This is a genomic window from Pseudomonas sp. No.21 (genome assembly GCF_054558415.1).
The window spans coordinates 54,262-108,711 of sequence record NZ_BAAJNO010000017.1 but is presented as its reverse complement, the minus strand read 5'-3'; the positions used below and the strand labels follow the sequence as shown (position 1 = coordinate 108,711).

Sequence of the window (54,450 nt, the reverse complement as noted above, 5' to 3'; positions counted from 1 at the left end):
AGTCACGCGCGCGAAGTCGAGATCCTTCGAATGTCTTTTCGACTCTATGACCTATTCCAATCTGCGCTTTTCTATGCAAGCCCAGCATGCATGGCTATGATGCGTGCCTCATTCTGAGGCGGTGCGCGCATGCTTACCTTGTTGAAGCTCCTACAGGACGGCCAGTTTCACTCCGGTGAGGAGTTGGGGCGGGCGCTCGGTGTAAGTCGAAGTGCCGTCTGGAAGCAATTGCAATCTCTCGAGGCGAACTACGACGTCCGGTTTCATAAGCTGCGTGGCAAGGGCTACCGATTGGAAGCTCCGATGAGTCTTCTTGATCCCGCAAGGCTGAATGACGTCGTACCGGACTTTTCCTGTGTTGTTGTTGAAACTGTCGATTCCACTAATGCTGAAGTCATGCGACGTATCGCCGCTGGAGCCGAGACTCCTTTTGCTGTCCTGGCGGAGCACCAGAGCGGCGGTCGCGGCAGGCGCGGTCGGGAATGGGTCAGCCCCTATGGGCAGAATCTTTACTGCAGCGTGGGCTTGCGGGTCGAGGGGGGGGCGGGCCATCTAGAGGGCCTTAGTCTCGTAGTAGGGTTGGCTGTCCTGCGAGCAATACGCTTGAGCGGGCTCTCCGGTGTTGGGCTCAAGTGGCCCAACGATATTCTGGTCAATGGCCGCAAGATAGCGGGAATTCTTCTCGAGCTGATTGGGGACCCCGCAGACATCTGCAGTGTCATTATTGGTATCGGCATCAACGTCAATATGCGTTGGTCTGACGCGGAGATAAGTCAGCCCTGGACCTCCATTCTCCTCGAAAGTGGTGGTTTGTATGATCGAACCGCGCTTGCCATAAATGTTCTTGAGCAGCTGAATTACTGTCTGGCGCAATGTCATCGCGAGGGCTTCAAGGCCTTGCGGGCTGAGTGGGAGGCTGACCATCTCTGGGGCGGGCGAGAGGTCTCACTGATTGCAGGCAAGCAGCGTGTCGATGGTGTCATTCTGGGGGTGGACGATAGTGGTGCCCTGCGAATGGATGTTGATGGTTCCGAGAAGGTCTTCAGTGGCGGAGAGCTCAGTTTGAGGTTGCGTAATGATTCTTGAGCTTGATTGCGGTAACAGCTTCATCAAGTGGCGTGTGATCTCTACTACCGAGATGCGAGTTCTTGCTGGAGGTGTCGTAGGTTCCGATGATGAGCTGATCGCAGTGCTCTCGATATCCGAGATTGAGCTGAGCTGGTGTCGCCTTGTAAGTGTGCGTACCGACGATGAAACCCATCGGCTTACGGATAAATTGCGGGCGGCCTTTGCTATCGAATCTGCTTGTGCCCAGCCGTCCAGGGAAATGGCGGGGGTGCGCAACGGCTATGACGATTATCAGCGCCTGGGGCTTGATCGATGGCTCGCTGTTCTTGGGGCCTATCATCTATCGAATAGTGCATGTCTGGTCCTGGATCTTGGTACGGCGGTTACCTCTGACTTCGTTTCCGAAGCGGGAGAGCATCTTGGTGGCTTCATCTGTCCAGGAATGCCGCTCATGCGTAATCAGTTGCGAACGCATACTCGACGTATCCGCTATGGCGATGACGCCGCGGAGCGAGCTCTGCAGGAAATGGTGCCGGGGCGCTCAACAGTCGAGGCTGTAGAGCGAGGCTGTCTGTTGATGTTGCAAGGTTTTGTGCACACCCAGGTTGTGCAAGCGAGAGAATGGCTGGGAAGTTCCTTCGAGCTCTATCTGACAGGTGGAGATGCCTTTCTGGTGAAGGATGAGTTTCCCCAGGCCAAAGTCCTTCCGGACCTTGTGTTCGTTGGATTGGCGATTGCCTGCCCGTTATCTTGAGGTTCGTCATGCGTTGGATGTTTCTGCTTTTGCTGGTTCTCAATCTTTTCTATTACGTGTGGCATCAGCAGCAGGCGCCTCTTCGCGCTAAAGAGGTGGAGACGCTTTCTTTATATAGAGGAGGGCAGCAGGACATCCGGCTACTGAGTGAGTCGAAAGACGCCAAGCCCAGGCATGAAGAGCCACCTGTTCAGCAGGCTATGGCTGAGCAGAATGCATGCCTATACCTCGGAAGTTTTGAGCAGGAAGCCCAGGCGAGGGAGGTTGAGCAGCGTCTGGTCGCGCTTGATATTCAGGGGCAGGTTCAAGAGGTCGATGCGGCTGCCGGAGTCGATTATTGGGTCTATCTCGCTCCGCTGGCATCGCGGCAGGCGTCGTTGCGTCAGCTGAAGGAGCTTCAGGCGCGGAAAATAGACAGCTACATCATCAGTCAGGGCGACTTGCAGAACGGCATTTCGCTGGGAATTTTCCCGAGGATGGACTCCGCTGAAAGCGTGATGGCGCGTTTGAAGGATGCGGGTTATGAACCTTCCATGCGCGAGCTCGCGCGCTCTCATCGAGATTTCTGGGTTCGCATTGCCCCGGAAAGCCGACGTCTAGCTGATGATGCGTTGCTTGGGGAACTGGCCCGGGACTTCGCTGGGCTCCAACATAAAATAATGCCGTGCGAAAACGTTGCATCCTCCAGATAGTTTGAATAGAATGGCGCCCGCTTCGCAGCTAGGCTGAAAAAGTGGAACTGCGGAGCTGCTGTCAAAGTAAGCTAACCTCAAGATTTAAATGAGAAAATGCTTGACAGTAGGGTGGCAGAGAATGAAAATGCCGCCTCCCGATTGGAGGGATTCCCGAGCGGCCAAAGGGATCAGACTGTAAATCTGACGTCATAGACTTCGAAGGTTCGAATCCTTCTCCCTCCACCAGATTCAAGCGTGAGCACCGGGCTCCGCGGGTATAGTTCAGTGGTAGAACCTCAGCCTTCCAAGCTGATGATGCGGGTTCGATTCCCGCTACCCGCTCCAGGTTTGATGTTCATGCAATGTGTTTTGCTCATGTAGCTCAGCTGGTAGAGCACACCCTTGGTAAGGGTGAGGTCAGCGGTTCGATTCCGCTCATGAGCTCCATCTCAACAAAGGCAGATATGTAAATATCTGCCTTTGTTTTAATGGTGGCGTGACTCGCTCAATTCTTTGATGGGAGACGTTCTCGATGGCTAAAGAAAAATTCGAACGTAACAAACCGCACGTCAACGTTGGCACCATTGGTCACGTAGACCATGGCAAGACCACTCTGACTGCTGCTCTGACCAAAGTCTGCTCCGAGACCTGGGGTGGTTCTGCTCGCGCTTTCGATCAGATCGACAACGCGCCGGAAGAGAAAGCTCGCGGTATCACCATCAACACCTCCCACGTTGAGTACGACTCCGCTGTTCGTCACTACGCTCACGTTGACTGCCCCGGTCACGCTGACTATGTGAAGAACATGATCACCGGTGCTGCTCAGATGGACGGCGCCATCCTGGTTTGCTCCGCCGCTGACGGCCCCATGCCGCAGACTCGCGAGCATATCCTGCTGTCCCGTCAGGTAGGCGTTCCCTACATTGTCGTGTTCCTGAACAAGGCCGACATGGTTGACGACGCCGAGCTGCTGGAACTGGTCGAAATGGAAGTTCGCGATCTGCTGAACACCTACGATTTCCCGGGCGACGACACTCCGATCGTTATCGGTTCCGCGCTGATGGCGCTGGAAGGCAAAGACGACAACGAAATCGGCGTCTCCGCTGTTCGCAAGCTGGTAGAAACCCTGGACTCCTACATTCCGGAGCCGGTTCGTGCCATCGACCAGCCGTTCCTGATGCCGATCGAAGACGTGTTCTCCATCTCCGGCCGCGGCACCGTGGTTACCGGTCGTGTTGAGCGCGGCATCGTCAAGGTTCAGGAAGAAGTGGAAATCGTTGGTATCCGTGATACCAGCAAGACCATCTGCACCGGCGTTGAAATGTTCCGCAAGCTGCTCGACGAAGGTCGTGCTGGTGAGAACGTTGGTATCCTGCTGCGCGGCACCAAGCGTGACGACGTAGAGCGTGGCCAGGTTCTGGCCAAGCCGGGCACCATCAAGCCGCACACCAAGTTCGAGTGCGAAGTGTACGTTCTGTCCAAGGAAGAAGGTGGTCGTCACACTCCGTTCTTCAAGGGCTACCGTCCGCAGTTCTACTTCCGTACCACTGACGTGACCGGTAACTGCGAACTGCCGGAAGGCGTTGAGATGGTAATGCCGGGCGACAACATCAAGATGGTTGTCACCCTGATCGCTCCGATCGCCATGGAAGACGGTCTGCGTTTCGCGATTCGCGAAGGCGGCCGTACCGTTGGCGCCGGCGTGGTTGCCAAGATCATCGAGTAATCGGTTGATCTAACTCCGTCAGGCCGGCATAATGGTCGGCCTGACTTCGTTACAGGCCAGTAGCTCAATTGGCAGAGCGGCGGTCTCCAAAACCGCAGGTTGGGGGTTCGATTCCCTCCTGGCCTGCCAAATTTCCAAGAAGGAAGTTTGGCAAATATTCACAAGGTCCTAGCTGATGAATGCCAAGGCTGAAGCCAAAGAAACACGCTTCGACGTTCTGAAGTGGATCGTTGTGGCTGCTATCGTCGCGGTTGGTGTGGTTGGTAATCAGTATTTCTCTGCTGAGCCGATTATCTACCGTGTTCTTGTTCTGCTCGTTCTTGGTGCGGGTGCTGCCTTTGTAGCGCTGCAGACTGCCAAGGGGCAAGCATTCTTTGTTCTGGCTAAAGAGGCGCGTGCGGAAATCCGCAAGGTCGTTTGGCCGACTCGTCAGGAAACCACGCAGACCACGCTTATTGTCGTGGCTGTTGTTCTGGTAATGGCGCTGCTGCTGTGGGGGCTCGATTCCCTGCTCGGTTGGCTTGTTTCGATGATTGTAGGTTAAGGGTGCGCCGTGGCTAAGCGTTGGTACGTTGTGCATGCCTACTCCGGTTATGAAAAGCACGTAATGCGTTCGCTGGTGGAGCGCGTCAAGCTTGCCGGCATGGAAGATGGTTTTGGTGAGATTCTGGTCCCTACCGAAGAGGTAGTGGAGATGCGGAACGGCCAGAAGCGCAAAAGTGAGCGCAAGTTCTTCCCTGGTTATGTGCTTGTTCAGATGGAAATGAACGAGGGCACTTGGCATTTGGTCAAGGATACCCCTCGGGTCATGGGTTTCATTGGTGGTACGGCCGACAAGCCGGCGCCTATCACCGATAAAGAGGCCGAGGCGATCCTGCGTCGCGTTGCTGATAGCGGCGACAAGCCCAAGCCCAAGACATTGTTCGAGCCGGGCGAGACGGTTCGTGTCATTGATGGTCCGTTCGCGGACTTCAATGGTGTCGTTGAAGAGGTTAACTACGAGAAGAGCCGGATTCAGGTCGCCGTGCTCATCTTCGGCCGCTCCACGCCGGTGGAGCTGGAGTTCAGCCAGGTCGAGAAGGCATAGCTGAAATAGGCATCCCATACCCCGCAGCCAATGGTTGCGGGGTTTTGTCGTCACTGGGATAAACGCGCAAGCAAACGGGGAGCCTCAAGGCGTTCGAACCCGCAATTGGAGTTATAGATGGCTAAGAAGATTCAGGCTTATATCAAGCTGCAAGTGAAGGCTGCTCAAGCCAACCCGTCCCCGCCGGTCGGTCCGGCTCTGGGTCAGCATGGCGTGAACATCATGGAATTCTGCAAGGCGTTCAACGCCAAGACCCAGGGTATGGAGCCCGGTCTGCCGACTCCCGTGATCATCACCGTATACAGCGACCGCAGCTTCACTTTCGAAACCAAAAGCACCCCGGCTTCCGTGCTGCTGAAGAAAGCGGCTGGCATCACCAGCGGCTCTGCTCGCCCGAACAGCCAGAAAGTCGGCACCGTCACCCGTGCTCAGCTGGAAGATATCGCCAAGACAAAACAGGCTGATCTGACTGCAGCTGACCTGGATGCGGCCGTGCGTACCATCGCCGGCTCCGCTCGTAGCATGGGCCTGAACGTGGAGGGTGTGTAAATGGCTAAGCTGACCAAGCGCCAGAAGGCTATCGCCGAGAAAATCGAAGCCGGCAAACAATATGGTTTCGAAGACGCCGCCAAACTGCTGGCTGAGCTGTCGACCATCAAGTTCAAAGAGTCCGTTGATATCTCCATCAACCTGGGCGTTGACCCGCGTAAATCCGACCAGGTCGTACGTGGCGCTACCGTACTGCCGAACGGCACCGGCAAAAGCGTTCGCGTTGCCGTGTTCACCCAGGGTCCGGGCGCTGAAGCTGCTCTGGCTGCAGGTGCTGACCGCGTAGGCATGGACGAGCTGGCTGCCGAAATGAAAGGCGGCGACCTGAACTATGACGTCGTTATCGCCTCCCCGGACGCGATGCGCGTTGTCGGTCAGCTGGGCCAGATCCTCGGTCCGCGCGGCCTGATGCCGAACCCGAAGGTTGGTACCGTGACTCCGGACGTGGCCACTGCCGTGAAGAACGCCAAGGCTGGTCAGGTGCGTTTCCGTACCGACAAGAACGGCATCATCCACGCCTCCGTGGGCAAGATCGATTTCGAGCCGGTCAAGCTGAAGCAGAACGTCGAAGCTCTGCTGGTTGACCTGAAGCGCCTGAAGCCGTCCACCTCCAAGGGTGTGTACGTTCAGCGCGTGACCCTGAGCACCACCATGGGCCCGGGTCTGCAGATCGATCAGGCTTCCCTGGAAGCCTAAGAAATCAAGTCGCAGCGGGTGCTCCCGCTGCGCAGGTATTGGGGTCCCTGCCTGGCGGGGGCTATCCAAGACCGTAGGCGGTGAAAGCCTCAAACCGGGAAGTCTTTCCCGAGCCTACGCAGATGGTGCTCCCGATTCGTTTACCGAATCAGACACCAAAACGCCGTCCGGCCCCGGCTGGACGAACCGGTAACATCCAGGAGTGAACCCGTGGCAATTAAACTCGAAGACAAGAAGGCCATCGTCGCTGAAGTCAACGAGGCTGCCAAAGCTGCCCTGTCCGCTGTCGTGGCTGATGCCCGAGGCGTGACCGTGGGAGCCATGACCGGACTCCGTAAAGAGGCCCGCGAGGCTGGTGTGTACGTGAAAGTCGTGCGTAACACCCTGGCTCGTCGCGCCGTTGAAGGTACTTCTTTCGAAGTCCTCGGCGACGTGTTCAAAGGCCCGACCCTGATCGCGTTCTCCAACGAACATCCGGGCGCTGCCGCTCGTATCTTCAAGGAGTTCTCGAAGGGTCAGGACAAGTTCGAGATCAAGGCTGCCGCGTTCGAAGGCAAGCTGATCGCAGCTAACCAGATCGACGTACTGGCAACTCTGCCGACCTACGACGAGGCCGTATCGCAGCTGATGAGCGTGATCCAAGGCGCTACCAGCAAGCTGGCTCGTACCCTGGCGGCAATTCGCGACCAGAAGGAAAGCGCTGCTGCCTGATCCAGGCGCGCTGCTTCTTCTACGTAAACTCGTTTAATTCGATGGCCGTTAAAGGCCGTCCATCTATACAGGAATTAGAGTCATGGCTCTGACCAACGAAGACATCATCAACGCCGTATCCGAAATGTCCGTGATGCAAGTTGTTGAACTGATCAAGGCAATGGAAGAGAAGTTCGGCGTTACCGCCGCCGCTGCCGTTGCTGCTGGCCCGGCTGTTGCCGCTGCCGCTGCTGAAGAGCAAACCGAGTTCAACATCGTTCTGACCGAAGCCGGCGACAAGAAAGTGAACGTCATCAAAGTCGTTCGCGAACTGACCGGTCTGGGTCTGAAAGAAGCCAAGGCTGTTGTTGACGGCGCCCCGGGCGTTGTCAAAGAAGGCGCTTCGAAAGAAGAGGCCGAAGCTGCCAAGAAGGCTCTGGAAGAAGCTGGCGCCAAAGTCGAGCTCAAGTAAGCGACGACTTTGCGTCTACAGCCCGAGCGACTCGCGCGAGGCTGATGGCTGGTGGCTTATGCCACCGGCCTTTTTCCGTTCTAGGTGGTCGGCGCATGCCTCGCCCGGAACGTGAAAAACCACCCGAGAGGTGGCGCAAACCAAGGGGTTTGCACGATTTTCTGGCTACTCCCGTCGGGGGAGCCAAACAAGCAGGTGACCAAGCTGGGGAACGCTGATGGCTTACTCATACACTGAGAAAAAACGTATCCGCAAAGACTTTAGCAAGTTGCCGGACGTCATGGATGTACCCTACCTCCTGGCCATCCAGCTGGATTCGTATCGCGAATTCCTGCAGGCGGGCGCGAGCAAGGACCAGTTTCGTGATATCGGCCTGCACGCGGCCTTCAAGTCTGTATTCCCGATTATCAGCTATTCCGGTAACGCCGCTCTGGAATACGTCGGCTATCGCCTGGGCGAGCCGGCTTTCGATGTCAAGGAATGCGTGCTGCGCGGCGTAACCTTCGCCGTACCGCTGCGAGTCAAAGTCCGTCTGATCATTTTCGACAAAGAGTCGTCGAACAAAGCGATCAAGGACATCAAGGAGCAGGAAGTCTACATGGGGGAAATCCCCCTGATGACCGAGAACGGTACCTTCATCATCAACGGTACCGAGCGCGTCATCGTTTCCCAGCTGCACCGGTCTCCGGGCGTGTTCTTCGACCACGACCGCGGCAAGACCCACAGCTCGGGCAAGCTGCTGTACTCCGCTCGCATCATCCCCTACCGCGGCTCCTGGCTGGACTTCGAGTTCGACCCGAAGGACTGCGTATTCGTGCGTATCGACCGTCGCCGCAAGCTGCCGGCTTCGGTACTGCTGCGTGCGCTCGGCTACAGCACTGAAGAAGTGCTCGATGCCTTCTATGCGACCAACGTTTTCCACGTGAAAGGCGAGATCCTGCATCTGGAGCTCGTGCCTCACCGTCTGCGCGGCGAAATTGCCGTGTTCGACATCAAGGACGAGAACGGCAAAGTCATCGTTGAGCAAGGCCGCCGCATCACCGCGCGCCACATCAACCAGTTGGAAAAGGCCGGCATCAAGGAACTGGAAGTCCCCCTGGACTACGTTCTCGGCCGCACCACCGCCAAGGCTATCGTGCATCCGGCCACCGGCGAGATCATCGCCGAGTGCAACACCGAGCTGACCACCGACGTCCTGGTGAAGATCGCCAAGGCTCAGGTCGTTCGCATCGAGACCCTGTATACCAACGACATCGACTGCGGTCCGTTCATCTCCGACACCCTGAAGATCGACTCCACCGGCAACCAGCTGGAAGCCCTGGTCGAGATCTACCGCATGATGCGTCCCGGTGAGCCGCCGACCAAGGAAGCCGCCGAGACCCTGTTCAACAACCTGTTCTTCAGCGCCGAGCGTTACGACCTGTCCGCCGTCGGCCGCATGAAGTTCAACCGTCGTATCGGTCGCACCGAGATCGAAGGTTCGGGCGTGCTGAGCAAGGAAGACATCGTCGAGGTCCTCAAGACCCTGGTCGACATCCGTAACGGCAAGGGCATCGTCGACGACATCGACCACCTGGGTAACCGTCGCGTACGTTGCGTCGGCGAAATGGCCGAGAACCAGTTCCGTGTCGGCCTCGTGCGCGTCGAGCGCGCGGTCAAGGAACGTCTGTCGATGGCCGAAAGCGAAGGCCTGATGCCGCAAGACCTGATCAACGCCAAGCCGGTGGCTGCCGCGATCAAGGAATTCTTCGGTTCCAGCCAGCTCTCGCAGTTCATGGACCAGAACAACCCGCTCTCCGAAATCACCCACAAGCGCCGCGTCTCCGCACTCGGCCCAGGTGGTCTGACCCGCGAGCGCGCCGGCTTCGAAGTCCGCGACGTACACCCGACCCACTACGGCCGCGTGTGCCCGATCGAGACCCCTGAAGGTCCGAACATCGGTCTGATCAACTCCCTTGCCACCTATGCCCGCACCAACCAGTACGGCTTCCTGGAAAGCCCGTACCGCGTTGTAAAAGGCACCCAGGTGACTGACGAGATCGTCTTCCTCTCCGCAATCGAAGAGGCCGATCACGTCATCGCCCAGGCGTCCGCGACCCTGAACGAGAAGGGCCAACTGATCGACGAACTGGTGGCCGTACGTCACCTGAACGAGTTCACCGTCAAGGCGCCCGAAGACGTCACCCTGATGGACGTTTCGCCGAAGCAGGTCGTTTCCGTCGCTGCCTCGCTGATCCCGTTCCTCGAGCACGACGACGCCAACCGTGCACTCATGGGTTCGAACATGCAGCGTCAGGCCGTGCCGACCCTGCGTGCCGACAAGCCCCTGGTCGGTACCGGCATGGAGCGCAACGTCGCCCGTGACTCCGGCGTCTGCGTCGTGGCCCGTCGTGGCGGCGTGATTGACTCCGTCGATGCCAGCCGCATCGTGGTCCGCGTCAATGACGATGAAGTCGAAACCGGTGAAGCCGGTGTCGACATCTACAACCTGACCAAATACACCCGTTCCAACCAGAACACCTGCATCAACCAGCGCCCGCTGGTGCAGAAGGGTGACCAGGTCTCCCGCAGCGACATCCTCGCCGACGGCCCGTCCACCGACATGGGTGAACTGGCTCTCGGTCAGAACATGCGCGTTGCGTTCATGCCCTGGAACGGCTTCAACTTCGAAGACTCCATCTGCCTCTCCGAGCGTGTGGTCCAGGAAGATCGCTTCACCACCATCCACATCCAGGAACTGACCTGTGTGGCGCGTGACACGAAGCTCGGCCCAGAGGAAATCACCGCTGACATCCCGAACGTGGGTGAAGCAGCGCTGAACAAGCTGGACGAAGCGGGCATCGTTTACGTGGGTGCCGAAGTCGGTGCTGGCGACATCCTGGTCGGCAAGGTCACTCCGAAAGGCGAGACCCAGCTGACTCCGGAAGAGAAGCTGCTGCGCGCGATCTTCGGTGAGAAGGCTTCCGACGTTAAGGACACCTCCCTGCGCGTGCCGACCGGCACCAAGGGCACCGTCATCGACGTCCAGGTCTTCACCCGTGACGGCGTGGAGCGCGACAGCCGCGCTCTGGCCATCGAGAAGATGCAGCTCGACGAAATCCGCAAGGACCTGAACGAAGAGTTCCGCATCGTCGAAGGCGCTACCTTCGAACGTCTGCGCTCCGCCCTGGTCGGTGCCAAGGCCGAAGGCGGCGCTGGCCTGAAGAAAGGCGCCGAGATCGATGACGCCTTCCTCGACGGCCTCGACCATGGTCAGTGGTTCAAGCTGCGCATGGCCGACGACGCACTGAACGAGCAGTTGGAAAAGGCCCAGGCCTATCTCTCCGACCGCCGTCAATTGCTCGACGACAAGTTCGAAGACAAGAAGCGCAAGCTGCAGCAAGGCGATGACCTGGCTCCGGGCGTACTGAAGATCGTCAAGGTCTACCTGGCTATCAAGCGCCGCATCCAGCCGGGCGACAAGATGGCGGGCCGTCACGGTAACAAGGGTGTGGTCTCCGTGATCATGCCGGTCGAAGACATGCCCCACGATGCCAATGGCACCCCGGTGGACATCGTCCTCAACCCGCTGGGCGTACCGTCGCGTATGAACGTCGGCCAGATCCTCGAAACCCACCTGGGCCTCGCGGCCAAGGGCCTGGGCGAGAAGATTAACCGCATGCTCGAAGAGCAGCGCAAGGTCGCCGAGCTGCGCAAGTTCCTCCACGAGATCTACAACGAGATCGGTGGTCGTCAGGAAAACCTGGATGAACTGGGCGACCAGGAAATCCTCGACCTGGCCAAGAACCTGCGTGCTGGCGTACCGATGGCCACCCCGGTGTTCGACGGTGCCAAGGAGCGCGAGATCAAGGCCATGCTGAAGCTGGCCGATCTGCCGGAAAGCGGCCAGATGCGCCTGTTCGATGGTCGTACCGGCAACATGTTCGAGCGTCCGACCACCGTCGGCTACATGTACATGCTGAAGCTGAACCACCTGGTCGACGACAAGATGCACGCACGTTCCACCGGCTCTTACAGCCTGGTCACCCAGCAGCCGCTGGGTGGTAAGGCGCAGTTCGGTGGCCAGCGTTTCGGGGAGATGGAGGTTTGGGCGCTGGAAGCCTACGGCGCTGCCTATACCCTGCAGGAAATGCTGACCGTGAAGTCGGACGACGTGAACGGCCGTACCAAGATGTACAAGAACATCGTGGACGGGGATCACCGCATGGAGGCCGGCATGCCCGAGTCCTTCAACGTGTTGATCAAAGAGATCCGCTCGCTCGGCATCGACATCGAACTGGAAACCGAATAACACGAGACGCCCATACGCTGCGGCTGGTCAAGGCCGGTCGCAGCGGGTCCGTGAGGAGGAAAGGCCTTGAAAGACTTGCTGAATCTGTTGAAAAACCAGGGTCAAATCGAAGAGTTCGATGCCATCCGTATTGGCCTGGCCTCGCCCGAGATGATCCGTTCCTGGTCCTTCGGTGAAGTGAAGAAGCCGGAGACCATCAACTACCGTACCTTCAAGCCGGAGCGCGATGGCCTGTTCTGCGCCAAGATCTTCGGCCCGGTGAAGGACTACGAGTGCCTGTGCGGTAAGTACAAGCGCCTCAAGCATCGCGGCGTGATCTGCGAGAAGTGCGGTGTCGAAGTTGCCCTGGCCAAAGTGCGCCGTGAGCGCATGGGCCACATCGAACTGGCTTCGCCGGTCGCCCACATCTGGTTCCTGAAGTCCCTGCCGTCCCGTATCGGCCTGCTGCTGGACATGACCCTGCGTGACATCGAACGCGTGCTCTATTTCGAGAGCTACGTGGTGATCGACCCGGGCATGACCACCCTGGAAAAGGGCCAGCTGCTTAACGACGAGCAGTACTTCGAGGCCCTCGAAGAGTTCGGTGACGACTTCGACGCCCGCATGGGTGCCGAGGCCGTTCGCGAGCTGCTGAACGCCATCGACCTGGAACACGAGATCGGCCGCCTGCGCGAAGAGATTCCGCAGACCAACTCGGAAACCAAGATCAAGAAGCTGTCCAAGCGCCTGAAGCTGATGGAAGCCTTCCAGGGCTCCGGCAACCATCCCGAGTGGATGGTGCTGACCGTCCTGCCGGTGCTGCCGCCGGACCTGCGCCCGCTGGTTCCGCTGGATGGTGGCCGTTTCGCGACCTCCGATCTCAACGATCTGTATCGCCGGGTCATCAACCGTAACAACCGCCTGAAGCGCCTGCTCGACCTGGCCGCTCCGGACATCATCGTGCGCAACGAAAAGCGCATGCTGCAGGAAGCTGTCGACGCCCTGCTGGACAACGGCCGTCGTGGTCGCGCCATCACCGGTTCGAACAAGCGCCCGCTGAAGTCCCTGGCGGACATGATCAAGGGTAAGCAAGGTCGCTTCCGTCAGAACCTGCTCGGTAAGCGCGTCGACTACTCCGGCCGTTCCGTGATCACCGTGGGTCCGACCCTGCGCCTGCACCAGTGCGGTCTGCCGAAGAAGATGGCCCTCGAGCTGTTCAAGCCGTTCATCTTCGGCAAGCTCGAAGCTCGCGGCATGGCCACCACCATCAAGGCGGCCAAGAAGATGGTCGAGCGCGAGCTGCCCGAGGTCTGGGACGTTCTCGCCGAAGTCATCCGTGAACACCCCGTACTGCTCAACCGCGCACCGACCCTCCACCGTCTGGGTATCCAGGCGTTCGAGCCGGTGCTCATCGAAGGCAAGGCCATCCAGCTGCACCCGCTGGTCTGCGCGGCGTACAACGCCGACTTCGACGGTGACCAGATGGCCGTTCACGTCCCGCTGACCCTCGAGGCCCAGCTGGAAGCGCGCGCGCTGATGATGTCCACCAACAACATCCTGTCCCCCGCCAACGGCGAGCCGATCATCGTGCCGTCGCAGGACGTGGTACTGGGTCTGTACTACATGACCCGTGAGGCGGTGAACGCCAAGGGTGAAGGTCGCGTATTCGCCGACCTGCAGGAAGTCGACCGCGTATTCCGCGCCGGCGAAGCGTCCCTGCACGCCCGCGTGAAAGTCCGCATCAACGAGACCGTGAAGGACAAGGATGGCTCCATCACCAAGAACACCCGTATCGTCGACACCACTGTCGGCCGTGCGCTGCTGTTCCAGGTGGTTCCGGCCGGCCTCGCGTTCGACGTGGTCAACCAGCCGATGAAGAAGAAGGCGATCTCCAAGCTGATCAACCAGTGCTATCGCGTGGTCGGCCTGAAGGACACCGTCATCTTCGCTGACCAGCTGATGTACACCGGCTTCGCCTACTCCACCATCTCCGGTGTCTCGATCGGCGTGAACGACTTCGTGATCCCGGACGAGAAGGCCCGCATCATCGACGCGGCCACCGAGGAAGTGAAGGAGATCGAGTCCCAGTACGCCTCCGGCCTGGTAACCCAGGGCGAGAAGTACAACAAGGTGATCGACCTCTGGTCCAAGGCGAACGATGAAGTGTCCAAGGCGATGATGGCCAACCTCTCGAAAGAGAAGGTGGTCGATCGCGAGGGCAAGGAAGTCGATCAGGAATCCTTCAACTCCATGTACATGATGGCTGACTCCGGTGCGCGGGGCTCCGCTGCACAGATCCGTCAGCTCGCCGGCATGCGTGGCCTGATGGCCAAGCCGGACGGCTCCATCATCGAGACCCCCATCACCGCGAACTTCCGTGAAGGCCTGAACGTACTCCAGTACTTCATCTCCACTCACGGTGCTCGTAAAGGTCTGGCGGACACCGCACTGAAGACCGCGAACTCCGGTTACCTGACCCGTCGTCTCGTCGACGTGGCCCAGGACCTGGTAGTGACCGAGATCGACTGCGGCACCGAACAGGGCCTGCTGATGACTCCGCACATCGAAGGCGGCGACGTGGTCGAGCCCCTGGGTGAGCGCGTGCTGGGTCGAGTGATCGCCCGTGACGTGTTCAAGCCGGGCTCCGACGAGGTCATCGTTCCGGCCGGTACCCTGGTCGACGAGCAGTGGGTCGAGTTCATCGAGCGCGCCAGCATCGACGAAGTGATCGTGCGTTCGCCGATCAGCTGCGAAACCCGCTACGGCATCTGCGCCAAGTGCTACGGCCGCGATCTGGCCCGTGGTCACCAGGTGAACATCGGTGAGGCGGTCGGTGTCATCGCTGCCCAGTCAATCGGTGAGCCGGGTACCCAGCTGACCATGCGTACCTTCCACATCGGTGGTGCGGCCAGCCGTACTTCCGCAGCCGACAACGTCCAGGTCAAGAACGGCGGCACCATCCGCCTGCACAACCTGAAGCACGTCGAGAACCTCAACGGTCATCTGGTTGCCGTTTCCCGTTCCGGCGAGCTGGCCGTTGCCGACGACTTCGGTCGCGAGCGCGAGCGTTACAAGCTGCCCTATGGTGCTGTCATCAGCGTCAAGGAAGGTGACAAGGTCGATCCGGGCGCCATCGTCGCCAAGTGGGATCCGCACACCCACCCGATCGTGACCGAAATGAAGGGTACCGTGACCTTCGTCGGCATGGAGGAAGGCATCACCATCAAGCGTCAGACCGACGAACTGACCGGCCTGACCAACATCGAAGTCCTGGATCCGAAGGATCGCCCGGCCGCCGGCAAGGACATTCGTCCGGCCGTGAAGCTGGTCGACGCCAATGGCAAGGAGCTGCTGCTGCCGGGTACCGACGTACCTGCCCAGTACTTCCTGCCGGCGAACGCCCTGGTTGGCGTTGCCGACGGTGCTCAAGTGGGCGTGGGTGACGTTATCGCCCGTATCCCGCAGGAGACTTCGAAAACCCGCGACATCACCGGTGGTCTGCCGCGTGTTGCCGACCTGTTCGAAGCGCGTCGTCCGAAAGAGCCGTCGATCCTGGCGGAAATCAGCGGCACGATCTCCTTCGGCAAGGAGACCAAGGGCAAGCGTCGCCTGGTCATCACCCCGACCGACGGCAGCGATCCTTACGAAGAGCTGATTCCGAAGTGGCGCCACCTGAACGTCTTCGAAGGCGAACAGGTAAACCGCGGCGAAGTCATCTCCGACGGTCCGAGCAACCCGCACGACATCCTGCGTCTGCTGGGCGTCAGCGCACTGGCCAAGTACATCGTCAACGAGATCCAGGACGTGTACCGCCTTCAGGGCGTGAAGATCAACGACAAGCACATCGAGACGATCCTGCGTCAGATGCTGCGCAAGGTCGAGATCGCCGAGTCGGGTGACTCCAGCTTCATCAAGGGCGACCAGATGGAGCTGACCCAGGTACTGGAAGAGAACGAGCGTCTGGCGACCGAAGATCGCTTCATCGCCAAGTTCGAACGCGTCCTGCTGGGTATCACCAAGGCTTCGCTGTCGACCGAGTCGTTCATCTCCGCAGCGTCCTTCCAGGAAACCACCCGCGTTCTTACCGAGGCGGCGGTCACTGGCAAGCGCGACTACCTGCGTGGCCTGAAGGAAAACGTCGTGGTGGGTCGTCTGATCCCGGCCGGTACCGGCCTGGCCTACCACAGCGAGCGCAAGCGTCAGCGCGAAGCCGGCAAGCCGGTCCGCGTGAGCGCGAGCGAAGTGGAAGCGGCGCTGACTGAAGCGCTGAACTCCAGCGGCAATTGAGTGCAAAGCCCCGGCCGACTTCTGTCGCCCGGGGCTTTGTCTTGACTGGGGGAATTAGTCTCTTTAGACTCATGCACCCCTAAATTTGGCAGGGCATGCGCTCTGCCATTTTGCTTTAGGGCAATAGCGTCGAAAGACAACAGTGGAGCTTATAGATGGCAACTATCAACCAGCTGGTACGTCAGCCGCGCAAGCGTATCGTCGAAAAATCCGACGTTCCTGCGCTGCAGAACTGCCCGCAGCGTCGTGGCGTGTGCACTCGCGTGTACACCACCACGCCGAAAAAACCGAACTCCGCACTCCGTAAGGTCTGCCGTGTTCGCCTGACCAACGGTTTTGAAGTCACCTCCTACATCGGTGGTGAAGGTCACAACCTGCAGGAGCACAGCGTAGTGCTGATCCGTGGCGGTCGTGTAAAAGACCTTCCGGGTGTTCGCTACCACACCGTTCGCGGCTCTCTGGACACCACTGGTGTCAAAGACCGTAAGCAGGGCCGTTCCAAGTACGGTACCAAGCGTCCGAAGTAATTCGGTCCGCTCACTGATTTTCAAATTTATTGAGTCGATAAGAGTAAGGTCGGGCGTAACCGAATGGTTATGGTTCCGGGCTAACCTGAAGACCGTTTGAGGGCTTATCAATGCCAAGACGTCGTGTAGCAGCCAAGCGTGAGATCCTGGACGATCCGAAATACGGAAGCCAGATCCTCGCCAAGTTCATGAACCACGTGATGGAAAGCGGCAAGAAGGCCGTAGCCGAGCGCATCGTTTACGGTGCTCTGGATACCGTCAAATCCCGCAAGAACGCCGATCCCCTGGAGATCTTCGAGAAAGCTCTCGACGCCATCGCTCCGCTGGTCGAAGTCAAGTCCCGCCGTGTAGGCGGTGCTACCTACCAGGTTCCGGTCGAAGTTCGTCCGTCCCGTCGCAATGCGCTGGCCATGCGCTGGCTGGTGGACTCCGCGCGCAAGCGCGGCGAGAAGTCCATGGCCCTGCGCCTCGCTGGCGAGCTGCTGGATGCCTTCGATGGCAAAGGCGCTGCTGTCAAGAAGCGTGAAGACGTGCACCGTATGGCTGAAGCCAACAAGGCGTTCTCGCACTACCGCTTCTAATTACGGCATCCATTCTTTCGCGAGGGCTTTATGGCTCGTAATACAGCAATTAACCGCTACCGGAACATTGGTATCTGTGCCCACGTAGACGCGGGCAAGACCACCACTACCGAGCGGATCCTGTTCTACACAGGTCTCAGCCACAAGATGGGTGAGGTGCACGACGGTGCAGCCACTACCGACTGGATGGTGCAGGAGCAGGAGCGGGGTATCACCATTACCTCCGCTGCCATCACCACCTTCTGGGAGGGCTCCCGTGGTCAGTACGACAAGTACCGCGTAAACGTCATCGACACCCCCGGTCACGTTGACTTCACCATTGAAGTTGAGCGCTCCCTGCGCGTGCTGGACGGTGCTGTCGTGGTGTTCTGCGGCACTTCCGGCGTTGAGCCGCAGTCCGAAACCGTATGGCGTCAAGCCAACAAGTACGGCGTTCCGCGTATCGTTTACGTGAACAAGATGGACCGCGCTGGCGCCAACTTCCTGCGCGTCGTCGGTCAGATCAAGAACCGCCTGGGTCACACCCCGGTTCCGGTTCAGCTGGCCATCGGTGCGGAAGATGACTTCCAGGGTCAGATCGACCTCCTGAAAATGAAGGCTATCTACTGGAACGAAGACGACAAGGGCACCTCCTACCGCGAGGAAGAGATTCCTGCGGAGCTGGTCGACCTGGCCAACGAGTGGCGCAACAACATGGTCGAGGCTGCTGCCGAAGCCAACGAAGAGCTGATGAACAAGTACCTGGAAGAGGGTGAGCTGACGATCGAAGAGATCAAGGCCGGCCTGCGTCAGCGTACTATCGCCTGCGAAATCGTTCCGGCTGTCTGCGGTTCCTCCTTCAAGAACAAGGGTGTGCCCCTGGTTCTCGACGCCGTTATCGACTTCCTGCCGGCTCCGACCGAGATCCCCGCGATCAAGGGCGTGCATCCGGACAGCACCGATGACAACGAGATCCATGACGAGCGTCCTGCGGACGACAGTGCTCCGTTCTCCGCTCTTGCGTTCAAGATCGCTACCGACCCGTTCGTAGGTACCCTGACCTTCGTTCGCGTCTACTCGGGCGTCCTGGAGTCGGGCCAGTCGGTCATCAACTCCGTGAAAGGCAAGAAAGAGCGCGTTGGTCGTATGGTGCAGATGCACGCCAACCAGCGTGACGAGATCAAGGAAGTGCGCGCTGGCGACATCGCGGCCCTGATCGGCATGAAGGACGTCACCACCGGTGACACCCTGTGCGACATCGACAAGCCGATCATCCTCGAGCGTATGGACTTCCCGGAGCCGGTAATCTCGGTTGCTGTTGAGCCGAAGACCAAGGCTGACCAGGAGAAGATGGGTATCGCCCTCGGCAAGCTGGCCCAGGAAGACCCGTCGTTCCGCGTCAAGACCGACGAAGAAACCGGCCAGACCATCATCTCCGGTATGGGTGAGCTGCACCTGGACATCCTCGTCGACCGCATGAAGCGCGAGTTCGGCGTCGAGGCCAACATCGGCAAGCCGCAGGTTTCCTACCGTGAAACCATCACCAAGGACAACGTCGAGATCGAAGGCAAGTTCGTTCGTCAGTCCGGTGGTCGCGGTCAGTTCGGTCACTGCTGGATCCGTTTCTCGGCTGCCGATGTGGACGAGAAGGGCAACATCACCGAGGGTCTGGTGTTTACCAACGAAGTCGTGGGTGGTGTTGTTCCGAAGGAATACATCCCGGCGATCCAGAAGGGCATCGAGGAGCAGATGAAGAACGGCGTTGTCGCCGGCTACCCGCTCATCGGCCTGAAGGCTTCCGTGTTCGATGGTTCGTACCACGACGTCGACTCCAACGAGATGGCGTTCAAGATCGCTGCCTCCATGGCGACCAAGCAGCTGGCCCAGAAGGGCGGCGGTAAAGTGCTTGAGCCGATCATGAAGGTAGAGGTGGTAACTCCTGAGGATTACATGGGCGACGTGATGGGTGACCTGAACCGTCGTCGTGGCCTGATTCAGGGGATGGAAGACTCGGTTTCCGGTAAGGTTATCCGTGCAGAAGTTCCGCTGGGCGAGATGTTCGGTTATGCAACCGACGTACGTTCCATGTCTCAGGGTCGCGCTAGCTACTCCATGGAATTCGCAAAATACGCCGAAGCTCCGTCGAACGTCGTCGAAGCGCTGGTTAAAAAACAAGGTTGATTCAGCCCTTTAAGTAAGAGGTTTACTGTCGTGGCTAAGGAAAAATTCGAACGTAACAAACCGCACGTCAACGTCGGCACCATTGGTCACGTAGACCATGGCAAGACCACCCTGACTGCTGCTCTGACCAAAGTCTGCTCCGAGACCTGGGGTGGTTCTGCTCGCGCTTTCGATCAGATCGACAACGCGCCGGAAGAGAAAGCTCGCGGTATCACCATCAACACCTCCCACGTTGAGTACGACTCCGCTGTTCGTCACTACGCTCACGTTGACTGCCCCGGTCACGCTGACTATGTGAAGAACATGATCACCGGTGCTGCTCAGATGGACGGCGCTATCCTGGTTTGCTCCGCCGCTGACGGCCCCATGCCGCAGACTCGCGAGCACATCCTGCTGTCCCGTCAGGTAGGCGTTCCCTACATCGTCGTGTTCCTGAACAAGGCCGACATGGTTGACGACGCCGAGCTGCTGGAACTGGTCGAAATGGAAGTTCGCGATCTGCTGAACACCTACGACTTCCCGGGCGACGACACTCCGATCGTTATCGGTTCCGCGCTGATGGCGCTGGAAGGCAAAGACGACAACGAAATCGGCGTCTCCGCTGTTCGCAAGCTGGTAGAAACCCTGGACTCCTACATTCCGGAGCCGGTTCGTGCCATCGACCAGCCGTTCCTGATGCCGATCGAAGACGTGTTCTCCATCTCCGGCCGCGGCACCGTGGTTACCGGTCGTGTTGAGCGCGGCATCGTCAAGGTCCAGGAAGAAGTGGAAATCGTTGGTATCCGTGATACCAGCAAGACCATCTGCACCGGCGTTGAAATGTTCCGCAAGCTGCTCGACGAAGGTCGTGCTGGTGAGAACGTTGGTATCCTGCTGCGCGGCACCAAGCGTGACGACGTAGAGCGTGGCCAGGTTCTGGCCAAGCCGGGCACCATCAAGCCTCACACCAAGTTCGAGTGCGAAGTGTACGTTCTGTCCAAGGAAGAAGGTGGTCGTCACACCCCGTTCTTCAAGGGCTACCGTCCGCAGTTCTACTTCCGTACCACTGACGTGACCGGTAACTGCGAACTGCCGGAAGGCGTTGAGATGGTAATGCCGGGCGACAATATCAAGATGGTTGTCACCCTGATCGCTCCGATCGCCATGGAAGACGGTCTGCGTTTCGCGATTCGCGAAGGCGGCCGTACCGTTGGTGCCGGCGTGGTTGCCAAGATCATCGAGTAATCGAAGATCCTGACGAGAGAAGGGGCCCTTAGGGGCCCCTTTTCTTTTGGTTGGTCAAAAGTTGACACCCTTCCGGTGCATCCGTACAATCACGCCTCCTTTTAACGGGCGTAGTCCGTCCGTTGGGGAAAGCAGAGATAGAGTCTGAGGTCAAAATGCAAAACCAACAAATCCGTATTCGGTTGAAGGCTTTTGACCATCGCCTGATCGATCAATCCACCCAGGAAATCGTGGAAACCGCGAAACGTACTGGTGCTCAGGTGCGTGGTCCTATTCCTCTGCCTACTCGCAAAGAGCGGTACACCGTTCTGATCTCCCCGCACGTCAACAAAGACGCGCGCGATCAGTACGAAATCCGTACCCATAAGCGTGTCCTGGACATCGTCCAGCCGACGGATAAAACCGTCGATGCGCTGATGAAGCTCGACCTTGCGGCAGGCGTGGAAGTGCAGATCAGCCTCGGCTAATAACCTTCGGGTTTTTAGTCGTGTAACGCTCTGAAATGGGCGGCCATAGCGGGTGAAAGCCCCGTACACTCATGAGGTTTACAACATGACTATTGGTGTAGTCGGTCGTAAGTGCGGCATGACCCGCATTTTCACCGAAGAAGGTGTCTCCATTCCGGTCACGGTCATTGAGATCGAGCCGAATCGCGTCACCCAGTTCAAGACTGAAGAAAGCGATGGCTATCGTGCAGTGCAAGTCACTGTCGGTGAGCGTCGTGCTTCGCGCGTGACTGCCGCTCAGGCTGGTCACTTCGCCAAGGCTAACGTTGCCGCTGGTCGCAGCGTCTGGGAATTCCGTCTCGAAGACGGCGAATACCAGGCTGGCGATCAGATCACTGCCGAGGTTTTCCAGGCTGGTCAGCTGGTTGACGTTACCGGTCAGTCGAAAGGTAAAGGCTACGCCGGCACCATCAAGCGCTGGAATTTCCGTGGTCAAGATAATACCCACGGTAACTCCGTTTCCCACCGCGCCCCGGGCTCCATTGGCCAGTGCCAGACTCCTGGTCGTGTCTTCAAGGGCAAGAAAATGTCCGGTCACCTCGGCGCTGAGCGAGTGACTGTGCAGTCCCTGGAAGTTGTGCGTGTCGATGCAGAACGTAATCTGCTGCTGGTCAAAGGTGCCGTTCCCGGCGCTACCGGCGGTGATGTCGTTGTGCGTCCGGCTGCCAAGGCTCGTGGTTAAGAGGGGAAGCTGAGATGCAATTGAATGTAAATGGCGCTCAGGCTATCGAAGTCGACGAGCGTACCTTTGGTGGCGAGTTCAACGAGACCCTGGTTCACCAGGCTGTCGTCGCCTACATGGCTGGCGGTCGTCAGGGCACTCGTGCGCAGAAGACCCGCTCCGAAGTATCCGGTGGTGGCAAGAAGCCCTGGCGTCAGAAGGGCACCGGTCGTGCTCGTGCTGGCACCATCCGCAGCCCCATCTGGCGTTCCGGTGGTACCACTTTCGCCGCCAAGCCGCAGGATCACTCCCAGAAGCTCAACAAGAAGATGTATCGCGCTGCTCTGCGCTCCATCCTCTCCGAGCTGGTCCGTCAGGATCGCCTGGTCGTGGTTGCCGACTTCGCAGTCGAGGCGCCGAAAACCAAGGATCTGCTGGGCAAGCTGAACGGCCTGGGCCTGACCGACGTCCTCATCGTTTCCGATGATGTCGATCAGAACCTGTACCTGGCTGCTCGCAACCTGCCGCATGTCGATGTCCGTGACGTGCAGGGTTCCGACCCGGTAAGCCTGATCGCCTACGACAAGGTGTTGATCACCGTGTCCGCCGTGAAGAAATTCGAGGAGCTGCTGGGATGAACCAGGAACGCGTATTCAAGGTGCTGGTTGGCCCGCACATCTCCGAGAAGGCTACCGTGCTGGCAGATGGCAAAAGCCAATTCGTTTTCAAGGTTGCCACCGATGCAACCAAGCTGGAAATCAAGAAGGCCGTAGAAAGCCTGTTCAGCGTGAAGGTAGAAGCCGTCCGCACTGTCAACGTACAGGGCAAGACCAAGCGTACCGCTCGCGGCCTGGGCAAGCGCAACGACTGGAAAAAGGCGTACATCGCCCTCCAGCCGGGTCAAGATCTCGATTTCGCCAGCAGCGCTGAGTAAAGGGGTGCATCATGGCAATCGTTAAATGCAAACCGACTTCCGCTGGCCGCCGTTTTGTGGTCAAGGTTGTCAACCAGGAGCTGCACAAGGGTGCTCCCTACGCGCCGCTGGTTGAGAAGAAGTCGAAGACCGGTGGTCGTAACAACAACGGCCGCATCACCACTCGCCACATCGGCGGTGGTCATAAGCAGCACTATCGTCTGGTCGATTTTCGTCGCAACAAGGATGGCATTCCTGCCACCGTCGAGCGTATCGAATACGACCCGAACCGCACTGCTCACATCGCTCTGCTGAAGTATGCCGACGGCGAACGTCGCTACATCATCGCGCCGAAAGGCGTGAGCGCTGGCGACCAGCTGATTTCCGGTGCTCACGCTCCGATCAAGGCCGGTAACGCTCTGCAGCTGCGCAACATCCCGGTTGGTAGCACCGTTCACGGTGTTGAGCTGAAACCGGGCAAAGGTGCTCAGATCGCTCGTTCCGCTGGCGCTTCCGCCCAGCTGGTCGCTCGTGAAGGTGCCTACGTGACCCTGCGTCTTCGCTCCGGCGAAATGCGCAAAGTACTGGCTGAATGCCGTGCGACCCTGGGCGAAGTCTCGAACTCCGAGCACAGCCTGCGTTCGCTGGGTAAAGCTGGTGCCAAGCGCTGGCGTGGCGTTCGCCCGACCGTTCGTGGTGTTGCCATGAACCCGGTCGACCACCCGCATGGTGGTGGTGAAGGTCGTACCTCTGGTGGTCGTCATCCGGTGTCTCCGTGGGGCTTCCCGACCAAGGGCGCGAAGACCCGTGCGAACAAACGCACCGACAATATGATTGTCCGTCGCCGTAAATAATCGAGGATACGACAGTGCCGCGTTCTCTGAAAAAAGGTCCTTTTATCGATCTTCACCTACTGAAGAAGATCGAAGTGGCGGTGGAAAAGAACGATCGCAAGCCGGTGAAAACCTGGTCGCGCCGTTCCATCGTTCTGCCGCAGATGGTCGGTCTGACCATCGCTGTACACAATGGTCGTCAACACGTCCCCGTTCTCGTGAACGAAGACATGGTCGGTCACAAACTGGGCGAGTTCGCCGCTACCCGCACCTATCGCGGGCATGCTGCTGACAAGAAAGCCAAGCGTTAAGGGGTAAGGAACGATGGAAGTAGCCGCTAAGCTGTCGGGCGCTCGAATCTCCGCCCAGAAAGCCCGCTTGGTCGCCGACCAGATCCGCGGGAAGAAGGTGGGCGAAGCGCTCAACCTGTTGACCTTCAGCAGCAAGAAAGCCGCTGAGATCATGAAGAAGGTGCTCGAATCGGCCGTGGCCAACGCCGAGCACAACGAAGGCGCTGACGTGGATGACCTCAAGGTCTCCACCGTTTTCGTCAACGAAGGGCGTTCGCTGAAGCGCATCATGCCGCGTGCCAAAGGCCGTGCTGATCGCATCGTCAAGCGGTCTTGCCATATCACTGTCAAGGTTGCGGACAAGTAACGGAGTCGATCAGATGGGTCAGAAAGTACATCCCACTGGCATTCGCCTGGGAATCGTCAAGGAGCACACCTCCGTCTGGTACGCAGATAAGCGCACTTATGCCGATTATCTGTTTGCCGACCTGAAGGTTCGTGAGTACCTCCAAGACAAACTAAAAAGCGCGTCCGTAAGCCGTATCGATATTCATCGTCCGGCTCAAACCGCACGCATCACCATCCACACCGCTCGTCCCGGCATCGTGATCGGCAAGAAAGGTGAAGATGTTGAGAAGCTGCGTCAGGACCTGACCAAGCAAATGGGTGTGCCGGTGCACATCAACATCGAAGAGATCCGCAAGCCGGAACTCGACGGTATGCTGGTTGCGCAGAGCGTAGCTCAGCAGCTGGAGCGTCGCGTTATGTTCCGTCGCGCCATGAAGCGCGCTGTACAGAACGCCATGCGCATTGGTGCCAAAGGCATCAAGATCCAGGTAAGCGGTCGTCTTGGCGGTGCTGAAATCGCCCGTACCGAATGGTACCGCGAAGGTCGTGTGCCCCTGCACACCCTGCGTGCCGATATCGACTATGCAACCTACGAAGCGCACACCACCTACGGTGTGATCGGTGTGAAGGTTTGGATCTTCAAAGGCGAGGTCATTGGTGGCCGCCAGGAAGAGCTGAAGCCCCAAGCGCCCGCTCCTCGTAAAAAAGCTGCTAAGTAAGGAGTACGCAAAATGCTGCAACCCAAGCGTACAAAATTCCGCAAGCAGATGACTGGTCACAACCGTGGCCTGGCTCAGCGCGGTAGCAAGGTCAGCTTCGGCGAATTCGCCTTGAAAGCTGTCGCTCGCGGTCGTCTCACCGCTCGCCAGATCGAGGCTGCACGTCGTGCCCTCACTCGTCACGTGAAGCGTGGCGGCAAGATCTGGATCCGTGTGTTCCCCGACAAGCCTGTCACCAAGAAGCCCCTCGAAGTTCGTATGGGTAAAGGGAAGGGCGGCGTCGAGTACTGGGTAGCCCAGATTCAACCGGGCAAGGTCCTGTACGAGATCGAGGGTGTTTCCGAAGAGCTGGCGCGTGAGGCATTCGCCCTGGCTGCTGCAAAGCTGCCGCTCGCCACCTCCTTTGTTAAGCGGACGGTGATGTGATGAAAGCGAATGAACTTCGTGAAAAATCCGTACAGCAGCTGAACGAGCAACTGCTCGGCCTGCTGCGCGACCAGTTCAACCTGCGTATGCAGAAAGCAACTGGCCAGCTGGGGCAGTCTCACCTGCTCTCGCAAGTGAAGCGCGACATCGCTCGCGTCAAGACTGTGCTGAACCAGCAGGCAGGTAAGTAATCATGGCTGAAGCTCAGAAAACTGTCCGTACGCTGACCGGTCGTGTCGTCAGCGACAAGATGGACAAAACCATCACCGTCCTGATCGAGCGCCGCGTAAAGCACCCGATCTACGGTAAATATGTGAAGCGCTCGACCAAGCTGCATGCTCACGACGAAACCAACCAGTGCCGCATCGGCGACAAGGTCACCATCCGCGAGACCCGTCCGCTGGCCAAGACCAAGTCCTGGGCGCTGGTGGAAGTCGTAGAACGTGCCGTGGAAGTCTAAGGACTAAGGGTCGGAGAAAGATATGATTCAGACTCAATCCATGCTCGACGTCGCTGACAACAGCGGTGCTCGTCGCGTTATGTGCATCAAGGTCCTGGGTGGTTCGCACCGTCGTTATGCCGGTATCGGCGACATCATCAAGGTCACCGTCAAGGAAGCGATTCCGCGCGGTAAAGTGAAGAAAGGCCAGGTAATGACTGCTGTCGTGGTCCGTACCAAGCACGGCGTTCGCCGTCCTGATGGCTCGATCATCCGCTTCGATGGCAACGCTGCTGTTCTGCTGAACAACAAGCAAGAGCCGATCGGTACCCGCATCTTCGGGCCCGTGACCCGTGAACTTCGTTCCGAGAAGTTCATGAAGATCGTCTCGCTCGCCCCCGAAGTGCTGTAAGGAGAAGCCGTCATGCAAAAGATTCGTCGTGACGACGAGATCATCGTCATCGCCGGCAAAGACAAGGGCAAGCGTGGCAAGGTGCTCAAGGTTCTCACTGACGACCGTCTGGTCGTTGGTGGGATCAACCTGGTGAAGCGCCACACCAAGCCGAACCCCATGTCCGGTGTACAGGGCGGTATCGTCGAGAAGGAGGCGCCTCTGCACGTCTCCAACGTCGCCATCTTCAATGCTGAAACCAACAAGGCTGACCGCGTTGGTTTCAAAGTCGAAGACGGTAAGAAAATTCGTGTCTTCAAGTCGACCCAAAAAGCGGTTGATGCTTGAGCACTGCTAGGTAGAAGACCATGGCACGACTAAAAGAGATTTACCGGAAAGAAATCGCGCCCAAGCTGAAAGAAGAGCTTCAGCTTTCCAACGTGATGGAAGTTCCGCGCATTACCAAGATCACCCTGAACATGGGCCTGGGCGAAGCGATTGGTGACAAGAAAGTCATCGAGCACGCTGTAGCTGATCTTGAGAAGATCACTGGTCAGAAGGTCGTTGTGACCTACGCCAAGAAATCCGTAGCGGGCTTCAAGGTCCGTGAAGGTTGGCCGATCGGTGTCAAGGTGACCCTGCGTCGCGATCGTATGTACGAGTTCCTGGATCGCCTGCTGGCTATCTCCCTGCCCCGCGTGCGTGACTTCCGCGGCCTGAATGCCAAGTCCTTCGATGGTCGTGGCAACTACAGCATGGGCGTGAAAGAGCAGATCATCTTCCCGGAAATCGATTACGACAAGATCGATGCGCTGCGTGGCCTGGATATCACCCTGACCACCACCGCCCGTAACGATGATGAAGGTCGCGCCCTGCTGCGCGCCTTCAACTTCCCGTTCCGCAACTGATTGGAGTAGGAACATGGCCAAACAGAGCATGAAAAACCGTGAGCTGAAGCGTCAGCAAACGGTTGCTAAGTTCGCTAAGAAGCGCGCTGAGCTGAAAGCTATCATTGCCAACCCCAACTCCACTCCGGAAGCGCGTTGGGAAGCTCAGGTAGCTCTGCAGAAGCAGCCCCGTGACGCCAGCGCCTCGCGCCTGCGTAACCGCTGCCGTATCACCGGTCGTCCGCACGGTGTGTACCGCAAGTTCGGCCTCGGCCGTAACAAGCTGCGCGAAGCCGCCATGCGTGGTGACGTTCCCGGTCTGGTCAAGGCCAGCTGGTAATGTCGCCGTGGGTGTCGGAGCGCAAGCTCCGGCATCCGCCGAGTGGTATCAAATCAAGCCCCTTTTGGGGCTTGATTCGTTTTTGATCCGTCTCTAGAATATTCGGCTCGCCGGAGTCAGGCCTCGATTCGCCTGCGCTCTGTCGCGATTCTAGTCGCAAGGCTATTTCTTTTGTATTTAGGAGCAACTAGCCCATGAGTATGCAGGACCCGTTAGCGGACATGCTAACTCGTATCCGTAATGCCCAGATGGCTGAAAAGTCTGTCGTAAGCATGCCGTCCTCCAAACTGAAGGTGGCGGTAGCCAGCGTTCTCAAGAACGAAGGTTACATCTCGGGATACCAGATCAGCAGCGATATCAAACCTCTGCTGTCCATCGAGCTGAAGTACTTCGAAGGCCGTCCGGTCATCGAGGAACTCAAGCGCGTAAGTCGTCCTGGCCTGCGCCAGTACAAATCCGTCGATCAGCTGCCGAAAGTTCGTGGCGGCCTGGGCGTATCGATCGTTTCCACCAACAAGGGTGTGATGACTGATCGTGCTGCTCGCGCTGCTGGCGTTGGTGGCGAAGTGCTTTGCACTGTGTTCTAAGGGGGGATAAGCATGTCTCGCGTTGCTAAGAACCCCGTCAAGCTGCCCGCTGGCGTCGAAATCAAGATCGCCGGTCAGCAGCTCTCGGTGAAGGGTGCCAAGGGCGCTCTCGAACTGAACGTGCACCCGTCCGTGGAAGTGCTGCAGGAAGCTGGTGAGCTGCGTTTCGCTGCTCGCAACGGCGACCAGCAGAACCGTGCCATGGCTGGTACCACCCGTGCGCTGGTCAACAACATGGTAGTCGGCGTCAGCCAAGGCTTCGAGCGCAAGCTCCAGCTGGTAGGCGTTGGCTACAAGGCGCAAGCCAAAGGTCAAGTGCTGTCCCTGGCTCTCGGCTTCTCGCATCCGGTGGATTACGAACTGCCGCAAGGCGTTACCGCCGAAACCCCCAGCCAGACCGACATCCTGATCAAGGGTATCGACAAGCAGCTGGTTGGTCAGGTGGCGGCCGAAATTCGCGACTTCCGTCCGCCGGAGCCCTACAAGGGCAAAGGTGTGCGTTACGCCGACGAAGTCGTCCGTCGTAAAGAAGCTAAGAAGAAGTAGGGCATAGCAAATGAGCGTAAAGAAAGAAACTCGTCTGCGTCGCGCTCGCAAGGCACGCCTGAAAATGCGCGAGCTGGAAACCGTACGCCTCTGCGTGTATCGCTCTTCCCAGCACATCTACGCCCAGGTCATTTCGGCCGACGGCGCCAAGGTTCTGGCCACTGCCTCGACCCTGGACAAAGAACTGCGTGACGGCGCCACCGGCAACGTCGACGCCGCCAAGAAGGTTGGTCAGCTGGTTGCCGAGCGTGCGAAAGCAGCTGGTGTCACTCAGGTGGCGTTCGATCGTTCTGGCTTCAAGTACCACGGCCGCGTCAAGGCGCTGGCTGATGCTGCTCGTGAAGGCGGGCTGGAGTTCTAAGTTATGGCAAATAACGAGCAAAAGCGCGACGAAGGCTACATCGAGAAGCTGGTCCAGGTTAACCGTGTTGCCAAGACCGTAAAGGGCGGCCGTATCTTCACCTTCACCGCGCTGACCGTGGTGGGTGACGGTAAAGGTCGTGTTGGTTTCGGTCGTGGCAAGTCCCGCGAAGTGCCGGCTGCTATCCAGAAAGCGATGGAAGCCGCTCGCCGCAACATGATCCAGGTAGACCTGAACGGTTCGACCCTGCAGTACCCCGTCAAGTCCGCCCATGGCGCCTCCAAGGTGTACATGCAGCCGGCTTCCGAAGGTACCGGTATCATCGCCGGCGGCGCCATGCGTGCCGTTCTGGAAGTGGCTGGTGTGCAGAACGTTCTGGCCAAATGCTATGGCTCGACCAATCCGGTGAACGTGGTTTATGCCACCTTCAAGGGTCTGAAGAACATGCAGTCCCCGGAGTCCGTTGCAGCCAAGCGTGGTAAGAGCGTCGAGGAGATTCTCTAATCATGGCAACTGTCAAAGTAACGCTGATCAAGAGCGTTAACGGCCGTCTGGCTAACCACAAAGCTTGCGTCAAGGGCCTCGGCCTGCGTCGCATTGGTCACACCGTCGAAGTTCAGGACACCCCTGAAAATCGCGGCATGATCAACAAGGCTTACTACCTTCTGCGCGTCGAGGGTTAATCCATGAAACTGAACGATCTGCGTTCCGCGCCGGGTGCCCGTCGCGAGAAGCACCGTCCGGGCCGTGGTATCGGCAGCGGCTTGGGCAAGACTGGTGGCCGTGGTCACAAAGGTCAAACCTCCCGCTCCGGTGGCACCATCGCTCCGGGCTTCGAGGGCGGCCAGCAGCCGCTGCATCGTCGTCTGCCGAAGTTCGGCTTCGTTTCCCTGAAGGCCATGGATCGCGCAGAAGTGCGCACCTCCGAGCTGGCCAAGGTTGAAGGCGATGTCGTCACTCTGCAGTCGCTGAAGGATGCCAACGTGATTAACCAGAACGTACAGCGTGTGAAAATCATGCTGTCGGGCGACGTTACTCGCGCGGTCACCCTGAAAGGTATCGCCGCCACCAAGGGTGCGCGTGCGGCTATCGAAGCAGCTGGCGGTAAGTTCGAGGACTAAATGGCTAAGCAAGGTGCTCTCTCCGCGCTCAGCAATGGCGGGTTATCCGAGCTCTGGGCTCGACTGCGTTTCCTGTTCCTGGCGATCATCGTCTACCGGATTGGCGCGCACATTCCAGTGCCCGGGATAAACCCAGACCGGCTGGCCGAGCTGTTCCGGCAGAACGAGGGGACCATTCTTAGCCTGTTCAACATGTTTTCCGGCGGCGCGCTGGAGCGCATGAGCATTTTTGCACTGGGGATCATGCCGTACATCTCGGCGTCGATCATCATGCAGCTCATGACCGCTATTAGCCCGCAGCTGGAGCAGTTGAAGAAGGAAGGTGAAGCTGGCCGTCGCAAGATCAGCCAGTACACCCGCTACGGCACTGTAGTCCTGGCGCTGGTGCAGGCAGTCGGCATGTCCGTCGGCCTCGCCAGTCAGGGCGTCGCATTCTCGACTGATTTCGGCTTCTACTTCGTGGCCGTCACCACCTTCGTGGCTGGTGCGATGTTCATGATGTGGCTGGGCGAGCAGATCACGGAGCGCGGTGTTGGCAACGGTATCTCGATGCTGATCTTTGCAGGCATCGTTGCCGGTCTTCCGAGGGCGATCGGGCAGTCTTTCGAGTCTGCACGCCAGGGCGATATCAACATCTTCGCCCTCGTCGCCATCGGTTTGCTGGCGGTAGCGATCATCGGTTTCGTGGTGTTCATTGAGCGTGGCCAGCGTCGCATCGCGGTGCACTACGCCAAGCGTCAGCAGGGCCGCAAGGTCTTCGCTGCGCAGACCAGCCACCTGCCGCTCAAGGTGAACATGGCGGGCGTGATCCCGGCCATCTTCGCCAGCAGCATCCTGCTGTTCCCAGCGTCGCTGGGGGCATGGTTCGGTCAGTCCGACAAAATGGGCTGGCTACAGGACCTTTCGCAGGCGATCGCCCCCGGTCAGCCTTTGAACATTCTGCTGTTTAGTGCAGGGATCGTTTTCTTCTGCTTCTTCTACACAGCGTTGATGTTCAATCCGAAAGACGTGGCGGAAAACCTGAAGAAGTCCGGTGCCTTTATTCCGGGTATCCGTCCTGGTGAGCAGTCCGCGCGCTATATCGATGGCGTACTGACCCGCTTGACCATGTTCGGTGCTCTGTACATGACGGCTGTTTGCCTGCTTCCGCAGTTCCTTGTGGTGGCAGCCAACGTTCCGTTCTACCTTGGCGGGACCTCGTTGCTGATCGTTGTTGTGGTTGTCATGGACTTTATGGCCCAAGTGCAATCTCACCTCGTTTCGCACCAGTACGAATCCCTGATGAAGAAAGCCAACCTGAAGGGCTACGGCGGCGGAATGCTCCGCTGACCCAGTTCCGTAAGGTTCTAGGAGTTACTGATGAAAGTTCGTGCATCGGTGAAAAAGCTGTGCCGCAACTGCAAGATCGTTCGCCGCGAAGGTGTTGTTCGCGTGATCTGCAGCGCGGAACCGCGTCACAAACAGCGCCAAGGCTGAGTGTGATTCACGCGTTATGAGCCCGGCAGCTAGTGCGCTGCCGGGTTGATTATTCGTTTCTACAGCGTTAATATCGCGCGCCCTATTTCTTGGCTTCCGGGGCGTAGGTAGCTGTCAACTGGAGTTTCACTGAATGGCCCGTATTGCAGGCGTCAACATTCCAGATAACAAGCACACTGTTATCTCGCTGACCTACATCTACGGTGTTGGTCGCACCACTGCACAGAACATCTGTGCAACCACCGGGGTCAACCCGGCGGCAAAGATCAAGGATCTCTCTGACGAGCAGATCGAACAGCTGCGTGGCGAAGTCGCGAAGCTCACCACTGAAGGTGACCTGCGTCGCGAAATCAACATGAACATCAAGCGTCTGATGGACCTGGGTTGCTACCGCGGCCTGCGTCATCGTCGTGGCCTGCCTGTTCATGGCCAACGTACCAAGACCAACGCGCGTACCCGTAAGGGCCCGCGTAAGCCGATCCGCAAGTAATTGCGCCCGCGAATCGACAGGAACTAAGTCATGGCTAAGCCTGCTGCTCGTCCCCGTAAGAAAGTCAAAAAGACAGTGGTTGATGGGATCGCCCACATCCACGCGTCTTTCAACAACACCATCGTGACCATCACTGACCGCCAAGGTAATGCCCTGTCCTGGGCCACCTCCGGTGGTTCCGGTTTCCGCGGCTCCCGTAAAAGCACTCCGTTCGCTGCCCAGGTAGCTGCTGAGCGTGCTGGTCAAGCTGCCCTGGAATACGGCCTGAAGAACCTCGACGTCAACGTCAAGGGCCCGGGTCCGGGTCGCGAATCCGCTGTGCGTGCTCTGAACGCCTGCGGCTACAAGATTGCCAGCATCACCGACGTGACGCCCATCCCGCATAACGGGTGCCGTCCGCCGAAGAAGCGTCGCGTGTAATAGGAGACAGTGAGAAATGGCTCGTTACATTGGTCCCAAATGCAAACTGTCCCGTCGTGAAGGCACCGACCTCTTCCTGAAGAGTGGTGCTCGCGCGCTCGAATCCAAGTGCAACATCGAATCGGCTCCTGGCCAGCACGGCGCTCGTCGTGGTCGCCTGTCCGACTACGGCACCCAGCTGCGCGAGAAGCAGAAAGTGCGCCGTATCTACGGTGTCCTGGAGCGTCAGTTCAGCGGTTACTACAAAGAAGCTGCCAGCCGTAAGGGCGCTACCGGCGAGAACCTGCTGCAACTCCTCGAGTGCCGCCTAGACAACGTCGTGTACCGCATGGGCTTCGGTGCTACCCGCTCCGAGTCCCGCCAGCTGGTATCGCACAAAGCCATCAGCGTGAATGGTCAGACCGTCAACGTACCGTCTTTCCAAGTCAAGGCCGGTGACGTTGTTGCCATCCGCGAGAAGTCGAAGAATCAGCTGCGTATCGTTCAAGCCCTTGAACTGTGCGCCCAACGCGGTCGCGTTGAGTGGGTTGAAGTCGACGTCGAGAAGAAGTCCGGCGTTTTCAAAAGCGTTCCGGCACGTACTGATCTGTCCGCCGACATCAACGAAAACCTGATTGTCGAGCTCTACTCCAAGTAAGGGCTAGAAAATAGGTGCATCCATGCAGAGTTCGGTAAATGAGTTCCTGACCCCCCGTCACATTGATGTGCAGGTGGTCAGTCCGACCCGCGCCAAGATCACGCTCGAGCCTCTCGAGCGCGGTTTCGGCCATACCCTGGGCAACGCGCTGCGTCGCATCCTGTTGTCCTCCATGCCTGGCTGTGCAGTAGTCGAGGCCGAAATCGATGGCGTACTCCATGAGTACAGCGCCATCGAAGGTGTTCAGGAAGATGTCATCGAAATCCTGCTCAACCTGAAAGGTCTGGCTGTCAAGCTGCACGGTCGTGACGAAGTAACGCTGAACCTGGTCAAGAAAGGTTCGGGCGTGGTCACTGCTGCCGATATTCAGCTGGATCATGATGTCGAGATCGTCAATGGCGACCACGTGATCGCTAACCTGGCGGAAAACGGTGCACTGAACATGAAGCTCAAAGTGGCTCGTGGTCGCGGCTATGAGCCGGCTGACGCGCGCCAGAGCGATGAAGACGAGAGCCGCAGCATCGGTCGCTTGCAGCTCGACTCCTCGTTCAGCCCGGTCCGTCGCGTTGCCTACGTCGTGGAAAACGCCCGTGTCGAGCAGCGTACCAACCTGGACAAGCTGGTTATTGACCTGGAAACCAACGGTACCCTGGACCCCGAAGAGGCCATCCGTCGTGCCGCTACCATCCTGCAACAGCAGCTGGCAGCGTTCGTCGACCTCAAAGGTGACAGCGAGCCCGTAGTAGTCGAGCAGGAAGACGAGATCGATCCGATCCTGCTGCGCCCGGTTGATGATCTTGAGCTGACCGTACGTTCGGCCAACTGCCTGAAGGCGGAGAACATTTACTACATCGGTGATCTGATCCAGCGCACCGAAGTGGAACTGTTGAAGACTCCGAACCTGGGCAAGAAGTCCCTGACCGAGATCAAGGACGTCCTGGCCTCCCGTGGTCTGTCCCTCGGCATGCGCCTCGACAACTGGCCGCCGGCAAGTCTTAAGAAGGACGACAAGGCGACTGCCTGATCGTCGTAATCACCGAACGTGAGTTTGGTAAGGAATTGAACCATGCGTCATCGTAAAAGTGGCCGTCACCTCAGCCGCACCAGCGCACACCGCAAGGCCATGTTCCAGAACATGGCGGTATCGCTGTTCGAGCACGAACTGATCAAAACCACCCTGCCGAAAGCCAAGGAACTGCGCCGCGTTGCCGAGCCGCTGATCACCCTGGCCAAGGAAGACAGCGTTGCCAACCGTCGTCTGGCCTTCGACCGTACTCGTTCGAAAGCCATCGTTGGCAAACTGTTCAACGATCTGGGCAAGCGCTACGCCAACCGCCAGGGCGGCTACCTCCGCATCCTGAAGTGCGGCTTCCGCGCTGGCGACAACGCTCCGATGGCCTACGTTGAGCTGATCGACCGTCCGGTCGGCGGCGCAGCAGTAGAAGCTGCCGAGTAAGTCGTACGCTACAAGAAGAAACCGGGCCTAGTGCCCGGTTTTTCCGTTCTGGATTCCGAGGTTTTTCGTCCTGCTGGCGTTGCGCTGGTAGCGCTAGCCTTCTGGAGCCCATCGTTTCCGGCCTACGTGATCGAAAGATATTATCTATCGGCCGTTTCCCTTTAATGCATTGGCTCTGTTCTTCCTCGTCCCTCATCCTCTCTCTCGTTGGCTCGCCGCGAAACTATCTGTTGAGGACGTTATAGATGGACAAGAAGACCTACCTGACCACCGCATCCGGTGCCCCCGTCGCTGATAACCAGAACTCCCGTTCCGCCGGCCCGCGTGGACCGTTGCTGCTCGACGACTTCCACCTGATCGAGAAGCTTGCCCACTTCAATCGCGAGAACATCCCCGAACGGCGCGTCCATGCCAAGGGCTCCGGCGCCTATGGCACCTTCACCGTCACCCGCGACATCACCCGCTATAGCCGCGCCAAGTTGTTCGAGGCCGTCGGCAAGCAGACCCCGACCTTCCTGCGCTTCTCGACCGTGGGTGGCGAGCGTGGCTCGGCGGATACCGAACGCGACCCCCGCGGCTTCGCCCTGAAGTTCTACACCGAGGAAGGCAACTGGGACATCGTCGGCAACAACACGCCGGTGTTCTTCATCCGCGATCCGCTGAAATTCCCCGACTTCATCCACACCCAGAAGCGCCTCCCGCAAAGCAACCTCAAGAGCGCGCAAATGATGTGGGACTTCTGGTCGCACTCGCCCGAGGCACTGCATCAGATCACCATCCTGTTCTCCGATCGCGGGATCCCGGACGGCTACCGCCACATGCACGGCTTCGGCAGCCACACCTACAGCCTGATCAACGCCCAGGGCGAGCGTCACTGGGTCAAGTGGCACTACAAGACCAAGCAGGGCATCAAGAACCTGGCGCCGGCCGAAGCGGCCCGCCTGGCCGGTACCGACCCCGATTACGCCCAGCGCGACCTCTTCAATGCGATCGAGCGTGGCGAGTTCCCCAAGTGGAGCGTGTGCATTCAGATCATGAGCGAGGCCCAGGCCGAAGCTCACCATGAGAACCCCTTCGACGTCACCAAGACCTGGTCGCAGAAGGAGTTCCCGCTGATCGAAGTGGGCGAACTCGAGCTCAACCGCAACCCGGCGAACTACTTCGCCGAGGTCGAGCAGGCCACCTTCGGGCCGAGCAACATGATTCCGGGCGTCGGCCTGTCGCCGGACCGCATGCTGCAAGGCCGCGTATTCGCCTACGCCGATGCGCACCGCTACCGCGTGGGCACCAACCACCAGCAACTGCCGGTGAACGCGCCGCGCTCTCCGGTGAACAGCTACCAGCGCGATGGCGCCATGGCGTTCGGCAGCAACGGTGGCGCGGCGCCCAACTACGAGCCCAACAGCTACGCGAATGCGCCCAGGCAGGCGCCCGAGTACGCCGAGCCGCCGCTGGCGCTGAGCGGTGCCGCTGCCCGTCACGACCACCGCGAGGACAGCGACTACTACAGCCACGCCGGTGCGCTGTTCCGCCTGATGAATGCCGAGCAGAAGGCGTTGCTGATCAGCAACATCGCCGGCGCCATGGCCGGTGTCAGCGAGGACGTGGTACAGCGCCAGCTGCAGTACTTCTTCAAGGCCGACCCGGCCTACGGCGAAGGCATCGCCAAGGCGCTGGGCGTCCAGCTCGGCTGACCCTTCACCCTGCATGAAAAAAGCCCCTGTCACCTCGCGGTGGCAGGGGCTTTTCATTGTGCACTGGACTCAGGCGCGATCACGCTCCAGCAGCGGCTTGAGGAAGTGCCCGGTGTGGGACTGCTTCATCTCCGCCACGTCTTCCGGCGTGCCGGTGGCGATGATCTGGCCACCCTTGGAGCCGCCCTCGGGACCCAAGTCCACCAGCCAGTCCGCGGTCTTGATCACATCCAGGTTGTGCTCGATCACCACCACCGTGTTGCCGTGGTCGCGGAGGCGGTGCAGCACATCCAGCAGTTGCTGGATATCCGCGAAGTGCAGGCCCGTGGTCGGCTCGTCGAGGATGTACAGCGTCTTGCCCGTGTCACGCTTGGACAGCTCGCGGGACAGCTTCACCCGCTGCGCCTCGCCGCCGGACAGCGTGGTCGCCGACTGCCCCAGGCGGATGTAGGAGAGCCCTACGTCCATCAGCGTCTGCAGCTTGCGGGCGATGGCCGGGACGGCGTCGAAGAACTCGCGCGCCTCCTCGATGGTCATGTCCAGCACCTCGGTGATGCTCTTGCCCTTGTAGCGGACTTCCAGCGTTTCGCGGTTGTAGCGCTTGCCCTTGCACACATCGCAGGGCACGTAGATGTCCGGCAGGAAGTGCATCTCCACCTTGATCACGCCGTCGCCCTGGCAGGCCTCGCAGCGGCCGCCCTTGACGTTGAAGGAGAAGCGCCCCGGCCCGTAGCCACGGGAACGCGATTCCGCCACGCCGGCGAACAGCTCGCGGATCGGCGTGAACAGCCCGGTGTAGGTCGCCGGGTTGGAGCGCGGCGTGCGACCGATGGGGCTCTGGTCGATGTCCACCACCTTGTCCAGGTGCTGCAGCCCGTCGAAGCTGTCGTGCGGTGCGGCCTCCAGCGTCGTGGCACCGTTCAGCGCAGTGGCGGTGATGGGGAACAGGGTGTTGTTGATCAGCGTCGACTTGCCCGAGCCCGACACGCCGGTGATGCAGGTCAGCAACCCGACCGGGATCTCCAGATTGACGTTCTGCAGGTTGTTGCCACGCGCACCCTTGAGCAGCAGCGACTTCTTCTTGTCGCGTGGGGTGCGCTTGGCCGGCACGGCGATCTTCACCCGGCCCGACAGGTACTTGCCGGTCAGCGAGTCGGGGTGCGACATCACCTCGTCCGGCGTGCCCTCGGCGACGATCCGACCGCCATGTACGCCGGCGCCCGGGCCGATGTCGACCACGTAGTCGGCGAGGCGGATGGCGTCCTCGTCGTGCTCGACCACGATCACCGTATTACCGATGTTGCGCAGGTGGGTGAGGGTGGCCAGCAGGCGCTCGTTGTCCCGCTGGTGCAGGCCGATGGACGGCTCGTCGAGGATGTACATCACCCCCACCAGGCCGGCGCCGATCTGGCTGGCCAGGCGGATACGCTGCGCCTCGCCGCCGGAGAGGGTGTCGGCGCTGCGATCCAGGGTCAGGTAGTCCAGGCCGACGTTGACCAGGAACTGCAGGCGCTCGCGGATTTCCTTGAGGATCTTGTCGGCGATCTCGCCCTTGCGCCCGGGCAGGCTCAGGTCGCCGAAATACTCGGCGGCATCGCCCACCGGCAGGCCGGTCACTGCCGGCAGGGTCTTCTCGCCCACCCACACGTGGCGCGCCTCGCGGCGCAGGCGGGTGCCCCGGCAGTCCGGGCAGGGCTGGGTGCTGAGGAACTTGGCCAGCTCCTCGCGCACGGTGTTCGACTCGGTCTCGCGGTAGCGGCGCTCCAGGTTGGGGATGATCCCCTCGAACGGGTGCGAACGCTTGACGATGTCGCCACGGTCATTGAGGTAGCGGAAGTCCACGTCCTCGCGGCCGCTGCCGAAGAGGATCGCCTTCTGGTCCTCGGCCGGCAGCTCGTCGAAGGGCTTTTCCAGGCTGAAGCCGTAGTGTGCGGCCAGGGAGCCGAGCATCTGGAAGTAATAGACGTTGCGTCGGTCCCAGCCGCGGATCGCGCCCTCGGCCAGGGTCAGCTCGCCATTGACCAGGCGCTTGGCGTCGAAGAACTGCTTCACGCCCAGGCCGTCGCAGGTGGGGCAGGCACCGGCCGGGTTGTTGAAGGAGAACAGCTTGGGTTCCAGCTCGCTGATGGAGTGGCCGCAATGGGGGCAGGCGAAGCGCGCGGAGAAGATGATCTCTTCGCCCGGCTCGTCGTCCATCGGCGCCACCAGCGCAATGCCGTCGGCGAGATTGATCGCCGTCTCGAAGGATTCCGCCAGGCGCTGCTGCAGGTCGGCGCGGACCTTGAAGCGGTCCACCACCACGTCGATGGAGTGCTTCTTCTGCTTGTCCAGCTTGGGCAGTTCGTCCATCTCGTAGAGGCGGCCGTTGACCCGCGCCCGCACGAAGCCCTGGGCACGCAGCTCGTCGAACACCGCGAGGTGTTCACCCTTGCGCTCGCGGATCACCGGCGCCAGCAGCATCAGCTTGCGGCCCTCGGGCAGCGCCAGGACCTGGTCGACCATCTGGCTGACGGTCTGCGCCTCCAGCGGCACGTCGTGGTCCGGGCAGCGCGGCGTACCGGCGCGGGCATAGAGCAGGCGCAGGTAGTCGTAGATCTCGGTGATGGTGCCCACGGTGGAGCGCGGGTTGTGCGACGTGGACTTCTGCTCGATGGAAATGGCCGGCGACAGCCCCTCGATGGTGTCGACATCGGGCTTTTCCATCATCGACAGGAACTGCCGGGCATAGGCCGACAGCGACTCCACATAGCGACGCTGGCCTTCGGCGTAGAGCGTGTCGAAGGCCAGGGAGGATTTGCCGGAACCGGACAGGCCGGTGATCACGATCAGCTTGTCGCGCGGCAGGGTGAGATCGACGTTCTTCAGGTTATGGGTACGGGCCCCACGGATCAGGATCTTGTCCACTGCTGCCTCGTTTGGCGTGCGGGAAACCCGCGATTATACGGGGCGCGCCTAGCCTGCGGCAAAGGCGCGCGACTGTGCTGTAGACCATCGGGACTGTTAGAATGCGCGACATTTTTTGGCGCCGGCACAGGCCGTGCACCCAGGGTCGGGTGCGTGCGCCGCCGAGGGGCACGACGCATTTCCCCGTATCCGTTTCCCATGAGGAATCTATGCACGACTCCCATTCCGAACGCATGAGCGGCCGCGAGACCCGAGCGGCCAGCGGCCTCGCCCTGGTGTTCGCCTTCCGCATGCTCGGCATGTTCATGGTGCTGCCGGTCCTGGCCACCTACGGGCAGGACCTGGCCGGCGCGACCCCCGCGCTGATCGGCCTGGCCATCGGCGCCTACGGCCTGACCCAGGCGGTGCTGCAGATCCCCTTCGGCATCGTTTCCGATCGCATCGGCCGCCTGCCCGTCATCTACATCGGCCTGCTGATCTTCGCTGCCGGCGCGGTACTCGCCGCCAACGCCGACTCCATCTGGGGCGTGATCGCCGGCCGCGTGCTGCAGGGGGCCGGGGCGATCTCCGCCGCCGTCATGGCGCTGCTCTCCGACCTCACCCGCGAGCAGCACCGCACCAAGGCCATGGCCATGATCGGCATGAGCATCGGCGTCTCCTTCGCCGTCGCCATGGTCGTCGGCCCGCTGGTCACGCGTGCCTTCGGCCTCTCCGGCCTGTTCTGGGTGACCGCCGTGATGGCCCTGGTGGGCATCGTCATCATCGCCCTGGTGGTGCCGCGCGCCGACCACCCGCTGCAGCACCGCGAATCCGGCGTCGCCCGCCAGGCGCTGCTGCCCACCCTCAAGCACCCCGACCTGCTGCGCCTGGACTTCGGCATCCTCGCCCTGCACGCCGTGCTCATGGCCAGCTTCGTCGCCCTGCCGCTGGCGCTGGTGGAGAAGGCCGGCCTGCCCAAGGAACAGCACTGGTGGGTCTACCTCACCGCGTTGCTGGTGGGCTTCTTCGGCATGGTGCCCTTCATCATCTACGCCGAGAAAAAGCGCCGGATGAAGCGCGTGCTGCTCGGGGCCGTCAGCGTGCTCCTGGCCTGCGAACTGTACTTCTGGGCCTTCGGCGACACCCTCCAGGCGCTGGTCATCGGCACCATCGTCTTCTTCACCGCCTTCAACCTGCTGGAAGCCTCGCTGCCGTCGCTGATCAGCAAGGTCGCCCCGGCTGGCGGCAAGGGCACCGCGATGGGCGTCTACTCCACCAGCCAGTTCCTCGGCGCGGCCCTCGGCGGCATCCTGGGGGGCTGGTTGTTCCAGCATGGCGGGCTGTCGGTGGTATTCATCGGCTGCGCCGTTGTCTGTGCGATTTGGCTCGCCATTGCTGTTACTATGCGTGAGCCTCCGTATGTCACCAGCCTGCGCCTGCCCCTCTCAGCAGCGGCCCTCGGCGATGCCGGGCTGGTGGCGCGATTGCTGGCAACGCCCGGAGTGGCCGATGCCGTAGTGGTGGCCGAAGAAGGCGCCATCTATATCAAGTTGGATACCGAACAATTGGACCGCACGTCCCTGGAGCGCCTGATCAACGCGGCGCCCGAACGTGCTGAAGCCTAGGAGAACGTTATGGCCCGTGGGGTTAACAAAGTCATTCTGGTTGGCAACGTCGGCGGCGATCCCGAAGTCCGCTACATGCCCAACGGCAACGCCGTGACCAACGTCACCCTGGCCACCAGCGAAAGCTGGAAGGACAAGCAGACCGGCCAGCAGCAGGAACGCACCGAATGGCACCGCGTGGTGTTCTTCGGCCGCCTCGCCGAGATCGCCGGCGAATACCTGCGCAAGGGCTCGCAAGTCTATGTCGAAGGCACCCTGCGCACCCGCGAATGGGAAAAGGACGGCGTCAAGCGCTACACCACCGAGATCGTCGTCGACATCAACGGCCAGATGCAGCTGCTCGGCGGTCGTCCCGGCAACGATGGCGACTCCGCCCCGCGTGCCCCGCGCCCGCAGCGTGAGCCGCAACAGTCCGCCCCGCGCGAACAACAGCAGCGCCCGGCTCCCCAGCCTGCCGCCCAGCCGGCCCCGGACTACGACAGCTTCGACGACGACATCCCGTTCTGATTCGAGCCGTCCGGCACAGACAAAGGCGCAGCCCCCCGGCTGCGCCTTTTTCGTTTCGGGAGGAGGAAAGCGGCACCCGGCGACCCGGTTATCCACAGCCGGCCTTCACCTGTCGGATCAGCCTGCAGCCCGCGTGGGGCGGGACTTTGTGAACGCAACATCACATTCAGCCCGGGCTCTGGACGCTGGAAAACCGCCTCTATAGGCTTGCCCACCATTCCATCGACCGCCCTCCCGGAACCCACCATGCAACTCAATGGACTGACCGCCGTTCTGCTGCTGGCCGGCCTGCCCCTGTGCAGCATCGCCAGCCCCTACCAGACCCTCGCCCGTGACGCGGAAAGCAGTGCCCGCTGGGGCTTGCTCGGCAGTGCCGCCGAGCAGTACCGCGCCATCCTCGCCGACCCGGGCCTGAGCGCCAGCCACCCCCGCGCGCGCCTGGCCCTGGCCAAGGTCCATGCCGACGCCCTCGACTACCCGGCCGCCAAGGCCGAACTGGCGCGGCTCAAGCAGGACGCCCCCGACTCCGCGGAGGCCAGGGAAGGCGCCAAGCTGGCCAAGCGCATCGCCAGGAAGCTCAAGACCCACACCTTCGGCGGCCGCGTCGCCGTGGCCCGGGTGCATGACACCGACACCGCCAACGCCAGCGCCGGCATGACCCAGGACCCCTCGTTCGATGACGAGGACGACGAAGACGAAGACATGGACGACATGGCCTTCGAGGACGACGACAGCCTCGACGACCTGCTCGACGACATCGACCTGGACGAGGACGACCTGGACGACGACGGCGAGGAGGAGGACGACGACACCGCGCCCACCCCGGTCGCCAAGCCCAAGTCCACCGTCCACGACAACCGCTGGCAGGCCGCCGGCAGCCTGCGCTACGGCTACGGCTTCGACGACCGTGGCAGCCGCTGGAACCTCGGCGCCAACATCGCCCAGGCCCGCCAGGACGACCGCGACGAACTCAACCGGCAGACCTGGGCGGTCTCCACCGGCCCCACCTTCGTCATCCCGGCCTGGCGCCTGAAGATCAACGCCGCCGTCACCTACCTGCAGCTGTACAAGGACCACCAGTACGACCTCTCCAGCACCATCTGGTCACTGGGCGCCAGCCACAAGCTGAACCGCGTGCTGGAGCTGTACACCCGTTACAACTACGAGAACCGTGGCCTGGAGAACGACAGCCCGCTGGACATCGACGTCGACACCTTCAAGGTCGGCACCCGCTTCAAGCCCACCGGCAAGGACAGCTTCGACCTCAGCTACTCGCCCAAGGTGGAAGACAACGACACGCGCAACAAGGACAAGGAGCAGGAAGGCTGGAAGATCAGCTACGCCCGCAAACTGCCCTGGGACAGCTTCGCCAGCGTCGCCTACAGTCGCCGTCACACCGACTTCAAGCACGACCCCTCCGGCAAGGAAGAGGACGAGACCAAGCACGTCGTCACCCTCGGTCACACGCTCACCAAGGGCCTGGTGATGACCCTCAGCTACGAGCACAAGGACAAGGACTCCAACCTGCCCGGTCGTGACAAGAACAACGAAAGCACGGCCCTCGGCCTGAGCTATAAGTTCTGACCGAAAGCGGCTCGCCGCCCCTCGCGGGCGCGGGCCGCACTGGCGCGCCGGGCCTGCCGCTTGCGCCACCAGATGACCACGCCGGTGACGCTCAGCCCGGCGATGGCCACCCCCAGCAGCGCGATCACGATGCGCCCCGGCAACCCCGCGATGCGCCCGCCGTGGATCGGTGCCTGCAGCCGGTAGAAGCGTTCACCCGGAGTGCCGCGCCCGGCGATTTCCTCCCCGATCAGTCGACCGTCGGTGCCATGGAAGAACAGCCAGGACTTGTCCAGCGGGTTGGCCTCGTGGCCCCCGAAACCGGCGCCGAAGAAGTTGTACTCGACGCTGTAGTACAGCTCGCCGATCGCCCCCTCGATGCCCTGCCGCTCACCTTCCGCCTGCGCCAGCCGGTAGATGCGCTGGTAATCCATCTGTGTCTCGCCCAGCTGTTCGCGGGGCATCTGGCTGCGCCGGTGGTAGGTGCTCGGCGGCGCCTCGGAGAACAGCGACACCACCGGCTTGAACACCGGCTCCGGCAGGTTCATCGCCACGCTGCTCACCGCCACCGGCAGGAGCAGCAGCCACAGCCAGAGCCCACCGGCCCGGTGCTGGTCGAGGGTGCGCCGGTAGCGTGCGGCGCCGCGCTTGAGCGTCCAGGCCGTCCACCACTTCTTCAGGAAGGGGCGGCCACGGGGCAGGGTCAGCCAGGCGCCGGCGAAGCAGTCGATGACCCAGAGGATCGCCACCAGCCCCATCAGGATCAGCCCCCAGTTGCCCGGCAGCGCCAGGGTGTAGTGGAACTCCAGCATGAAGGGGATGAAGTTCTGCGCCTGCAGGCAGCAGGCGCCCCACTGGCGCATGCCCAGCTCGGCGCCGCTCACCGGGTCCAGGTAGATCACCCGGTGGTGCAGGTCGTAGGGCGCGCCGGTGGCCGGGTCGATGCGTGGCACCGCCGCCATCAGCGCGGCGTGGCCGGCTTCGTCCGGCACCTCCATGTACCAGACCTGCAGGCGCGGCTCGGCGTCCTCGATGCGCTGCACCAGTTCGCCGGGGGACAGCAGCGGGCCCTGCGCAGGTGCGTGGTAGAAGGCCGGGTTCAGCCATTCGTCGATCTCGTGCTGGAAGGCCAGCAGGCTGCCGGTGAGCCCGGCGAGGACGAGGAACAGCGCGGTGGCCAGGCCGAGGTAGCGGTGCAGCAGGACGAGAAGAGGGCGCATGGATGCTCTCCTGTGGATAAGTCGATCACGCAAACGCACGAGCCCACCCCGGTGCCGGGGCGGGCTCGTTCAAGCACCGGTCAGAACTGGTAGCTGAGGGTGGCGGTGACGTTGCGCTGCTCGCCGAAGTAGCAGAAGTCCAGGCTGTAGCAGGAGGCGATGTAATCCTCGTCCAGCAGGTTGTTGGCGTTCAGGCTGATGTCCATGCCCTTGAGCCCCACCTTGCCCAGGTCATAGCCCACCAGCGCGTCGATCAGGGTGTAGGAGGGCACGTGCAGGGTGTTGGCCCGGTCCGCCCAGCTCTGGCCGACGTAGCGCGCGCCGAGGCCGGTGCGCAGGCCGTCCAGGGCGCCGGCGTCGAAGCTGTACTCGCCCCAGATGGAGGCCATGTGGCGCGGCGCCTGGTTCGGTGTGTTGCCCTGGGTGCCGTCCAGCGACTTGGAGTAGGTGATGTCGGTGAAGGTGTAGCTGGCCAGCACCTTGAGGTTCCTGGTCACCTGGGTGTTGGCTTCCAGTTCCAGGCCCTGGGAGCGCACCTCGCCCACCGGGGTGTACCAATCCTGCTGCGGCAGCTTGGAGGCGACGTTCTGCTGGACGATGTGGAACAGCGAGGCGGTGTACAGGCTGTCGCTGCCCACCGGCTGGAACTTCACCCCGGCCTCCCACTGCGTGCCCTCGGTGGGTTCCAGCGGCTTGCCGGCCTGGTCCGAATAGGCGTTGGGGTTAAAGGATTCGGAATAGCTGATGTACGGCGCCACGCCGTTGTCGAACAGGTACAGCGCGCCGAGGCGGCCGGTGAACTTGCTGCGGCGCTCGTCCGACTTGCTGCCGGCGGTCAGGTTCTTGTCCGAGACCTCCACCCAGTCCTCGCGCAGGCCGATGGAGAAGCGCCACTGGTTCAGGTCGATCAGGTCCTGCAGGTAGAGGCCGGTCTGCTCCAGGCGGCGGTCGTGCTCCACCTGGCCGTAGCCCACCAGGGCATCGTTGCCGTACACCGGGTTGAAGGCGTCGATCGGCGCCAAGGCGGCGGAGCCCCATTCCACGTTGGTCTTGCGCTTCTGGTAGTCCAGGCCCATCAGCAGGGTATGGCGCAGGGTGCCGGTGTCGAATTCGGCCTGGACCATGTTGTCGACGATGTAGGCCTTCAGGTCCTCGGTGGCATCGGTGTAGTAGCGGTTCAGCTCGGTGGGCGAGGCCCAGCCATAGGCGTACGCCTGCTGCATGCTCACGTCGGAGCTGAGGTAGCGGAAGCTCTGGCGCGCGGTCCATACGTCGTCGAAGCGATGCTCCAGCTGGTAGCCGAACATGCGCTGGGTGCGGTCGAAGGCTTCCAGGCTCGGTTCGCCGTCGAAGAAGTCGCGGCCGATGCGCTGGCCGCCACGCTGGTACAGGGTGCCCTCGGCCGGCACGCCGCCGTGGTAGCCGCCGTTCGGGTCGTGCTGCAGGTAGCTCTGCAGGGTCAGGCTGGTGTCTTCGCTGAAGTCGATGGAAAGGGTAGGCGCGATGGCATAGCGCTCCTCCTTGATGGAGTCGAACTGGGTGTCCGACCCCTCGCCCAGGCCTACCACGCGGTAGGCGATGCGTTTGTCCTCGTCCAGCGGGCCGCTGAAATCGAAGCCCGCGCCCTTTTGGCCCATGTTGCCCACGCTGGCCTGCACCTGGTGGTAGTCCTCGTAGAGCGGCTTCTTGCTGGTCAGCGCCACCAGGCCGCCCGGCAGGCTGCGGCCATAGAGCACCGAGGAGGGGCCCTTGAGCACGTCGATGCGCTCGAGGAAGTACGGGTCCACCTGCAGCGAGCTGTAGGTACCGCTGTCGCCCATGGTCTTCAGGCCGTCGAGGTAGACGTTGTCCACGCTGTTGTCGGCGAAGCCGCGCATGACGATGTAGTCGTAGCGGTTCGAGGCGCCCACCTGGCCGGTGAAGATCCCGGGGGTGTAGCGCACCGCCTGCTGCACCGTCTTCGAGCCCTGGTCGTCGATCTGCTCGTGGGTCACCACCGAGACGGTCTGCGAGGTTTCCAGCAGCGCCTTGCTGGTCTTGGTGGCGATCTGGCTGTGGGTGGCCAGGTAGCCTTCCTCGCTGCCCAGCGCATTGCCCAGGGCGAACACCTGGGTCGACGGCACCTCCAGCGCGCCCTGGGTCTTCACCTCGCGCAGCACGTAGCTGCCATCGCCCAGGCTCTCGGCCTGCAACGGCGTGTCGCCGAGCAGGCGGCCCAGCGCGCCGTCCACCGACCAGGCGCCGTTCAAGCCCGGGGATCGCAGGCCACGGGTCTGCTCCGGGGTGGCGGAGAGGTTGATCCCGGCTTCGCGGGCGAAGCGGTTGAGCACCTCGTCCAGCGGCCCGGCGGGGATGGCGTAGCTGCGGCTGGCGGCGCTCGTGGCGTCCTCGGCGAAGGCCGGTGCGCCCGGCAGCGTGGCCGCCAGCGCAGCGGAAAGCAGGGCGCCGCGTACGGCAAGGGCGAGGCGGGAGGCGCGAGGTGCGGTCATGAAGGCTTCCGTGAAAGGCAAAAGTTAATGGGATTCATTCCCTTTGCCGGACGTTGCGGAAAAACCCGCCAAAAAAGATTTCAGGCCCTGGCCTGTACCGTCACCCACCAGCGGGTGCGGTAGTGCACCTCCACCGGCAGCGTGCGGGTCAGGAGCTCCAGCAGCTTGTCGGTGTCGTCCAGGCGGTACACGCCGGAGAGGCGCAGGTCGGCGATGGCCTCGCTGCAGGCCAGGCGGCCGTTGCGGTAGCGCGAGATTTCGGCGAGGAAGTCGGCCAGGCGCATGCCACGGGTGACGATCAACCCGTCGGCCCAGGCGGCTGCGTCCATGTCCGGCGCCTCCAGCGCGCGTGCGGCGTACTCGCCGACTTCGAAGCGCTGGCCGGCACCGGCCACTGCAGCGCCGGCACCGGCCAGCGGGGCGATGCTCACCGTGCCCTCGGCGACGCTCAGGCGGGTGGCGGCCTGCTCCTGGCGGACCACGAAGCGGCCACCCAGGCTCTCGAACAGGCCATGGCGGGTGCGCACGCGCAGGGGGCGCGAGATGCCCGTCGTGGCGTCAGGGCCGCTGTCGACGAGGATCTCGCCACGCTCCAGGAGCACCAGGCGCTGATGCTCGTCGAAGCGCACATCCACCGCGCTGTCGGTGTTCAGGTGCAGTTGCGTGCCATCGGCCAGCGCCACGTGGCGGCGCTCGCCGACGGCGGTGCCGTAGTCGGCGCCCAGGCGCGGCCAGGGCGTCAGGTCGCGGGCCAGCCACAGGGCGGAACCGCTGACCATGGCCGCCGACAGCAGCTTCAGGGCCTGGCGGCGGCGCAGGCGCTGGGCCGAGGTTTCCAGGGTCTGCATCAGCGTGCCGGCGCCGGGCACGGCTTTCAGCGAGCTGGACAGTTCGTCGTCCAGCACCTGCACGCGCTGCCAGGCCTGTTCATGGTCCTGGTGAGCGGCGCGCCAGTGGTCGCAGGCGCGCTGCAGCTCGGCATCACCGCTGGCGGAGCGCAGGCGCACCAGCCAGTGGATGGCCTGGCGCACCACCTGCGCATCGGTCTGGGGCGAGGCGCTCATTCGGCGAAGCGCAGCTGGTAGCAATGGAACAGGGCGTCGGCGACATGGCGCTCCACCGAACGCAGGGAGATGCCCATGCGCTCGGCCACCTGCACATGGGTCAGCCCCTCGCACTGGGCCAGCAGGAAGGCGGTGCGCACCTTCGGCTTCAGGCCATCGAGCAGGCGCGCGATGCGCTCCAGCAGCTCGAGGATCTGCTCGCGCTCCTCCAGGCTCGGCGTCTGCGCCTCCGGCAGGTGGGCGAGGGATTCCAGGTAGGCCCGTTCCAGCTCCTCGCGGCGCCAGTGGTCGATCACCAGCCCCCGCGCGACGGTGCGCAGGAAGGCGCGTGGCGTGGCGATCTCCAGCTGCTCGCGGCGGGCGAGCAGGCGCAGGAAGGTGTCCTGGGCCAGGTCGGCGGCATCGGCGGCGTTGCCGAGGCGGCCGCGCAGCCAGTTCTTCAGCCAGCCGTGATGGTCGCTGTAGAGGCGTTGCACACTGAGATGGGGAGACGACATGGGGTCACCGAAGAATCGGTAGCAAATGAAAATTAATCGCATTTTCTTGATGCGCGAAGGGATTTGCAACGTTGGCGTGCAGGAAAAGGGCGGCCGGTCATGTCGAACCGTCCGCCCTTGCTTCGCGTCCTGCCAGGTGCTGGTGCCGCCTCAGCGATACCAGCGCGGGGTGTACACCCAGTCCGGGCCGTCGGGGCGGGGAATGCGCCGGGTCAGTGACGAGCCGATGATCACCAGGGTGCGCATGTCCACCTGTTCCGGGCGCAGCTCGCCGAGGCTGGTGAGCGTCAGCGCCTCGGCCGGGCGACCGATGTCGCGGCCCAGCACCACCACCGTTTCCGGGCGGCGGTGGCGGGCGACGATTTCCAGCGCGCGGGCCAGCTGCCAGGGGCGGGCCCTGGAGATGGGGTTGTAGAAGGCCATGGCCAGGTCGGCGGCGCCGGCGTGGTCGAGGCGCTGCTCGATCACCTCCCAGGGCTTGAGGTTGTCCGAAAGCGAGATCAGGCAGAAGTCATGGCCCAGGGGCGCACCGGCCTTGGCGGCGGTGGCCAGGGCGGCGGAGACGCCGGGGAACACCTGCAGCTCCACCTGCAGCCAGCGCGGGTCGCGGTTGTCGTCCAGGGCTTCGAGCACGGCGGCGGCCATGGCGAACACCCCAGGGTCACCCGAGGACACCACCACCACCCGGCGCCCGCTGGCGGCCAGCTCGAAGGCGTGGCGGGCGCGTTGCAGCTCCTCGCGGTTGTCGGTGCAGTGCAGCACCTGCTCCGGGCGGAAGGGCCCGGCCATGCGGATGTAGGTCTCGTAGCCCAGCAGGTCCTCGGCCTCGTCCAGGGCGCGGCGCGTGGCCGGGACCATGAACTCGGCGGCGCCCGGACCCAGGCCCACCACCGTGAGGCGGCCACGGCGCTGGCCGACGCGCTCCACCTCCAGCGGCTGCGCGGCGCGGTACAGGCGGATGCCGGAAAGGTGCTGGTGCAGGGGCGGCAGCGCCTTCTCGTCGATCACGAAGCGCAGCGGCACGCCGAGTTCCTCGGCGCTGGCGGCCAGCGTGGCGTCGGCCATGCGTTCGGGGGCGGCCAGCAGGCAGGCGAGGGCGCCACCGGCCAGCCCGGCGGTTGCCAGGGCCTGGCGCACGCCGGCTGCATCCGCATCACCGTCGATGCGCGCGGCCACCACGCGGGGGTGGATCAGCAGCTCGTCGCGGGCTTCCACGCGCTGCTCGGCGGTGACATGGATGACCCGCCGGGCCTGTTCCGCCAGGGGCAGGTTCGCCGCCTCCAGCCAGGGTGCCTCGCCCTCGACGCGGACGGGCTCGCCACCCAGCAGGTCGGAGACGAAGCGCTTGCCCTGCTCGATATCGGCCAGGGCATAGCCGGCTGGCGGTTCCAGCAGGCAGGTGCCGAAACGCAGTTCGCCGCTGGTGGTGATGGCCGGGGCCACCTCCAGTTGCGCGGCGATCTCGCGGGCCATGCGGTTGACCCCACCGAGCCCGCCCAGCAGCGGCACCACGGCGCTGCCGTCCTCGGCCACCGCCAGCACCGGCGGCTCGGCGCCCTTGCTGGCCAGTTGCGCGGCGAGGCTGCGGATGAGGATGCCGGCCGCGCACAGGGCGATGATCGGCCTGTCGTCGCGGTAGAGCCCGCGCATGGTCTCGCCGAACTCGGCATAGGTCGCGTCGGCACCCTCGACGCGCCCGGCCAGGCCGAGCACGCGGGCCTGTGGATAAAGCGCCTGGATGCGCCGGGCGACGGGCAGGCCGCCCTGGCCGAGCAGCAGGATGGCCGGGGCCTTGCGCGGGTCCATCAGCCTCTCCACTTCTGGCCGGGGACCAGGATCATCGAGAAGTAGGGCGAGGCCATCGGGTCCACCTCGTGCAGCGGCACGATGCGCTGGTTGCTCATGGTGGCGCGCTCCACGTAATGGGCGCGGCCGTCCAGGCCCAGCTCGCCGAGCACCCGGCGCACCTTGTCGAAGTTGCGCCCGAGCTTCATCACCACCGCCGCTTCGGCGTCCGCCAGGCGCGCTTTCAGTTCATCCTCCGGCAGCACGCCGGAGAGCACCGAAAGGCTCTGGTTGCGGTACACCAGCGGCACGCCGAGCACTGCGGCGCTGCCCAGCATGGAGCACACGCCCGGCACCACCTCGGCCTCGTAGCGCCCGGCCAGGCGGTCGTGCAGGTACATGTAGGAGCCGTAGAAGAACGGGTCGCCCTCGCAGATCACCGCCACGTCGCGCCCGGCGTCCAGGTGCTGGGCGACCTGCTGGGCGGCGGTGTCGTAGAAGTCGCTGATCACATCCTCGTAGGAGAGCGGCGGCTCCAGCTTCTCGGTGGTCACCGGGTAGACCAGGGGCATGCGCAGCTGCGACGCCACCAGGTGCTGCTCGATGATGCCGAAGGCATTGCCGCCCTGGCCCAGGTTGGCCTTCGCCTTGGCCACGAAGTAGCCGACCACGGGGGCCGACTGCAGCAGGCGCAGGGCCTTGAGGGTGATGAGCTCGGGGTCGCCGGGGCCCACGCCCAGTCCGATCAGCCGGCCCTTGCCGGAACGTGCCTGCGCACCCATCACTCCACCTCCGTGGCCAGGGCGTTGATCGCCGCTGCGGCCATCGCGCTGCCGCCACGGCGACCACGCACGATCACGTAGGGCACGCCACGGCTGTCGGCGTCGAGCATGTCCTTGGATTCCGCCGCGCCGACGAAGCCCACCGGGAAGCCGAGGATCAGCGCCGGCCTCGGCGCGCCGGCGTCGAGCATCTCCAGCAGGTAGAAGAGCGCGGTGGGCGCGTTGCCGATCACCACCACGCTGCCTTCCAGGTGTTCGCGCCAGTGTTCCAGGGCCACCGCCGAGCGGGTGTTGCCCAGCGTGCGGGCGAGCTCCGGCACGCCGGCGTCGTTGAGGGTGCAGATGACCTTGTTGTCCGCCGGCAGGCGCGCGCGGGTCACGCCCTCGGCCACCATGCGTGCATCGCAGAGAATCGGCGCGCCTGCGGCGATGGCGGCGCGGCCGGCGGCACCGGCACCGGGGGAGAAGCGCAGGTCCTGCACCACGTCGACCATGCCGCAGGCGTGGATCACGCGCACGGCGAGCTTCTCCAGGTCCGGCGGGATGGCGGAGAGGTCCGCCTCGGCGCGGATGATGGAGAAGGAGTGGCGATAGATCTCCTGACCATCGCGGATGTAATCGATCATTCGGTGGAGCTCCAGCTGTCAGGCGTGGCGGCCAGCCAGGCGGCCGCCGCGTGTATGTCCAGGTCGCGCGCCAGCGGGCGGCCGAAGCCACCGGCGCCGTCGTCGCGTCGATAGAGGTCGTAGTGGCCGTCGCCCGTGGCCAGCAGCGTCAGCGGCGCCACATGGGCGGCGGCGCAGGAGCGCGGGCAGCCGCACAGGTGCACCCGCGCGCCGTCGGGCAGTGTGGCGGCGAGTGTCAGGGCGTCGGCCTTGGTGTCGGCCAGGCCCTTGGCGCAGCCGGCCGACCCGGTGCAGGCCTGGAGGCGCGCCAGTGGCGCGTCGGCCTCGGTGCACAGGCCCAGGGCGGCGAGCCCGGCCAGCAGCGGGGCGGTTTCCCGCTCCGGCACGTTGGGCAGCAGCACGGATTGCCAGGGCGTCATGTGCAGGCTGCCGTCGCCGTGGCGCCGGGCCAGTTCGGCGAGGGCCAGCAACTGGCCGGCCTGCAGGCGCCCCAGGGGCGGGAGGGCGCCGACCAGCCACAGCCCGGCCTGCGCCTGCGGCAGCACGCCGATGGGGCGCAGGTCGGTGGCGACGCGGCGCCAGCCAGCCGCGTCCTGCAGGGTAAAGGGCAGGCGCTGGCGCAGTTCGGCCAGCAACTGGCCGGCACCCAGGCTGCCGAGCAGGTCGCGCATGCGGGCCTGCTGCGGCGCGGCCCGTTCGAGGAAGAGCTCCAGCAGCGCTTCCACCAGGGCCGGCACCTGGGCGCCGGGCACCGCCGCCAGGGCGGGCGCGTCGCTGGCCTCGCGGGGTGGGCAGCCGGCCAGGCCGAAGGCGAACAGGCCGTCCTTGCCGGGCTCCATGGCGGCCAGCCAGATGTCGTTGGGGTGGTCGAGCATCGCCAGGGCCTCGCCGCCGTCCAGCAGCAGGGCGAACTTGGGCGAGAGCACGTGGAAGCGCGGGTTGTCCTCCAGCAGGGCCAGCAGGCGCGTGGCCAGTGGGCGGACGTCCTGCAGCGCGCTCGGGTCGAGCCCGGCGGCGGGGCTGACCATCAGGTTGCGTACATCGTCCGCACCCGGCGTCGCAGCGCCCAGGCCGATGGCCAGCAGCTCGGCGATCAGCGCCTGTTCGCGGCCCGGATGCACGCCGCGGATCTGCAGGTTGGCGCGGTTGGTGGCCTCCAGCACGCCGCCGGAATGGCCGTGGGCGGCCAGCGCCAGGGCCTCGGCGGCACCGGCTTGCAGGCGGCCGCAGGGCAGCTTGATGCGGCAGATGCCGCCGTCCTTGGCCGGGACGATGCGCAGCAGCCCCGGGCAGGCCGAGGGGCGGACGGATGGAGCGCTGGAGGGAGCGTGGTTCACCGTGGTCACCGGGTCAGTTGCCGCGGCGACCGTGTCCCCCCGCAAGGGAACCCTGGCACCGAGACACCCCGCTCGATGCGTGCACACGCGACTGGTGTCACCGGCAGGTCTCCTGGCTGGCAGGTCGGTATCCGTCGCGGCCTTCCCGGTTTCCCAGTGGCACGGATCGCGAGGACTCGCTGCATACAGTTGCGGGGGCAGCCACGGCTTTGACCGTGTTCCCTCTTAGGCCGGGCGCAGTGGGCGCTCCGGCAACCGGTGAAGGGCGCTATTATGCCCGCTTTGCGCGGCTGTGGGATGCGGCTGGTTGTCGGATGCCCAACGGACGCGGCACGGTCGGATACGAGGAAAACTGCATGCAGCCCTGGCTGACACTGGTGGGGATAGGCGAGGACGGCTACGCCGGCCTGGGCAAGGCTGCGCGCCATGCCCTGCTGGCCGCCGAGGAGGTGGTGGGGGCGCCGCGCCAGCTGGAATTGCTGCCCCGCTGCATCCGCGCCCGGCGCAGTACCTGGCCCAGCCCCTTCTCCCTGGAGCCGCTGCTGCAACGGCGTGGCGCGCCGCTCTGCGTGCTGGCCAGTGGTGACCCGATGCTGTTCGGCGTCGGTGCCAGTCTCGCGCGGCAACTGCCCGCCGACGAGCTGCGCGTGCTGCCGGCCCCCTCATCCGCTTCCCTGGCCGCAGCGCGCCTGGGCTGGCCGTTGCAGGACACCACGCTGGTCTCCCTGGTGGCGCGCCCGTTGGCGGCGCTCAACCTCCATGTGCATGACGGCGCCCGCCTGCTGGTGCTGAGCAACGATGGCGAAAGCCCCGCTGCCATCGCCGCGCTGCTGGACGAGCGCGGCTTCGGCTCCAGCGCCATCACTGTGCTGGAGCACCTGGGCGGCCCGGCCGAACGGCGCATCGACGGCGTCGCCGGGGACTGGTCCGCCACCCGGGTCGCGGCCCTCAACCTGGTCGCCATCGACTGCCGTGCCGGCGAGCAGGCCCGGCGCCTGCCGCTGACCTGCGGCCTGCCCGACGACGCCTATCGCCATGACGGCCAGCTAACCAAGCGCGACGTGCGCGCCATCACCCTTGCGCGCCTGGCGCCGCAGCCGGGGCAGCTGCTCTGGGACGTGGGCGCCGGCAGTGGCTCCATCGGCATCGAATGGATGCGCGCCCATCCCACCTGCCGTGCCATCGCCATCGAGGTCGACGAAGGCCGCCAGGCGCATATCCGCCATAACCGCGACGCCCTCGGCGTGCCCGGCCTGCAACTGGTGGCCGGCCAGGCCCCCGCCGCACTCGCTGGCCTGCCCGCGCCGGATGCGGTGTTCATCGGCGGCGGCGTCACCGAGCCCGGCGTGCTGGAGCAGTGCTGGGACCGGCTCAGGCCCGGCGGCCGCCTGGTGGCCAACGCCGTGACCCTGCAGAGCGAGGCGGTGCTGGTGGCCTTCCGCGACGCCCATGGCGGCGAGCTGACCCGCATCGCCATCGCCCAGGCCCAGCCCCTGGGTGGCTTCGATACCTGGCGCTCGGCCTTGCCGATCACCCTCCTCGAGGTGGTGAAGCATGCGTAGGTGGGTGCCGAGCGCAGCGAGGCCCAACGCTGCCGAGTCTTGCCCTGCGCGAGCCCGCCATGCGTGACGAAACCCCCGAGCAGCCCGCGCCCCTGCGCAGCGGCTACACCACCGGCAGCTGCGCCACCGCCACCAGCCTGGCAGCGGCGCGCCTGCTGCTGGGCGGGGTGGCGAGCGACGCGGTGGAGATCGTCCTGCCCAAGG

General features: G+C 62.3%; 59 protein-coding genes, 4 tRNA genes and 1 riboswitch (1 of these 64 only partly in view). Of the genes, 54 read left to right on the top strand and 9 right to left on the bottom strand.

Going from position 1 to position 54,450, the window contains the following annotated elements; all coding sequences use genetic code 11:
* The first annotated feature begins 129 nt into the window (after window positions 1-129).
* The 49 genes from birA to ACYJSS_RS27220 all read left to right on the top strand — a co-directional run bounded on the left by birA (window position 130) and on the right by ACYJSS_RS27220 (window position 36,306).
* Window positions 130-1,086 (top strand): bifunctional biotin--[acetyl-CoA-carboxylase] ligase/biotin operon repressor BirA, encoded by a 957-nt coding sequence (birA, locus tag ACYJSS_RS27460; RefSeq protein WP_111261970.1) that lies wholly within the window; start codon window positions 130-132, stop codon window positions 1,084-1,086.
* Window positions 1,076-1,822 (top strand): pantothenate kinase, encoded by a 747-nt coding sequence (locus tag ACYJSS_RS27455; RefSeq protein ID WP_111261969.1) that lies wholly within the window; start codon window positions 1,076-1,078, stop codon window positions 1,820-1,822. The genes birA and ACYJSS_RS27455 overlap by 11 nt, the downstream gene beginning before the upstream one ends.
* 8 nt (window positions 1,823-1,830) lie before the next feature.
* Window positions 1,831-2,514: an SPOR domain-containing protein gene (locus ACYJSS_RS27450; RefSeq protein WP_111261968.1), complete on the top strand. Its 684-nt coding sequence runs from the start codon at window positions 1,831-1,833 to the stop codon at window positions 2,512-2,514.
* Window positions 2,515-2,657: 143 nt separating this feature from the next.
* A tRNA-Tyr gene (locus ACYJSS_RS27445) sits at window positions 2,658-2,742 on the top strand.
* 25 nt (window positions 2,743-2,767) lie between these two features.
* Window positions 2,768-2,841, top strand: a tRNA-Gly gene (locus tag ACYJSS_RS27440).
* Between the two features lie 26 nt (window positions 2,842-2,867).
* Window positions 2,868-2,943: transfer RNA gene (locus ACYJSS_RS27435), tRNA-Thr, on the top strand.
* Between the two features lie 85 nt (window positions 2,944-3,028).
* Window positions 3,029-4,222 carry an elongation factor Tu gene (gene tuf / locus ACYJSS_RS27430; protein WP_175384238.1) on the top strand — a complete coding sequence of 398 codons (1,194 nt, stop codon included), beginning with the start codon at window positions 3,029-3,031 and terminating at the stop codon, window positions 4,220-4,222.
* A 53-nt stretch (window positions 4,223-4,275) separates the two neighbouring features.
* A tRNA-Trp gene (locus ACYJSS_RS27425) sits at window positions 4,276-4,351 on the top strand.
* 46 nt (window positions 4,352-4,397) lie between these two features.
* Window positions 4,398-4,766, top strand: coding sequence for a preprotein translocase subunit SecE (secE, locus tag ACYJSS_RS27420; RefSeq protein ID WP_021217006.1), 369 nt, complete (start codon window positions 4,398-4,400; stop codon window positions 4,764-4,766).
* Window positions 4,767-4,775: 9 nt separating this feature from the next.
* Complete coding sequence (gene nusG / locus ACYJSS_RS27415; protein WP_111261967.1) at window positions 4,776-5,309, top strand: transcription termination/antitermination protein NusG; 534 nt, start codon at window positions 4,776-4,778, stop codon at window positions 5,307-5,309.
* 117 nt (window positions 5,310-5,426) lie between these two features.
* A complete protein-coding gene (rplK, locus tag ACYJSS_RS27410; RefSeq protein ID WP_111261966.1) occupies window positions 5,427-5,858 on the top strand; it encodes a 50S ribosomal protein L11 in 432 nt (143 codons plus the stop codon).
* The gene (rplA, locus tag ACYJSS_RS27405; RefSeq protein WP_111261965.1) at window positions 5,859-6,554 is read left to right on the top strand and encodes a 50S ribosomal protein L1; all 696 of its coding nucleotides are present in this window, start codon (window positions 5,859-5,861) and stop codon (window positions 6,552-6,554) included. It abuts the gene before it with no gap.
* A gap of 210 nt (window positions 6,555-6,764) precedes the next feature.
* Window positions 6,765-7,265 carry a 50S ribosomal protein L10 gene (gene rplJ / locus ACYJSS_RS27400; RefSeq protein ID WP_021217010.1) on the top strand — a complete coding sequence of 167 codons (501 nt, stop codon included), beginning with the start codon at window positions 6,765-6,767 and terminating at the stop codon, window positions 7,263-7,265.
* Between the two features lie 82 nt (window positions 7,266-7,347).
* Entirely contained in the window at window positions 7,348-7,716 is a 369-nt protein-coding gene (gene rplL, locus ACYJSS_RS27395) for a 50S ribosomal protein L7/L12 (protein WP_111261964.1), read from the top strand.
* Between the two features lie 217 nt (window positions 7,717-7,933).
* Entirely contained in the window at window positions 7,934-12,007 is a 4,074-nt protein-coding gene (gene rpoB, locus ACYJSS_RS27390; RefSeq protein ID WP_111261963.1) for a DNA-directed RNA polymerase subunit beta, read from the top strand.
* 66 nt (window positions 12,008-12,073) lie between these two features.
* Window positions 12,074-16,273 (top strand): DNA-directed RNA polymerase subunit beta', encoded by a 4,200-nt coding sequence (gene rpoC, locus ACYJSS_RS27385; protein ID WP_111261962.1) that lies wholly within the window; start codon window positions 12,074-12,076, stop codon window positions 16,271-16,273.
* 155 nt (window positions 16,274-16,428) lie between these two features.
* A complete protein-coding gene (gene rpsL / locus ACYJSS_RS27380; RefSeq protein ID WP_021217014.1) occupies window positions 16,429-16,800 on the top strand; it encodes a 30S ribosomal protein S12 in 372 nt (123 codons plus the stop codon).
* 110 nt (window positions 16,801-16,910) lie between these two features.
* Window positions 16,911-17,381 (top strand): 30S ribosomal protein S7, encoded by a 471-nt coding sequence (gene rpsG / locus ACYJSS_RS27375; protein WP_111261961.1) that lies wholly within the window; start codon window positions 16,911-16,913, stop codon window positions 17,379-17,381.
* A gap of 30 nt (window positions 17,382-17,411) precedes the next feature.
* Window positions 17,412-19,541 carry an elongation factor G gene (gene fusA, locus ACYJSS_RS27370; protein WP_111261960.1) on the top strand — a complete coding sequence of 710 codons (2,130 nt, stop codon included), beginning with the start codon at window positions 17,412-17,414 and terminating at the stop codon, window positions 19,539-19,541.
* Between the two features lie 30 nt (window positions 19,542-19,571).
* Entirely contained in the window at window positions 19,572-20,765 is a 1,194-nt protein-coding gene (gene tuf / locus ACYJSS_RS27365; protein ID WP_175384238.1) for an elongation factor Tu, read from the top strand.
* A gap of 155 nt (window positions 20,766-20,920) precedes the next feature.
* Entirely contained in the window at window positions 20,921-21,232 is a 312-nt protein-coding gene (gene rpsJ / locus ACYJSS_RS27360) for a 30S ribosomal protein S10 (RefSeq protein WP_003243886.1), read from the top strand.
* An 85-nt stretch (window positions 21,233-21,317) separates the two neighbouring features.
* On the top strand, window positions 21,318-21,953 hold the full coding sequence (gene rplC / locus ACYJSS_RS27355; RefSeq protein WP_021219591.1) for a 50S ribosomal protein L3: 636 nt from the start codon (window positions 21,318-21,320) through the stop codon (window positions 21,951-21,953).
* A 14-nt stretch (window positions 21,954-21,967) separates the two neighbouring features.
* Entirely contained in the window at window positions 21,968-22,570 is a 603-nt protein-coding gene (gene rplD, locus ACYJSS_RS27350; RefSeq protein ID WP_111261958.1) for a 50S ribosomal protein L4, read from the top strand.
* Window positions 22,567-22,866: a 50S ribosomal protein L23 gene (gene rplW, locus ACYJSS_RS27345; protein ID WP_021219593.1), complete on the top strand. Its 300-nt coding sequence runs from the start codon at window positions 22,567-22,569 to the stop codon at window positions 22,864-22,866. The genes rplD and rplW overlap by 4 nt, the downstream gene beginning before the upstream one ends.
* Before the next feature lie 11 nt (window positions 22,867-22,877).
* Window positions 22,878-23,699, top strand: coding sequence for a 50S ribosomal protein L2 (gene rplB, locus ACYJSS_RS27340; protein ID WP_111261957.1), 822 nt, complete (start codon window positions 22,878-22,880; stop codon window positions 23,697-23,699).
* A gap of 14 nt (window positions 23,700-23,713) precedes the next feature.
* Window positions 23,714-23,989: a 30S ribosomal protein S19 gene (gene rpsS / locus ACYJSS_RS27335; protein WP_016490535.1), complete on the top strand. Its 276-nt coding sequence runs from the start codon at window positions 23,714-23,716 to the stop codon at window positions 23,987-23,989.
* Between the two features lie 13 nt (window positions 23,990-24,002).
* Complete coding sequence (gene rplV / locus ACYJSS_RS27330) at window positions 24,003-24,335, top strand: 50S ribosomal protein L22 (protein WP_007161246.1); 333 nt, start codon at window positions 24,003-24,005, stop codon at window positions 24,333-24,335.
* A 13-nt stretch (window positions 24,336-24,348) separates the two neighbouring features.
* Window positions 24,349-25,035 (top strand): 30S ribosomal protein S3, encoded by a 687-nt coding sequence (gene rpsC, locus ACYJSS_RS27325; RefSeq protein ID WP_016490536.1) that lies wholly within the window; start codon window positions 24,349-24,351, stop codon window positions 25,033-25,035.
* Window positions 25,036-25,047: 12 nt separating this feature from the next.
* Window positions 25,048-25,461: a 50S ribosomal protein L16 gene (gene rplP, locus ACYJSS_RS27320; protein ID WP_111261956.1), complete on the top strand. Its 414-nt coding sequence runs from the start codon at window positions 25,048-25,050 to the stop codon at window positions 25,459-25,461.
* Window positions 25,461-25,652, top strand: coding sequence for a 50S ribosomal protein L29 (gene rpmC / locus ACYJSS_RS27315; protein WP_016490538.1), 192 nt, complete (start codon window positions 25,461-25,463; stop codon window positions 25,650-25,652). Before rplP ends, rpmC begins: the two co-directional genes overlap by 1 nt.
* 2 nt (window positions 25,653-25,654) lie before the next feature.
* Window positions 25,655-25,921 carry a 30S ribosomal protein S17 gene (gene rpsQ, locus ACYJSS_RS27310; protein ID WP_021219597.1) on the top strand — a complete coding sequence of 89 codons (267 nt, stop codon included), beginning with the start codon at window positions 25,655-25,657 and terminating at the stop codon, window positions 25,919-25,921.
* A gap of 22 nt (window positions 25,922-25,943) precedes the next feature.
* Entirely contained in the window at window positions 25,944-26,312 is a 369-nt protein-coding gene (gene rplN, locus ACYJSS_RS27305; protein WP_003448734.1) for a 50S ribosomal protein L14, read from the top strand.
* Window positions 26,313-26,324: 12 nt separating this feature from the next.
* A complete protein-coding gene (rplX, locus tag ACYJSS_RS27300) occupies window positions 26,325-26,639 on the top strand; it encodes a 50S ribosomal protein L24 (RefSeq protein WP_021219598.1) in 315 nt (104 codons plus the stop codon).
* Window positions 26,640-26,659: 20 nt separating this feature from the next.
* Complete coding sequence (gene rplE / locus ACYJSS_RS27295; RefSeq protein WP_021219599.1) at window positions 26,660-27,199, top strand: 50S ribosomal protein L5; 540 nt, start codon at window positions 26,660-26,662, stop codon at window positions 27,197-27,199.
* Between the two features lie 13 nt (window positions 27,200-27,212).
* Window positions 27,213-27,518 carry a 30S ribosomal protein S14 gene (rpsN, locus tag ACYJSS_RS27290; RefSeq protein WP_111261954.1) on the top strand — a complete coding sequence of 102 codons (306 nt, stop codon included), beginning with the start codon at window positions 27,213-27,215 and terminating at the stop codon, window positions 27,516-27,518.
* Window positions 27,519-27,712: 194 nt separating this feature from the next.
* Complete coding sequence (gene rpsH / locus ACYJSS_RS27285) at window positions 27,713-28,105, top strand: 30S ribosomal protein S8 (RefSeq protein WP_111261953.1); 393 nt, start codon at window positions 27,713-27,715, stop codon at window positions 28,103-28,105.
* 12 nt (window positions 28,106-28,117) lie between these two features.
* Window positions 28,118-28,651, top strand: a complete 534-nt coding sequence (rplF, locus tag ACYJSS_RS27280; protein WP_021219602.1) for a 50S ribosomal protein L6 — start codon at window positions 28,118-28,120, stop codon at window positions 28,649-28,651.
* 10 nt (window positions 28,652-28,661) lie between these two features.
* Window positions 28,662-29,012 (top strand): 50S ribosomal protein L18, encoded by a 351-nt coding sequence (gene rplR / locus ACYJSS_RS27275; protein ID WP_021219603.1) that lies wholly within the window; start codon window positions 28,662-28,664, stop codon window positions 29,010-29,012.
* Window positions 29,013-29,015: 3 nt separating this feature from the next.
* Entirely contained in the window at window positions 29,016-29,516 is a 501-nt protein-coding gene (gene rpsE / locus ACYJSS_RS27270; protein WP_111261952.1) for a 30S ribosomal protein S5, read from the top strand.
* Between the two features lie 2 nt (window positions 29,517-29,518).
* Complete coding sequence (rpmD, locus tag ACYJSS_RS27265; RefSeq protein ID WP_016490545.1) at window positions 29,519-29,695, top strand: 50S ribosomal protein L30; 177 nt, start codon at window positions 29,519-29,521, stop codon at window positions 29,693-29,695.
* Window positions 29,696-29,698: 3 nt separating this feature from the next.
* Window positions 29,699-30,133 carry a 50S ribosomal protein L15 gene (gene rplO, locus ACYJSS_RS27260; RefSeq protein WP_111261951.1) on the top strand — a complete coding sequence of 145 codons (435 nt, stop codon included), beginning with the start codon at window positions 29,699-29,701 and terminating at the stop codon, window positions 30,131-30,133.
* Window positions 30,134-31,462: a preprotein translocase subunit SecY gene (gene secY / locus ACYJSS_RS27255; RefSeq protein ID WP_111261950.1), complete on the top strand. Its 1,329-nt coding sequence runs from the start codon at window positions 30,134-30,136 to the stop codon at window positions 31,460-31,462.
* 30 nt (window positions 31,463-31,492) lie between these two features.
* Window positions 31,493-31,609, top strand: a complete 117-nt coding sequence (rpmJ, locus tag ACYJSS_RS27250) for a 50S ribosomal protein L36 (protein ID WP_014854209.1) — start codon at window positions 31,493-31,495, stop codon at window positions 31,607-31,609.
* A 133-nt stretch (window positions 31,610-31,742) separates the two neighbouring features.
* Window positions 31,743-32,099, top strand: a complete 357-nt coding sequence (gene rpsM / locus ACYJSS_RS27245; RefSeq protein ID WP_111261949.1) for a 30S ribosomal protein S13 — start codon at window positions 31,743-31,745, stop codon at window positions 32,097-32,099.
* A gap of 30 nt (window positions 32,100-32,129) precedes the next feature.
* Window positions 32,130-32,519, top strand: coding sequence for a 30S ribosomal protein S11 (gene rpsK / locus ACYJSS_RS27240; protein ID WP_003093689.1), 390 nt, complete (start codon window positions 32,130-32,132; stop codon window positions 32,517-32,519).
* 16 nt (window positions 32,520-32,535) lie between these two features.
* Window positions 32,536-33,156, top strand: a complete 621-nt coding sequence (rpsD, locus tag ACYJSS_RS27235) for a 30S ribosomal protein S4 (protein ID WP_111261948.1) — start codon at window positions 32,536-32,538, stop codon at window positions 33,154-33,156.
* 22 nt (window positions 33,157-33,178) lie between these two features.
* Window positions 33,179-34,180 carry a DNA-directed RNA polymerase subunit alpha gene (locus ACYJSS_RS27230; RefSeq protein WP_021219610.1) on the top strand — a complete coding sequence of 334 codons (1,002 nt, stop codon included), beginning with the start codon at window positions 33,179-33,181 and terminating at the stop codon, window positions 34,178-34,180.
* A gap of 42 nt (window positions 34,181-34,222) precedes the next feature.
* Window positions 34,223-34,612, top strand: coding sequence for a 50S ribosomal protein L17 (rplQ, locus tag ACYJSS_RS27225; protein WP_021219611.1), 390 nt, complete (start codon window positions 34,223-34,225; stop codon window positions 34,610-34,612).
* Between the two features lie 245 nt (window positions 34,613-34,857).
* Entirely contained in the window at window positions 34,858-36,306 is a 1,449-nt protein-coding gene (locus ACYJSS_RS27220) for a catalase (protein ID WP_236206024.1), read from the top strand.
* A 69-nt stretch (window positions 36,307-36,375) separates the two neighbouring features.
* Here ACYJSS_RS27220 and uvrA read toward each other — a convergent pair whose 3' ends face one another.
* On the bottom strand, window positions 36,376-39,210 hold the full coding sequence (uvrA, locus tag ACYJSS_RS27215) for an excinuclease ABC subunit UvrA (protein WP_111261946.1): 2,835 nt from the start codon (window positions 39,208-39,210) through the stop codon (window positions 36,376-36,378).
* A 209-nt stretch (window positions 39,211-39,419) separates the two neighbouring features.
* Here uvrA and ACYJSS_RS27210 point away from each other — a divergent pair, with 209 nt between their 5' ends.
* The 3 genes from ACYJSS_RS27210 (at window position 39,420) to ACYJSS_RS27200 (ending at window position 42,905) form a co-directional block, all read left to right on the top strand.
* The gene (locus ACYJSS_RS27210) at window positions 39,420-40,814 is read left to right on the top strand and encodes an MFS transporter (RefSeq protein ID WP_236206023.1); all 1,395 of its coding nucleotides are present in this window, start codon (window positions 39,420-39,422) and stop codon (window positions 40,812-40,814) included.
* A gap of 9 nt (window positions 40,815-40,823) precedes the next feature.
* A complete protein-coding gene (locus tag ACYJSS_RS27205; RefSeq protein ID WP_021219615.1) occupies window positions 40,824-41,321 on the top strand; it encodes a single-stranded DNA-binding protein in 498 nt (165 codons plus the stop codon).
* Window positions 41,322-41,567: 246 nt separating this feature from the next.
* Entirely contained in the window at window positions 41,568-42,905 is a 1,338-nt protein-coding gene (locus ACYJSS_RS27200; protein ID WP_236206022.1) for a hypothetical protein, read from the top strand.
* Here the strand turns inward: ACYJSS_RS27200 and ACYJSS_RS27195 are convergent.
* The 8 genes from ACYJSS_RS27195 to cobG form a co-directional block, all read right to left on the bottom strand.
* Entirely contained in the window at window positions 42,893-44,104 is a 1,212-nt protein-coding gene (locus tag ACYJSS_RS27195; protein WP_236206021.1) for a PepSY-associated TM helix domain-containing protein, read from the bottom strand. The genes ACYJSS_RS27200 and ACYJSS_RS27195 overlap by 13 nt on opposite strands.
* 80 nt (window positions 44,105-44,184) lie before the next feature.
* Window positions 44,185-46,593 carry a TonB-dependent siderophore receptor gene (locus ACYJSS_RS27190; RefSeq protein ID WP_236206020.1) on the bottom strand — a complete coding sequence of 803 codons (2,409 nt, stop codon included), beginning with the start codon at window positions 46,591-46,593 and terminating at the stop codon, window positions 44,185-44,187.
* 80 nt (window positions 46,594-46,673) lie between these two features.
* Window positions 46,674-47,657 carry a FecR domain-containing protein gene (locus ACYJSS_RS27185; protein WP_111261943.1) on the bottom strand — a complete coding sequence of 328 codons (984 nt, stop codon included), beginning with the start codon at window positions 47,655-47,657 and terminating at the stop codon, window positions 46,674-46,676.
* A complete protein-coding gene (locus ACYJSS_RS27180) occupies window positions 47,654-48,154 on the bottom strand; it encodes a sigma-70 family RNA polymerase sigma factor (RefSeq protein WP_111261942.1) in 501 nt (166 codons plus the stop codon). Before ACYJSS_RS27180 ends, ACYJSS_RS27185 begins: the two co-directional genes overlap by 4 nt.
* A gap of 150 nt (window positions 48,155-48,304) precedes the next feature.
* A complete protein-coding gene (cobJ, locus tag ACYJSS_RS27175) occupies window positions 48,305-49,960 on the bottom strand; it encodes a precorrin-3B C(17)-methyltransferase (protein ID WP_373875140.1) in 1,656 nt (551 codons plus the stop codon).
* Entirely contained in the window at window positions 49,960-50,721 is a 762-nt protein-coding gene (locus tag ACYJSS_RS27170) for a precorrin-2 C(20)-methyltransferase (RefSeq protein WP_236206019.1), read from the bottom strand. The genes cobJ and ACYJSS_RS27170 overlap by 1 nt, the downstream gene beginning before the upstream one ends.
* Window positions 50,721-51,347, bottom strand: a complete 627-nt coding sequence (locus ACYJSS_RS27165; RefSeq protein ID WP_236206018.1) for a precorrin-8X methylmutase — start codon at window positions 51,345-51,347, stop codon at window positions 50,721-50,723. The genes ACYJSS_RS27170 and ACYJSS_RS27165 overlap by 1 nt, the downstream gene beginning before the upstream one ends.
* A complete protein-coding gene (cobG, locus tag ACYJSS_RS27160) occupies window positions 51,344-52,693 on the bottom strand; it encodes a precorrin-3B synthase (protein WP_373875139.1) in 1,350 nt (449 codons plus the stop codon). Before cobG ends, ACYJSS_RS27165 begins: the two co-directional genes overlap by 4 nt.
* Window positions 52,694-52,769: 76 nt before the next feature.
* A riboswitch (cobalamin riboswitch) is annotated at window positions 52,770-52,959 on the bottom strand.
* An 81-nt stretch (window positions 52,960-53,040) separates the two neighbouring features.
* On the opposite strand from cobG, the gene cbiE reads away from it, so the two are divergent.
* Together cbiE and ACYJSS_RS27150 are read left to right on the top strand one after the other, a co-directional pair.
* Complete coding sequence (cbiE, locus tag ACYJSS_RS27155; protein WP_459480952.1) at window positions 53,041-54,246, top strand: precorrin-6y C5,15-methyltransferase (decarboxylating) subunit CbiE; 1,206 nt, start codon at window positions 53,041-53,043, stop codon at window positions 54,244-54,246.
* Window positions 54,247-54,305: 59 nt separating this feature from the next.
* Window positions 54,306-54,450: the 5' end (the start) of a cobalt-precorrin-5B (C(1))-methyltransferase gene (locus ACYJSS_RS27150; RefSeq protein ID WP_236206015.1), read on the top strand. 953 nt of this gene lie beyond the right edge of the window; 145 of the gene's 1,098 nt are visible here — the first part of the coding sequence; its start codon is at window positions 54,306-54,308; the stop codon falls past the right edge of the window.

Coding starts and splice junctions, on each gene's coding strand:
- birA (WP_111261970.1), top strand. CDS start 130: ATGCTTACCTTGTTGAAGCTCCTACAGGACGGCCAGTTTCACTCCGGT.
- ACYJSS_RS27455 (WP_111261969.1), top strand. CDS start 1,076: ATGATTCTTGAGCTTGATTGCGGTAACAGCTTCATCAAGTGGCGTGTG.
- ACYJSS_RS27450 (WP_111261968.1), top strand. CDS start 1,831: ATGCGTTGGATGTTTCTGCTTTTGCTGGTTCTCAATCTTTTCTATTAC.
- tuf (WP_175384238.1), top strand. CDS start 3,029: ATGGCTAAAGAAAAATTCGAACGTAACAAACCGCACGTCAACGTTGGC.
- secE (WP_021217006.1), top strand. CDS start 4,398: ATGAATGCCAAGGCTGAAGCCAAAGAAACACGCTTCGACGTTCTGAAG.
- rplK (WP_111261966.1), top strand. CDS start 5,427: ATGGCTAAGAAGATTCAGGCTTATATCAAGCTGCAAGTGAAGGCTGCT.
- rplA (WP_111261965.1), top strand. CDS start 5,859: ATGGCTAAGCTGACCAAGCGCCAGAAGGCTATCGCCGAGAAAATCGAA.
- rplL (WP_111261964.1), top strand. CDS start 7,348: ATGGCTCTGACCAACGAAGACATCATCAACGCCGTATCCGAAATGTCC.
- rpoB (WP_111261963.1), top strand. CDS start 7,934: ATGGCTTACTCATACACTGAGAAAAAACGTATCCGCAAAGACTTTAGC.
- rpsL (WP_021217014.1), top strand. CDS start 16,429: ATGGCAACTATCAACCAGCTGGTACGTCAGCCGCGCAAGCGTATCGTC.
- rpsG (WP_111261961.1), top strand. CDS start 16,911: ATGCCAAGACGTCGTGTAGCAGCCAAGCGTGAGATCCTGGACGATCCG.
- fusA (WP_111261960.1), top strand. CDS start 17,412: ATGGCTCGTAATACAGCAATTAACCGCTACCGGAACATTGGTATCTGT.
- rpsJ (WP_003243886.1), top strand. CDS start 20,921: ATGCAAAACCAACAAATCCGTATTCGGTTGAAGGCTTTTGACCATCGC.
- rplC (WP_021219591.1), top strand. CDS start 21,318: ATGACTATTGGTGTAGTCGGTCGTAAGTGCGGCATGACCCGCATTTTC.
- rplD (WP_111261958.1), top strand. CDS start 21,968: ATGCAATTGAATGTAAATGGCGCTCAGGCTATCGAAGTCGACGAGCGT.
- rplW (WP_021219593.1), top strand. CDS start 22,567: ATGAACCAGGAACGCGTATTCAAGGTGCTGGTTGGCCCGCACATCTCC.
- rplB (WP_111261957.1), top strand. CDS start 22,878: ATGGCAATCGTTAAATGCAAACCGACTTCCGCTGGCCGCCGTTTTGTG.
- rplV (WP_007161246.1), top strand. CDS start 24,003: ATGGAAGTAGCCGCTAAGCTGTCGGGCGCTCGAATCTCCGCCCAGAAA.
- rpsC (WP_016490536.1), top strand. CDS start 24,349: ATGGGTCAGAAAGTACATCCCACTGGCATTCGCCTGGGAATCGTCAAG.
- rplP (WP_111261956.1), top strand. CDS start 25,048: ATGCTGCAACCCAAGCGTACAAAATTCCGCAAGCAGATGACTGGTCAC.
- rpmC (WP_016490538.1), top strand. CDS start 25,461: ATGAAAGCGAATGAACTTCGTGAAAAATCCGTACAGCAGCTGAACGAG.
- rpsQ (WP_021219597.1), top strand. CDS start 25,655: ATGGCTGAAGCTCAGAAAACTGTCCGTACGCTGACCGGTCGTGTCGTC.
- rplN (WP_003448734.1), top strand. CDS start 25,944: ATGATTCAGACTCAATCCATGCTCGACGTCGCTGACAACAGCGGTGCT.
- rplX (WP_021219598.1), top strand. CDS start 26,325: ATGCAAAAGATTCGTCGTGACGACGAGATCATCGTCATCGCCGGCAAA.
- rplE (WP_021219599.1), top strand. CDS start 26,660: ATGGCACGACTAAAAGAGATTTACCGGAAAGAAATCGCGCCCAAGCTG.
- rpsN (WP_111261954.1), top strand. CDS start 27,213: ATGGCCAAACAGAGCATGAAAAACCGTGAGCTGAAGCGTCAGCAAACG.
- rpsH (WP_111261953.1), top strand. CDS start 27,713: ATGAGTATGCAGGACCCGTTAGCGGACATGCTAACTCGTATCCGTAAT.
- rplF (WP_021219602.1), top strand. CDS start 28,118: ATGTCTCGCGTTGCTAAGAACCCCGTCAAGCTGCCCGCTGGCGTCGAA.
- rplR (WP_021219603.1), top strand. CDS start 28,662: ATGAGCGTAAAGAAAGAAACTCGTCTGCGTCGCGCTCGCAAGGCACGC.
- rpsE (WP_111261952.1), top strand. CDS start 29,016: ATGGCAAATAACGAGCAAAAGCGCGACGAAGGCTACATCGAGAAGCTG.
- rpmD (WP_016490545.1), top strand. CDS start 29,519: ATGGCAACTGTCAAAGTAACGCTGATCAAGAGCGTTAACGGCCGTCTG.
- rplO (WP_111261951.1), top strand. CDS start 29,699: ATGAAACTGAACGATCTGCGTTCCGCGCCGGGTGCCCGTCGCGAGAAG.
- secY (WP_111261950.1), top strand. CDS start 30,134: ATGGCTAAGCAAGGTGCTCTCTCCGCGCTCAGCAATGGCGGGTTATCC.
- rpmJ (WP_014854209.1), top strand. CDS start 31,493: ATGAAAGTTCGTGCATCGGTGAAAAAGCTGTGCCGCAACTGCAAGATC.
- rpsM (WP_111261949.1), top strand. CDS start 31,743: ATGGCCCGTATTGCAGGCGTCAACATTCCAGATAACAAGCACACTGTT.
- rpsK (WP_003093689.1), top strand. CDS start 32,130: ATGGCTAAGCCTGCTGCTCGTCCCCGTAAGAAAGTCAAAAAGACAGTG.
- rpsD (WP_111261948.1), top strand. CDS start 32,536: ATGGCTCGTTACATTGGTCCCAAATGCAAACTGTCCCGTCGTGAAGGC.
- ACYJSS_RS27230 (WP_021219610.1), top strand. CDS start 33,179: ATGCAGAGTTCGGTAAATGAGTTCCTGACCCCCCGTCACATTGATGTG.
- rplQ (WP_021219611.1), top strand. CDS start 34,223: ATGCGTCATCGTAAAAGTGGCCGTCACCTCAGCCGCACCAGCGCACAC.
- ACYJSS_RS27220 (WP_236206024.1), top strand. CDS start 34,858: ATGGACAAGAAGACCTACCTGACCACCGCATCCGGTGCCCCCGTCGCT.
- ACYJSS_RS27210 (WP_236206023.1), top strand. CDS start 39,420: ATGCACGACTCCCATTCCGAACGCATGAGCGGCCGCGAGACCCGAGCG.
- ACYJSS_RS27205 (WP_021219615.1), top strand. CDS start 40,824: ATGGCCCGTGGGGTTAACAAAGTCATTCTGGTTGGCAACGTCGGCGGC.
- ACYJSS_RS27200 (WP_236206022.1), top strand. CDS start 41,568: ATGCAACTCAATGGACTGACCGCCGTTCTGCTGCTGGCCGGCCTGCCC.
- ACYJSS_RS27195 (WP_236206021.1), bottom strand. CDS start 44,104: ATGCGCCCTCTTCTCGTCCTGCTGCACCGCTACCTCGGCCTGGCCACC.
- ACYJSS_RS27190 (WP_236206020.1), bottom strand. CDS start 46,593: ATGACCGCACCTCGCGCCTCCCGCCTCGCCCTTGCCGTACGCGGCGCC.
- ACYJSS_RS27185 (WP_111261943.1), bottom strand. CDS start 47,657: ATGAGCGCCTCGCCCCAGACCGATGCGCAGGTGGTGCGCCAGGCCATC.
- ACYJSS_RS27180 (WP_111261942.1), bottom strand. CDS start 48,154: ATGTCGTCTCCCCATCTCAGTGTGCAACGCCTCTACAGCGACCATCAC.
- cobJ (WP_373875140.1), bottom strand. CDS start 49,960: ATGGACCCGCGCAAGGCCCCGGCCATCCTGCTGCTCGGCCAGGGCGGC.
- ACYJSS_RS27170 (WP_236206019.1), bottom strand. CDS start 50,721: ATGGGTGCGCAGGCACGTTCCGGCAAGGGCCGGCTGATCGGACTGGGC.
- ACYJSS_RS27165 (WP_236206018.1), bottom strand. CDS start 51,347: ATGATCGATTACATCCGCGATGGTCAGGAGATCTATCGCCACTCCTTC.
- cbiE (WP_459480952.1), top strand. CDS start 53,041: ATGCAGCCCTGGCTGACACTGGTGGGGATAGGCGAGGACGGCTACGCC.